This is a genomic window from Vitiosangium sp. GDMCC 1.1324 (genome assembly GCF_003044305.1).
In the GTDB taxonomy this organism is placed as follows: domain Bacteria; phylum Myxococcota; class Myxococcia; order Myxococcales; family Myxococcaceae; genus Archangium.
In genome coordinates this window covers 115343-173013 of sequence record NZ_PZOX01000015.1, presented here as the reverse complement: position 1 = coordinate 173013, position 57671 = coordinate 115343, and the positions used below count along the sequence as shown (strand labels likewise).

At 68.0% G+C, this 57671-nt stretch carries 48 protein-coding genes (2 of these 48 running past the window's edge); 19 read left to right on the top strand and 29 right to left on the bottom strand.

The genetic code is table 11. The features are described from left to right. The 8 genes from DAT35_RS35980 to DAT35_RS35945 all read left to right on the top strand — a co-directional run. Nucleotides 1–281, top strand: partial view of a beta-ketoacyl synthase gene (locus DAT35_RS35980; RefSeq protein WP_199243092.1) — the end only. Its footprint begins 1015 nt before the window's first position; 281 of the gene's 1296 nt are visible here — the last part of the coding sequence; the start codon falls outside the window, past its left edge; the stop codon is at nt 279–281. After that, nucleotides 278–1525, top strand: coding sequence for a beta-ketoacyl synthase (locus DAT35_RS35975; RefSeq protein WP_108073782.1), 1248 nt, complete (start codon nt 278–280; stop codon nt 1523–1525). Before DAT35_RS35980 ends, DAT35_RS35975 begins: the two co-directional genes overlap by 4 nt. A gap of 37 nt (nt 1526–1562) precedes the next feature. Then, nucleotides 1563–1799, top strand: coding sequence for an acyl carrier protein (locus DAT35_RS35970; protein ID WP_108073781.1), 237 nt, complete (start codon nt 1563–1565; stop codon nt 1797–1799). 89 nt (nt 1800–1888) lie between these two features. Beyond that, nucleotides 1889–2353, top strand: a complete 465-nt coding sequence (locus DAT35_RS35965) for a holo-ACP synthase (RefSeq protein WP_108073780.1) — start codon at nt 1889–1891, stop codon at nt 2351–2353. 47 nt (nt 2354–2400) lie between these two features. Continuing rightward, nucleotides 2401–4341, top strand: coding sequence for an asparagine synthase (glutamine-hydrolyzing) (asnB, locus tag DAT35_RS35960; RefSeq protein ID WP_108073779.1), 1941 nt, complete (start codon nt 2401–2403; stop codon nt 4339–4341). 8 nt (nt 4342–4349) lie between these two features. Continuing rightward, nucleotides 4350–5684, top strand: a complete 1335-nt coding sequence (locus DAT35_RS35955) for a hypothetical protein (RefSeq protein ID WP_158502049.1) — start codon at nt 4350–4352, stop codon at nt 5682–5684. Between the two features lie 32 nt (nt 5685–5716). After that, a complete protein-coding gene (locus DAT35_RS35950) occupies nt 5717–7303 on the top strand; it encodes an NAD(P)/FAD-dependent oxidoreductase (RefSeq protein WP_108073777.1) in 1587 nt (528 codons plus the stop codon). A gap of 36 nt (nt 7304–7339) precedes the next feature. Next, nucleotides 7340–8143 (top strand): SDR family NAD(P)-dependent oxidoreductase, encoded by an 804-nt coding sequence (locus DAT35_RS35945; RefSeq protein WP_108073776.1) that lies wholly within the window; start codon nt 7340–7342, stop codon nt 8141–8143. Between the two features lie 13 nt (nt 8144–8156). On the opposite strand, the gene DAT35_RS35940 is transcribed toward DAT35_RS35945, so the two are convergent. From DAT35_RS35940 to DAT35_RS35930, 4 genes are read right to left on the bottom strand one after another with little or no spacing between them, the layout of a single operon-like run. Continuing rightward, nucleotides 8157–9512, bottom strand: coding sequence for a Caspase domain-containing protein (locus DAT35_RS35940; protein WP_233261926.1), 1356 nt, complete (start codon nt 9510–9512; stop codon nt 8157–8159). Between the two features lie 51 nt (nt 9513–9563). Then, nucleotides 9564–10019: a hypothetical protein gene (locus DAT35_RS61205; RefSeq protein WP_233261925.1), complete on the bottom strand. Its 456-nt coding sequence runs from the start codon at nt 10017–10019 to the stop codon at nt 9564–9566. A 27-nt stretch (nt 10020–10046) separates the two neighbouring features. Further along, complete coding sequence (locus DAT35_RS58410; protein WP_146210038.1) at nt 10047–10838, bottom strand: hypothetical protein; 792 nt, start codon at nt 10836–10838, stop codon at nt 10047–10049. Further along, the gene (locus DAT35_RS35930) at nt 10838–11770 is read right to left on the bottom strand and encodes a serine/threonine-protein kinase (RefSeq protein ID WP_108073775.1); all 933 of its coding nucleotides are present in this window, start codon (nt 11768–11770) and stop codon (nt 10838–10840) included. Before DAT35_RS35930 ends, DAT35_RS58410 begins: the two co-directional genes overlap by 1 nt. 30 nt (nt 11771–11800) lie before the next feature. On the opposite strand from DAT35_RS35930, the gene DAT35_RS35925 reads away from it, so the two are divergent. After that, nucleotides 11801–13135 carry a sigma 54-interacting transcriptional regulator gene (locus tag DAT35_RS35925; RefSeq protein ID WP_108073774.1) on the top strand — a complete coding sequence of 445 codons (1335 nt, stop codon included), beginning with the start codon at nt 11801–11803 and terminating at the stop codon, nt 13133–13135. On the opposite strand, the gene DAT35_RS35920 is transcribed toward DAT35_RS35925, so the two are convergent. Next, complete coding sequence (locus tag DAT35_RS35920) at nt 13136–15043, bottom strand: hypothetical protein (protein ID WP_108073773.1); 1908 nt, start codon at nt 15041–15043, stop codon at nt 13136–13138. A 177-nt stretch (nt 15044–15220) separates the two neighbouring features. Next, nucleotides 15221–15961, bottom strand: a complete 741-nt coding sequence (locus tag DAT35_RS35915) for a PP2C family serine/threonine-protein phosphatase (RefSeq protein WP_108073772.1) — start codon at nt 15959–15961, stop codon at nt 15221–15223. Nucleotides 15962–16150: 189 nt separating this feature from the next. Between DAT35_RS35915 and DAT35_RS35910 the strand changes: the two genes are divergently transcribed. Beyond that, nucleotides 16151–19489, top strand: a complete 3339-nt coding sequence (locus DAT35_RS35910) for a hypothetical protein (RefSeq protein WP_108073771.1) — start codon at nt 16151–16153, stop codon at nt 19487–19489. Here DAT35_RS35910 and DAT35_RS35905 read toward each other — a convergent pair. From DAT35_RS35905 to DAT35_RS35890, 4 genes are all read right to left on the bottom strand, one after another. Further along, nucleotides 19473–20516, bottom strand: coding sequence for a serine/threonine-protein kinase (locus DAT35_RS35905; RefSeq protein ID WP_233261924.1), 1044 nt, complete (start codon nt 20514–20516; stop codon nt 19473–19475). The genes DAT35_RS35910 and DAT35_RS35905 overlap by 17 nt on opposite strands. A 27-nt stretch (nt 20517–20543) precedes the next feature. Further along, nucleotides 20544–21731 carry a hypothetical protein gene (locus tag DAT35_RS35900; protein WP_108073770.1) on the bottom strand — a complete coding sequence of 396 codons (1188 nt, stop codon included), beginning with the start codon at nt 21729–21731 and terminating at the stop codon, nt 20544–20546. Between the two features lie 224 nt (nt 21732–21955). Beyond that, on the bottom strand, nt 21956–23221 hold the full coding sequence (locus tag DAT35_RS35895) for a choice-of-anchor X domain-containing protein (RefSeq protein ID WP_108073769.1): 1266 nt from the start codon (nt 23219–23221) through the stop codon (nt 21956–21958). Between the two features lie 30 nt (nt 23222–23251). Beyond that, entirely contained in the window at nt 23252–24130 is an 879-nt protein-coding gene (locus DAT35_RS35890; RefSeq protein ID WP_108073768.1) for a hypothetical protein, read from the bottom strand. Nucleotides 24131–24409: 279 nt separating this feature from the next. Between DAT35_RS35890 and DAT35_RS35885 the strand changes: the two genes are divergently transcribed. Next, on the top strand, nt 24410–24892 hold the full coding sequence (locus DAT35_RS35885) for a TlpA disulfide reductase family protein (protein WP_108073767.1): 483 nt from the start codon (nt 24410–24412) through the stop codon (nt 24890–24892). 22 nt (nt 24893–24914) lie between these two features. Continuing rightward, complete coding sequence (locus DAT35_RS35880; RefSeq protein WP_108073766.1) at nt 24915–25952, top strand: SDR family oxidoreductase; 1038 nt, start codon at nt 24915–24917, stop codon at nt 25950–25952. Between the two features lie 66 nt (nt 25953–26018). Here the strand turns inward: DAT35_RS35880 and DAT35_RS35875 are convergent, their stop codons facing one another. From DAT35_RS35875 to DAT35_RS35865, 3 genes are all read right to left on the bottom strand, one after another. Next, complete coding sequence (locus DAT35_RS35875) at nt 26019–29138, bottom strand: hypothetical protein (RefSeq protein ID WP_108073765.1); 3120 nt, start codon at nt 29136–29138, stop codon at nt 26019–26021. Nucleotides 29139–29153: 15 nt separating this feature from the next. Continuing rightward, the gene (locus tag DAT35_RS35870; protein ID WP_108073764.1) at nt 29154–29501 is read right to left on the bottom strand and encodes a hypothetical protein; all 348 of its coding nucleotides are present in this window, start codon (nt 29499–29501) and stop codon (nt 29154–29156) included. A 73-nt stretch (nt 29502–29574) separates the two neighbouring features. Further along, nucleotides 29575–30681 carry an MJ1255/VC2487 family glycosyltransferase gene (locus DAT35_RS35865; protein ID WP_108073931.1) on the bottom strand — a complete coding sequence of 369 codons (1107 nt, stop codon included), beginning with the start codon at nt 30679–30681 and terminating at the stop codon, nt 29575–29577. Nucleotides 30682–30741: 60 nt separating this feature from the next. On the opposite strand from DAT35_RS35865, the gene DAT35_RS35860 reads away from it, so the two are divergent. Both DAT35_RS35860 and DAT35_RS35855 read left to right on the top strand, forming a co-directional pair. After that, the gene (locus tag DAT35_RS35860) at nt 30742–31038 is read left to right on the top strand and encodes a hypothetical protein (RefSeq protein WP_233261923.1); all 297 of its coding nucleotides are present in this window, start codon (nt 30742–30744) and stop codon (nt 31036–31038) included. 175 nt (nt 31039–31213) lie between these two features. Continuing rightward, entirely contained in the window at nt 31214–32113 is a 900-nt protein-coding gene (locus DAT35_RS35855) for a LysR family transcriptional regulator (RefSeq protein WP_108073763.1), read from the top strand. Between the two features lie 74 nt (nt 32114–32187). Here DAT35_RS35855 and DAT35_RS35850 read toward each other — a convergent pair whose 3' ends face one another. Next, complete coding sequence (locus DAT35_RS35850; RefSeq protein ID WP_108073762.1) at nt 32188–32946, bottom strand: alpha/beta fold hydrolase; 759 nt, start codon at nt 32944–32946, stop codon at nt 32188–32190. 105 nt (nt 32947–33051) lie between these two features. Then, a complete protein-coding gene (locus tag DAT35_RS35845) occupies nt 33052–33636 on the bottom strand; it encodes a DUF2378 family protein (protein WP_108073761.1) in 585 nt (194 codons plus the stop codon). 148 nt (nt 33637–33784) lie between these two features. Between DAT35_RS35845 and DAT35_RS35840 the strand changes: the two genes are divergently transcribed. Beyond that, entirely contained in the window at nt 33785–35365 is a 1581-nt protein-coding gene (locus tag DAT35_RS35840) for a hypothetical protein (protein WP_146210037.1), read from the top strand. A gap of 9 nt (nt 35366–35374) precedes the next feature. Here DAT35_RS35840 and DAT35_RS35835 read toward each other — a convergent pair whose 3' ends face one another. From DAT35_RS35835 to DAT35_RS35815, 5 genes are read right to left on the bottom strand one after another with little or no spacing between them, the layout of a single operon-like run. After that, entirely contained in the window at nt 35375–36664 is a 1290-nt protein-coding gene (locus DAT35_RS35835; RefSeq protein ID WP_108073759.1) for an MgtC/SapB family protein, read from the bottom strand. 9 nt (nt 36665–36673) lie between these two features. Beyond that, the gene (rsmB, locus tag DAT35_RS35830; RefSeq protein ID WP_108073758.1) at nt 36674–37993 is read right to left on the bottom strand and encodes a 16S rRNA (cytosine(967)-C(5))-methyltransferase RsmB; all 1320 of its coding nucleotides are present in this window, start codon (nt 37991–37993) and stop codon (nt 36674–36676) included. A gap of 10 nt (nt 37994–38003) precedes the next feature. Continuing rightward, complete coding sequence (locus DAT35_RS35825; protein ID WP_108073757.1) at nt 38004–39104, bottom strand: type II 3-dehydroquinate dehydratase; 1101 nt, start codon at nt 39102–39104, stop codon at nt 38004–38006. Between the two features lie 15 nt (nt 39105–39119). Beyond that, nucleotides 39120–40055 (bottom strand): methionyl-tRNA formyltransferase, encoded by a 936-nt coding sequence (fmt, locus tag DAT35_RS35820; RefSeq protein ID WP_108073756.1) that lies wholly within the window; start codon nt 40053–40055, stop codon nt 39120–39122. A gap of 31 nt (nt 40056–40086) precedes the next feature. After that, nucleotides 40087–40686, bottom strand: coding sequence for a signal protein (locus tag DAT35_RS35815; protein ID WP_108073755.1), 600 nt, complete (start codon nt 40684–40686; stop codon nt 40087–40089). A 104-nt stretch (nt 40687–40790) separates the two neighbouring features. On the opposite strand from DAT35_RS35815, the gene DAT35_RS35810 reads away from it, so the two are divergent. Beyond that, nucleotides 40791–42386, top strand: coding sequence for a HEAT repeat domain-containing protein (locus DAT35_RS35810; RefSeq protein ID WP_108073754.1), 1596 nt, complete (start codon nt 40791–40793; stop codon nt 42384–42386). A 23-nt stretch (nt 42387–42409) separates the two neighbouring features. Here DAT35_RS35810 and DAT35_RS35805 read toward each other — a convergent pair whose 3' ends face one another. The 6 genes from DAT35_RS35805 to DAT35_RS35780 all read right to left on the bottom strand — a co-directional run bounded on the left by DAT35_RS35805 (nt 42410) and on the right by DAT35_RS35780 (nt 52988). Further along, the gene (locus DAT35_RS35805) at nt 42410–42763 is read right to left on the bottom strand and encodes a hypothetical protein (protein ID WP_108073753.1); all 354 of its coding nucleotides are present in this window, start codon (nt 42761–42763) and stop codon (nt 42410–42412) included. Between the two features lie 54 nt (nt 42764–42817). Continuing rightward, nucleotides 42818–43612, bottom strand: coding sequence for an ABC transporter ATP-binding protein (locus DAT35_RS35800; protein ID WP_108073752.1), 795 nt, complete (start codon nt 43610–43612; stop codon nt 42818–42820). A 245-nt stretch (nt 43613–43857) separates the two neighbouring features. Continuing rightward, on the bottom strand, nt 43858–47433 hold the full coding sequence (locus tag DAT35_RS35795) for an endopeptidase (RefSeq protein WP_108073751.1): 3576 nt from the start codon (nt 47431–47433) through the stop codon (nt 43858–43860). 189 nt (nt 47434–47622) lie between these two features. After that, complete coding sequence (locus tag DAT35_RS35790; protein WP_108073750.1) at nt 47623–49125, bottom strand: glycosyltransferase family 39 protein; 1503 nt, start codon at nt 49123–49125, stop codon at nt 47623–47625. Nucleotides 49126–49187: 62 nt separating this feature from the next. Continuing rightward, the gene (locus DAT35_RS35785) at nt 49188–49838 is read right to left on the bottom strand and encodes a hypothetical protein (RefSeq protein WP_108073749.1); all 651 of its coding nucleotides are present in this window, start codon (nt 49836–49838) and stop codon (nt 49188–49190) included. 30 nt (nt 49839–49868) lie between these two features. After that, nucleotides 49869–52988 (bottom strand): TonB-dependent receptor, encoded by a 3120-nt coding sequence (locus tag DAT35_RS35780; RefSeq protein WP_108073748.1) that lies wholly within the window; start codon nt 52986–52988, stop codon nt 49869–49871. A gap of 151 nt (nt 52989–53139) precedes the next feature. Between DAT35_RS35780 and DAT35_RS35775 the strand changes: the two genes are divergently transcribed. Then, entirely contained in the window at nt 53140–53334 is a 195-nt protein-coding gene (locus DAT35_RS35775) for a hypothetical protein (RefSeq protein WP_108073747.1), read from the top strand. A gap of 106 nt (nt 53335–53440) precedes the next feature. Continuing rightward, nucleotides 53441–54874 carry a glycosyl hydrolase family 18 protein gene (locus tag DAT35_RS35770; protein WP_233261922.1) on the top strand — a complete coding sequence of 478 codons (1434 nt, stop codon included), beginning with the start codon at nt 53441–53443 and terminating at the stop codon, nt 54872–54874. Between the two features lie 69 nt (nt 54875–54943). Here DAT35_RS35770 and DAT35_RS35765 read toward each other — a convergent pair whose 3' ends face one another. Next, complete coding sequence (locus DAT35_RS35765; protein WP_108073745.1) at nt 54944–55876, bottom strand: glycoside hydrolase family 19 protein; 933 nt, start codon at nt 55874–55876, stop codon at nt 54944–54946. Nucleotides 55877–56150: 274 nt separating this feature from the next. Between DAT35_RS35765 and DAT35_RS35760 the strand changes: the two genes are divergently transcribed. Further along, on the top strand, nt 56151–57344 hold the full coding sequence (locus DAT35_RS35760; protein ID WP_108073744.1) for a lactonase family protein: 1194 nt from the start codon (nt 56151–56153) through the stop codon (nt 57342–57344). Nucleotides 57345–57352: 8 nt separating this feature from the next. Here the strand turns inward: DAT35_RS35760 and DAT35_RS35755 are convergent, their stop codons facing one another. Together DAT35_RS35755 and DAT35_RS35750 are read right to left on the bottom strand one after the other, a co-directional pair. After that, entirely contained in the window at nt 57353–57610 is a 258-nt protein-coding gene (locus tag DAT35_RS35755; RefSeq protein ID WP_108073743.1) for a hypothetical protein, read from the bottom strand. A gap of 8 nt (nt 57611–57618) precedes the next feature. Continuing rightward, nucleotides 57619–57671, bottom strand: partial view of a xanthine dehydrogenase family protein subunit M gene (locus DAT35_RS35750; protein ID WP_108073742.1) — the end only. It continues 937 nt past the right edge of the window; the window shows 53 of its 990 coding nt (coding positions 938–990); its start codon lies beyond the right edge, outside the window; the stop codon is at nt 57619–57621.

The window sequence follows — 57671 nt, the reverse complement described above, 5'->3', positions numbered from 1 at the left end:
CGTATGACATCCACGTGAGCTCGCTGAAGTCCATGGTGGGCCACCCCCTGGCCGCGGCCAACGTCCTCGAGAGCATCTCGGCCCTGCTCGCCCTGCACACCGGGAAGCTCCCGCCGACGATCAACTACGACACGCCCGACCCGGCCTGCGATCTCCACTACGTCCCCAACCGAAGCATCCAGCGGAAACTCGACGTCATTCTCAAGGAGGCCAGCGGTTTCTCTGGCATCCACAGCGCATTGGTTTTCTCGAAGCCAGACTACGTGGGAGGTCTGCGATGAGCCGCCGTGTCGTCATCACTGGCCTTGGAATGATCACCCCTGGCGGGATTGGCAAACAAAACGCCTGGGGCAGTGTCCTCTCCGCCAAGCAGAGCATCCGCCCCATCACCGGCAACCCGCTGGCCGAGCGCTCCGGCTGGCAGGGAGGCACGCTGGAAGGCTTCAGCCCCGGCGACTTCATGCCCATGCGGTTGGCCCGCAAGCTCGACCCCTACACCCAGTACTCGGTGGCGGCGTCACGGCTCGCGCTGGAGGATGGCTCGGTCAACCTACAGACGGTCAACCGGCAGCGCTTCGGCGTTTTCGTGGGCAACTGCCTCGGGGGTTGGGATTTCACCGACCGGGAACTGCGCAAGCTGCATACCCAGGGCTACAAGGAGCTCAGCCCCTTCCAGGCGACCGCCTGGTTCCCGGCCGCTCCCCAGGGGCAGATCTCCATCCTGTTCGAGCTCCGGGGGCACAGCAAAACGCTGGTGTGCGATCGCGCCAGCGGACTGGTGAGCATCGGCTATGCGGCGCGCACGATCGCCGAGGGCTCCGCGGACATCATCCTGGCGGGTGGAGCGGAGGCCCCTCTCACTCCCTTCGCCTACCTGGCCTGCGTGACGGAGGGCGTGGTCGCCGAGGGTTACGACTCCAGCGCGACCCGGGCCTACCGCCCGTTCGACGTGTCGCGCCAGGGTCTGCTGCCAGGTGAAGGCTCCGTCTTCCTGCTGTTGGAGGAGCGGGAGCATGCCTTGCAGCGCGGCGCCCATGTCTACGCGGAGATCGATGGCTTCAGCCTGTCGAGCGACGCGTGCCACCCGGCCACGCTCCCCCCGGAGGAGGGAGGCTTGTCGCGTGCCATGATCGGCGCCTTGAGGGACGCCGAGCTCGGACCGAAGGACATCCACCTCTTGCTCGCGGACGGTCTCGCCACCCGGGAAGGAGACCAGCAGGAGGCCACCGCCATCCAGAAGGTGTTCGGCAACCTCCGCCAGCGCCTGCCGGTGACGGCTCCCAAGTCCATGACCGGACACCTGTACGGGGCCGCCGGGGCGCTCGACACGGCCTGGGGGGCCCTGGCCCTCGAGCACCGCCAGCTCCCGCCGACGACCGGTCTGAAGCAGCAGGATCCCACCCTGGGGCTGTCCGTGGTGACCCAGGCCACGCCCGTCAGCCAGCTGGACGCCGTCATGATCAACGCGCGTGGCTCTGGCGGCATGAACGCCTCCCTCATCATCCGCCGCGACCTGGGCAAGTAGCGAAAGACAAACACATCCACACATCGAGGACACTCCCATGCCGCAAGAAGTCGAATCGAAGGTCAACAAGATCCTGTCCAACCTGCTCGAGCGGAAGCTCGAGGAGCTCAACGCCAGGATCTCCCTCAAGGAAGATCTGGATGTGGACTCGACCGAGATGGTCGAGATCTGCAGCGCCCTGGAGAAGGCTTTCGGCGTGGAGATCGACGACTCGGTCGAGAAGAAGCTGAAGACCGTCGGAGACATCTACACGCTCCTGGAGAAGACGCCGTAGCGCGGTTCGAGCGGTTCGGTTCATGCACACCCGGGGGAGGCCCTCCCCCGGGTTCCCATCTCGAGAGACGACATCGGAGCGGATTCATCATGGTCATCGGCATCGGAGTCGATCTGTGTGACATCAGGCGCCTCACCAAGGCATTGCGAAGGAATGACGGGCGATTCGAGGAGCGCGTCTTCACCGAAGGGGAGCGGACGTACTGCCGCAGCCGTAAACAGCCGGGGCAGCACTTCGCGGCGCGCTTCGCGGCGAAGGAGGCGGTGATCAAGGCGCTCGGAGCTCCCGACGGACTACGCTGGCACGAGATGGAGGTGCTCAGCTCCTCGGATGGAAAGCCCGAGCTCCATCTGTCTGGAACCACGCGGCAGATCTCTCAACAGCTCGGAATCCAGCGTTTCAAACTGAGCTTGAGCCACAGCGGAGGGTTCGCCGTGGCCATGGTCGTCGCCGAGGGCCCCAGCCCCATGGAGCACTCGATGTCGAAGCTCCACTCGAGCTCCGATGCGTTGCTGACCGAGGAGAGCGCGCTGGTGGAGTCGCTCTCCTTCTGAGTCTTTCATCACTGTTCCCATCCCCTACGCGAACCTGGAGCGGATGTATGTGTGGATTCCTGGCCTTGTTGTCGAAGGAAGAACCCATTTCCCCCGACGTGCTGGCTGGAGCCACCCGGATCCTCCGCCATCGCGGTCCCGACGCACAGCGGTACTGGCTCCGAAGTGACGGCCGCGTCGGGCTGGGGCATGCGCGGCTCGGCATCATCGACCTGCACTCCGGGGACCAGCCCCTCACCAACGAGGACGAGTCCCTGCGTGTGGTCGTCAACGGCGAGTTCTACGACTTCCAGCGCATCCGGCGCGAGCTGGAGGAGCGCGGGCACCGGTTCCGCACCGGCTCCGATAGCGAGATCGTCCTCCACCTGTACGAGGAATACGGCCCGCAGTGCCTCCACCACCTGCGGGGCGAGTTCGCGCTGGCCCTCTGGGACGAGCGCAACCGCCTGCTCTTCGTCGCGCGGGACCGCTTCGGTATCAAGCCGCTCTTCTACGCGCGGCATGGCGGGAACCTGTACTTCGCCTCGGAGGCCAAGGCGCTGTTCGCCGCCGGCGTACCGGCCCGGTGGGATCTCGAGTCTGTCTTCCAGTTCCACCACCTGCTCAACCCGCTCCAAGACAGGACTCTCTTCGAGGGCGTCCACCAGATTCCGCCAGGGCACTACGCACTGGTGACCGAGGGCCAGTTCCAGCTCTTGAAGTACTGGGACTTCGACTATCCGCCCGAGAAGGGGCATCTCATCCCCCAGGAGGCGAAGTCCTACGCCGAGCGGTTCCAGGTGGCGCTCGAAGAGGCCATCCGGCTCCGGCTCCACGCGGACGTGCCGGTGGGCATCTACCTGAGCGGCGGGTTGGACTCGTGCGCCGTCCTGGGCCTGGCCCAGCGGATGCGCAGCACGCCCCTTCACGCCTTCACTCTCGGATTCGATCGCCCCGAGTATGACGAGTCCGCCATCGCCGAGGAGATGGCAAAGCGGGCCGGGGCGCACTTCACACCCATCCCCGTGCGCCAGGAGGATCTCGCCGACCACTTCGCGGATGCCGTCTGGCACGGAGAGTCCTTCTTCATCAATGCCAACAGCGTCGCCAAGTTCCTGCTCAGCCGCGCCGTTCGGAACGCGGGCTACAAGGTCGTCCTCACGGGCGAGGGCTCCGACGAGGTGCTCGCCGGTTACCCGCACTTCCGCCGGGACATGCTGCTCTACGACAAGCGGGGGCAGGAGCCCGAGGCCATCCAGCGCATCCTGGAGGATCTCCAGGCCTCGAACCAGGTCTCGCGAGGCACCCTGCTCCCCGACGCGAACACCCCCGCGAACACCAGCATCTCCCAGGTGCTCGGCTTCGTCCCTTCGTTCCTCGCGAGCTTCTCCAACATCGCGGTCCATGGCCACGCACTCTTCTCCGAGGAGTTCGCGGCGCGCTTCGCCGGCCGGGACGCCTACCGCCTGTTCCTCGGAGGGCTCGATGTGCGCGGACAGCTCGCCGGACGCGCACCCGTCAACCAGTCGCTCTACCTCTGGGCCAAGTGCGGCCTGCCCAACTACGTCTTGAGCCAACTGGGAGACCGGATGGAGATGGCCCACTCCATCGAGGGGCGGTTGCCATTCCTCGACCATCCCCTGGTGGAGTTGGTGCGGACGTGCCCCATCGCGCAGAAGATCCGCGGCATGACGGAGAAGTACGTGCTGCGAGAGGCGGCACGACCGGTGCTGACGGACACGGTCTACCGCCGGCAGAAGCACCCATTCATGGCCCCCCCGTCGACCCTCGTACCGCGAAGCCGGTTGTATGAGCTGGTGCAGGACACGCTGCGTGGCCCCACCTTTCGAACCCTGCCCTTCTACGAGCCCCAGAAGGTGCTCGCCCTGCTGGACCGGCTGCCCGGAATGGAGCTGCCTCTCCGTAACGCGATGGACCCACTCCTCATGGCCGCTCTCAGCGCGTGCGTCCTCCAGGAGCGGTTTGGCCTCCACTCCCCAAAGGCATGACCATGACCATGAAGCAGAGCATTCCCTCGTCGCTCCTCGTCTGGGATGTGGCGCAATCGGCGCCGGAGTTGTGGAACCACCTGCTCGAAAGGGAGCCATGGGTGGCCAGCGAGCTGGAGGGCTTGCGGCGGGAGATTCCCATCCCCCCCACCAACAACGCCTTCGAAACAAAGAAGCTCTTCCGCCCTTCGGGACACTTCCGGGCCTTCTACCTGCACGGTCCTGGAGACAGTGTGCTGGCCATCAAGGGAGGGGATCTGCGGTGCGAGGATCAGCAGAGCTTCCTCCATGTCATGCATGAGAGGCCCTTCGAGCGCCACCAGCGGTACTCGGTGTTGAATGCGCTGGAGTATTTCCTCATCCAGGAGCGCAAGATTCCGGGCGCGCTGACGTTCTCGGAGGCGCTCACCGAGGCCCAGCGGGCCGCGGAGGTCCAGAGCGGCTTCCTGAGGAGGTTCGGCGAGCTGGGCGGACTGCCCGTGCCGCTGCTGGTGGTTCGCTGGCCCCCTGAGGTGGTCGCGGATTTCCGTGCGCGCCTCCTGCCGCTCCTGTCTGGCTTCTCCCTGGAGATCGCCGAGAGCGAGCTGGAGGGAGGGCTGGCGTGCTACATCTACTGGTTCCCCAAGGCCCCCTTCCCCCGCGTGAGCCACTTCGCCGGGGCGCTGGCCATGAAGAGCAGCCAGAGCAGCAACGCGGGCTACCAGCAGAATACCCGGCTCGTCTACGACACCCTCCAACACGAGGTGGATCCCGAGCAGGTCATGAATTCGTGGTTGACGCTGGTCGCGAAGCTGCTGCTGCTCGGGTACTTCCCGAGTGACGCCCAGCACTTCAAGAACGGTCAATGCATCGAGCCGCAGAACGTGCTCGTCAATGGTTCCTTCGCGGACGTGGACTCCGTCATCCCCATGCGGAGTCTGAACGGTGACCGGGAGTTCTACATCAACTTCCTGGTCATGCTGAACCTGCTGGTCAACACCGTGCGCGTCTTCCTCCTCGCCGAGAACAACGGAGCGACGTCCCTCCCCAGCCCCTTCCCGCCCCAGTACCAGCGGCCAGACTTCATGGAGATGTTGCTCGTCATCCATGTCTGGGAACGGCTGAAGTCCCACCTCCTTGAGCTCCGACAGGCATTCCCCGTCACCCTGGACCCACGGCTCGAGGAGATGGTGTCCAGCCACCTCTCCTTCCAGGTGCTCTTCAACAAGATCCTCTTCGCCATCTACTACGCGGGACCGCAGCTCCCCGAGAGCGTCCGGCCCATGTTGGGCATCACCGCCGCATATGATCACCTGGGGCCCGCGAACGGCGCGTCCGCGCGCAAAGCGGAGCTGGCGGGTTGAGCACGCCGTCGACCCGGCCGGGAAAAAACTCCATGAAAAACCATTCCTACGATGTGATTGTCATTGGCGCGGGCCACAACGGCATGACCACCGCCGCCTATATGGCGAAGGCGGGGCTCGACGTCTGTGTTCTCGAGAAGAGCGGCGGGCTCGGCGGCGGCTGCGTGACTCGCGAGTTGTGCGGCCCCGGGTTCAAGTCGGACCCGGCCTCCACCTGCCACATCACCATCCAGGCCAATCCGCTCCTCCTCCACGACGAGCTCGGACTGATCTCCAGGTACGGGCTCAAATACCACCATCCGGAGATCCTCTACTCGGTCATCTTCCCCGACGACAGCTCCTTCATCTGCTACCGCGACATCGATCGCACCTGTGCCTCGATCGCCGAGCGGTTCTCGGCGCGCGACGCCGATGCCTACAAGCGCTTCTGCGGATGGGCCGCCGCGGGACTGGAGATGATGTTGCCCACGATGTTCTCCGCCTGTCCCCCCACCGGGCAGCTCTTCTCGATGCTCGACCAGAGTGACGCCGGACGGGAGACGATGCACGCGTTGCTGCTGAGCGGGATGCAACTGCTCGACGAGTGGTTCGAGGATGATCGGCTGAAGATCGCCATGGCGCGCCAGGCCAGCGAGGTCATCTTCGATCCGCACGAGGTGGGCTCGGGGATGCACCTCTACATGCTCACCCCGTTCATCCACCGCTTCGGCATTGGCGTGCCCGAGGGAGGCAGCGGGGCGCTCGTCGACAAGCTGGAGGCATGTCTGCGCGCTCACGGGGCCACGTTGCGCACGCGCAGCGGTGTACGGCGGATCCTCGTGCAGGACGGGCGGACCACCGGTGTCGAGCTCGAGTCGGGCGAGACGATCACGGCGCGGCGGGCCGTGGTGTCCGCGGTCAACGTCAAGCAACTCTTCCTCCAGATGCTCGAGCCCGGGCACCTGCCCGCCGAGCTGCCCCACCGGGTGCGCCGCCTGAAGAGCAATCCCTTCCAGTCCTTCTGCCAGATCATGGCCCTCGACGAGGCGCCCCGCTACAAGGCCGGCGAGGAGGTCAACCGCTCCGGCATGGTCGAGTTCGCCCCCGCGACCCGCCGGGAGTTCCGCCGCTACTTCGATGATCTCCAGCGCGGACAGATACGGCCGGACGTGCCGGCCATGGTCACGCAGACGCTGTTCGATCCCACCCGTGCACCCCCCGGCAAGCACACCGGCTACCTGCACTGCTACGCGCCCTACCACATCGAGCAGGGAGCGGAGCGGTGGGACGACATCGAGAAGGAGGTGGCCAACGAGGTGCTCGGGCACCTGGAGCGGCACACCACCAACATGAATGCCTCGACCATCCTCCATCGGAAGATCATCAACCCGCGAGAGATCGAGCGCCGCAACGCCGCCTTCATCGAGGGAGAGGCGACCCACCTCGGCAACTATCTCTTCCAGTCGATGGCCATGCGGCCCCTCCCGGAATGGAGCCACTACCGCACGCCCGTCGGCGGGCTCTACATGACCGGCTCGAGCACCCACCCGGGCGGCAGCATCAGCGCGGGCAGCGGCCGAGCCGCGGCACAAATCCTCTGCCAGGACCTGGGCATCGACTTCGATCGCCTGGTGGCCTGAACGAACCCTCCCCCCAGCAAGGAAGCGAAGCGCTCCATGGATCTGGAACTCAAGGGCAAGCGAGCCCTCATCACCGGTAGCAGCATGGGCATTGGCGAGGAGATCGCCCGGACCCTGGCGGCCGAAGGGGTCATCGTGACCATCCACGGCCGCAACGCCGAACGCGTGAAGAGAATCACGCAATCCATCCACGACGCCGGGGGGAAGGCCGTCCCCCTCATCGCCGACCTCGAGCCATCAGGAGCGGGCTGGCGTGTCGCGCAGGAGGCCCGGGACAAGCTGGGCGGGGTGGACATCCTCGTCAACAACGCCCCCGGCTTCGCCATGCCCGGCTGGTTCACCCCTCCCCCCGAGGAATGGCAGCGGGCCTACCGGATCAACGTCGTGGCCGCGGTCGAGCTCATCCACGCGCTCGTTCCCGCGATGAGGGAGGCCCGCTTCGGGAGGATCATCCAGATCTCCAGCAACGTGTCGACCCGTCCGCTCGCGGACCTGGCCGCCTATGGAGCGTCCAAAGCGGCCATGAACCACCTGACCGCGAGCCTCGCGCTCGAGCTGGCGGATACGGGCGTCACCGTGAACACGGTCAGCCCGGGCCTCATCCAGACCGAGTCGATGCAATCCAACCTCTTCGCGATGGGAGTGCATCGCGGCTGGGGGACGACCTGGGAGCAGGTCAAGACCCACCTCGTGAAGGAGTACTTCCCGACGCCCCAGGGACGCATCGGCGAGCCGCGGGATGTGGCACGCGCCGTGGCGTTCCTGGCGAGCCCGCTGGCCAGCTACATCCACGGGGCAATGCTTCGCGTGGACGGAGGCAGCGCGCTGGCCGTGCCCTGAGGCTCGCCTCCGCTCACCGCGCCGTGGATTCAACCGCGGGGACGGTTTCTGGAGCCGGGAGCACGCCCGGGCGTGTGTTCCAGGAACCGCCCTCGCACTGGAGCAGGCGCTCGAGGACGGCGAGCGCTTGCGAGCCCCCCGACGCACGGACCTTCTGCTCCATGCCGATGTTGAGCAGCTCCATGCGCAGGCGCCAGACATCGGCCTCTTGCGTCTCCGTCTTCGGGGGCGAGGCCTCGACGTTCTCGAGCCAGGAGCGCCCGGCAACGTAGTGCAGCCTCCGCACGAGCGACTCCACGACGTAGCGCTGCTCCGGGCGCCCGGTCCGCGACACCTCGAGGATGGGAGTGGAGAGCAGGCGGCGCAGCTCCTTCATCCTCACGCGCCGCTGCAACCAGGCCTCCGACGTGGAGATGGGCAGGTCCGTCGTCTCACCATCCACCTTGGCGAACGCATGGGCCTCGGCGTAGCTCACCCGCCCGTCACCGTCATAGTCGGCCGAGGCCACGGCCATTCCCGTCCTGCTGACGCCCGCGAGCCCCGCGAAGAAGCTGGAGCTGTAGTCCCGGTAGTCCGCCTCATCCACCTCGGGGGTGCACCCGACGGACGGGCGGTACTCCACGGTGGCGAAGAAGCCACAGCGGGGCTGAGCCACCACGGGCCGCCGGGGATTGGCGTCCTGGTAGATGAAGTTGGCGAACGAGCCGGCGTAACACTGCGACATCATCGTGACGACGGGGGTGGTGCTCGGGAGCCGGCCCAGGAAGAGGCCGAAGGCGCGCACCGTCAGCGAGTCCGAGTCCCAGAGCGCCAGGTGGTTGTTGTTCAGGTTGCGGCCATTCATGCCGCCATGACCCGTGAAGTAGATGAAGACCGGCTGCTGGGGCGAGCCCCGGGCACTCTGCTCCACCCAGTCCAGGAAGTGCTCCAGGGTGGCAGCCCCCTTGAGGTGGGGGACCTCCGGGGCCTTGAACAGCACGCGCGAGCCCTCGCCGAGGTAGCGGACCGTGGCCTCGCCATCATTGCCATTGGCGAAGTAGACGGTGGCGGAAGAGGGGGCAAGCCCGAGTGTCTGAAGCGTTCGCTGGAAGAAGAGGACGTTCTTCTCCAGGGCGATCTCATTGCTGGAGCGCTCGCTGCCTCCGCCCAGCACCAGGAAGTTGGAGGCGCGCGGAGGGGCGGGAAGGGCTTGGATGGGAACGCTCGACTCGGCCTCCGCGACCTCCTCCTCTTCCTCCTCCTCGGGCCCGGAAGACGTCCATTCGTCGACATCTCCGCCGCCCTCGGAGACGGGAGCCCGCACACAGCCCAGCGCTCCCAGGCACAGCAGTACGGCCACGCCGCTCTTGCCCCTGAATCTCCGCGTCATACCCAGGGATTCTACCGCAAGACTTCCCCTGCTTCCGCTGGGGGCGTTCCCCTACGGCATGTAAGGGTAGCGAGCGAGGACTCGGCCCTGTGGCGATACGGCGTACAACTCGAACCAGTCGAACTCGAGATTGAAACCAGGGGCCCAACCGCACCTATCCGCACGCCGGTCGATGCGGACGAAATACAACCCGCCCTCTTGCCCGATGACCACATCCATGGACTCGGCCGAGTACTCGCAGGTACCTGCATATTCCTTGGGGACGCGTGACAGCACCCGCTGCAGCGCCGCATTCGCGGCCAGAACAGCAGGTCCGTCCAACGTGGCCAGTGGACGCAGATTCTCGGGCCAACGAATGGAATCCGCAGTGTTGGGTGGAGGCGCGATGATGCCCGCATCCGCAGTCCCTGCGTCTACGCCTGAAGCACTGGAGTCAGGCTGGAGAGCAACCGTCCCACCGTCGATCGAAAGCAAAACGAGTGGAATGAAGTGATAAGGCTTCAACATGGAGCCACTCCAAGGAGAGACCATCTTCTAATTCAATTCAGGAGAGCACTTCGGCGGGGGCAGGATGGAACTGAGTGCACCAGGCTTCTGAGGAGTGCAGATCGCCTGAAATTCCCAATCCCGCTGGCCTTCATTCCATTTGAAGACTTCCCCCACGGAATTCCATTTGTAAAAACGAGGCTCGCCAACACGACCCGTAGCGAGCCACCCCCACGCCGGAATCAACTGTCCTCGGGAATCAAGGGCAGGCTTTCCATTTGGAGCCACGGCGTACTCCACCATCATCCACCTCCCCTCACCCGCCTTCATCACAGGAAAGACTCTCAAGTCCGGGCTGCTCATGCTGGTTCCACAGGGATGATTGTGGGCAAAGCCGAATATCGGCAACCCACTCCCGAAGTCCTTGTCCTCGACCCCTCCGAGAGGCGGATTGCAGGAACCAAGCTGTCCGGTCATGTTTCGAATGGGCCACGACACGCGCCAGTCCTCCGGTGTCCTATAGAACGCGACACAATACTCGGTCGCATCAGGGCGTGGACGCCCCGTATTCGGGTCGCAGGCATCCGCCGCACCTGGCAGGGCCATCAAGGAACTGAGGGCTGGTATCACCAGGTCGTTTGGAACGCTGGCCGCATCCGAATAAACCGAGGGAACGTCTCTTGCCTCCCAAGGCCCGGGCGCCACCACCAGCTTTGGCATGCCCTCCAATCGGGGCAGCTCGCTGTCCAAAAAGTAGAGCCGGTGGCTCATGCACCCTGAAAACAGAATGAGCACGGGCAGCACGCACTTCCGCAAGTAGCTGGCGAGGGCATCCCTCATCACGTGTCCTCCAGTACTGTCTCCGCGATGGAGCCGCGAGCCTGCACAGCCTGAAGCCCAGCATACACCCACCGGGCCAGCTCCGGAGGTCCGGCCTCGGGACGCGAACGGCGCGGCAGCGAGAGCATCCGGCGCAGCTCTCCAGCCGAGCCCGGCCTGTCCTCCGGCCTCCGCGCCAGACACGCCCGGAGCACCGGGCGGAGGTCCTCGTCCACGTCCGAGAGCGGCCCTACTTCCGCCTCGCGGATGCGCTCCATCGTCTCGAACGGCGTCTCCCCGTCGAAAGGCCGGCGCCCGGTGAGCAGTTCATGCAACGTGGTGCCCAGGGAGAAGAGATCACTCGCGGGGCCCAGCGCGCCTCCGCGCACCTGCTCGGGGGACATGTACGCGTACGTTCCCTTGCGCACTCCGGAACGCGTCTGCTCTCGCAGCAGTGTGGCCTTGGCGATGCCGAAGTCCGCCAGCTTCACCTCTCCCAGCCGGGACACCAGCACGTTGGACGGTGTGACGTCCCGGTGCACCAGCCCAAGCGGCCGGCCCGCCTCGTCCTCCAGCCCATGCACCGCCGCGAGCGCCAGTGCGAGCTCATCCGCCACGAAGAGCGCCAGCGGCGCCCCGGGCAGGCCTCGCGCCAGGAGGCTCGCCAGGTCCGCGCCCTCCACGTAGTCCAGCCTCACGTAGTACGCGCCGTCCGCGAATCCCAGGTCGTGCACCCCCACGAGGTTGCGGTGGCTCAGCCTCGCCCCCAGCCGGCCCTCCTCGAGGAACATGCGCTCGTACGTGGGATTGCCCTGGTGCTCGGGCCGGAGCACCTTGAGCACCACGCGCTTCTCGAAGCCACTGGCGCCAAAGGCCAGCGCGAGAAACACCTCGGCCATTCCCCCCGCGCCAAGCCGGCGCACGAGGCGGTAGGGACCCAGCTGTCGCGGCAACTCCCTCACCCGCCCTAGACTAGCGCACCCGTGTCCGAGACCGTCCTCACCACCCAGCTCGAATCCTCCGGCAACACCTCCCCCCGGCGCTGCCAGCTCGTCGTCGTCGACGGGCCCGATGCCGGGCGCGCGGTGGCGCTCGGGGTGAAACCCGTGCGGGTGGGCACCCGCGAGGGGTGCGCCCTGCGGCTGAGCGACCCGCGGGTCTCGGGCGAGCACTTGGAGGTGCAGGCCGAGGGCACGGGCTTCCTCGTCCGGGACCTGGGCAGCCGCAATGGCACGCTCTACGAGGGCTCGCGGATTGGCGAGGTGCGGGTGCTCGTGGGAGCCACCCTCAAGGTAGGGCGGAGCTTCCTGCGCATCCAGGCCGAGGGGCAGCCGTGGGAGGTGGCCCCGAGCCAAGCGAGGCGCTTCGGAGAGCTGGTGGGCGAGAGCCTGGCCATGCGCGAACTGTTCGCGGTGCTGGAGCACGTGGCGCCCACGGACACGACGGTGCTCATCCAGGGGGAGACTGGGACGGGCAAGGAGGTGGTGGCACGCTCCCTCCACGAGGCGAGTGCGCGGCGCAAGGGGCCCTTCGTCGCGGTGGACTGTGGCGCGCTGCCGGAGGGGCTGGTGGAGAGCGAGCTCTTCGGCCACGTGCGCGGAGCCTTCACGGGGGCACTGGCGGCCCGCTCGGGCGCTTTCGTGAGGGCGAATGGGGGCACGCTCTTCCTGGACGAGCTGGCGGGCATTCCGCCCTCGGTGCAGGCGCGGCTGTTGCGCGTGCTGGAGGAGCGCCGGGTGCGCCCGGTGGGAGGCGACGCAGAGCAGGCCGTGGACGTGCGGGTGGTGGCGGCCTCGCGGGTCGACCTCTCGCTGGCGGTGGCCGAGGGCTCGTTCCGGCCGGACCTCTACTACCGGCTGGCGGTGGTGACGCTTCCCCTCCCCCCGCTGCGGCAGCGCCGCGAGGATCTGCCGTTGCTGGTGGCGGAGCTGCTGCGCCGCAGGGGCCTGGAGCCCGGCTCCATCCGGGGCCCGGGCCTGGAGCTGCTGTCGGGTCACGACTGGCCGGGCAACGTGCGGGAGCTGCGCAACGTGCTGGAGCGGGCGTTGGTGCTCTCGCCCCGGGCACACGGTTTCGAGGAGCTGCGCCTGTCACTCCAGCCCCAAGGCTCGGGGCCGGAGGTACCGTTGCGCACGGACCTGCCCTTCGCCGAGGCAAAGCAGGCCCTGGTGGATGCCTTCGAGCGGCACTACCTGCGCGACGTGCTGGCGCGCGCGGGCGGAAACCTCTCCGAGGCCGCGCGCCAGGCCGGCGTGGATCGCAAACACCTGCGCACCCTGGCCCGGCGCCACGGCCTGCTCCCCGAGGAGCCCGAGTAATCAGTCGATGAAGGCGCCGCCGATGTTGATGTTCGGCTGGCCCTCGCGACCATCGGCCCGCGCGACGCCCGCGTTGATCAGACCGAACATGGCCGTGAGCTCCTGCGGATCAGCGCCCTTCAGGCTCTCGTCGGAGAAGAACGGATCCCACGCCCCCTCGATGACGGCGCCGGACAGCTTCTTGACGTCGCCCTTCTCCTTGTCGCCGTTGCCGATGAACTGGTCAGCCAACCAGTTGAACACCGTGTCCACGCTGGCGCGGTCGCCGCTGCCGCTCTTGATCAGATCGTAGGCGCTGGACGCCGGGCTCTTGTCGATGGCCGTCTCCACGAGGCTGCCCAGGACGTCCACCACCGCCCGCTTCTGCGCGTACTCGTCGCCGATGCTGTCCATCGCGCTCTGCGAGCCCTGGTAGAGCGCCCCGAGCACGAAGCCCATGTTGCGGGCCAGCTCGTTGCCACCGTTCTGCATGAAGGCCGTGTCGCCCTTGTGCGCGGCCAGCTGGTCCACGATGCCCTGCTCGTTGCCCACGCCCAGGTACTTCTGCAGCGCTCCCGTCACGATGCCGCGCGTGCTTTCGTCCTGGAAGGCCACGTGGTCGAAGAACTTCGACATCGCCTGGGCCTCCCGGTCGTAGCGCGGGCTTCCCGTGTTGGCCGACTCGCCCACGATGTACTCGGTGTCCGCCGCGAACATGTTCGCCAGCGCGGCGTGGGTACCCGGGCTGTCGGAGAAGAACTCCCCATCCACCGCCTTGGAGACGGCCTGGAAGGTCTCCACGCGGAAGTTCTTCGCGTTCTCCGAGTTCTGGAAGTTGGCCGGGTTGAGGCGGGCCACATCCATCAAGAACTCGTTCACGCCCGCCTGCACGTCCTGCTGGAACTTGTACCCCGCGTCGAGGTCCGGCGTCTCCAGGTACTCGGACGTCGTCAGCTTGGACAGGAACTCGGTGCGCTGCGCGTCATCCAGGTTGACGATGGGCTCGATCCCGCCCGTCGCGGCGTTGTTCACCGAGCCCAGCACCCACGCCACCGCACGCGCCTCCTCGGGCGAGAGCGAGCTCGGATCCTTCTTGAACTCGTCAATGTACTTGTTGGCGAAGTCCGTCTTCATCTGGTCGTTGCCAGAGCGGGCGACGAGCCACGCCGCCGTGGAGACGCCAGGGGCCTCCGTCTCCTGCTGGCCTCCCTGGATGCGGTCCATGGCCTGTGTCACCGCGGCCTTGCCCGGCGAGCCCGCGGGCAGCGAATAGAGGGTGCCCATCAGCTTGGCCATGCTCTCCGCGCTCGCGCGAGTCTCGTCGCTGGCCCTGGGATCGCTGGCCGCACGGACGGCGTTCGACAGGGACTTGCCCAGCGTCTCGGGCCCCACGGCCTCGGCCACCTTGCCCAGATCCGCTGGAGGGAAGGCCTCCGCCGCGGCGGGCAGGATGCTCTGGGCGAGACTGGCGCCATCCCCGCGCTCGCGCACGTTCTTCATCATCTCGGCCACGCGATCCGGGCCGAGCGCCTGCATCAATTCCTGGCGGAACTTGATGTCTTCCGGGCTGTTGGAGCCGTGATCGGCCAGCGCGAGGGAGAGCCCGTACGCCTGGGTCTCCGGAGTGAACTTGTTGATCTCATCGATGGCCGCCTTCACCTCGGGAGACTGCGTGCCCTTCGTTGCGCCCTGGGGGACGATGCCCCGGGTCTGCTGGAACGCCTGAACGGTGTTGCCACTCAGCTTGGAGTTCCCCGCCTTCGTCACGGACGTGTCAAATCCGTCCTGGCGGAGCTGCTTCTGGAGCGTGGTCGGCCCGGTCTTCTTCTCGAACTTGGAGACCTCGACCTTCTGCTCCGTCTTTCTTTCGACCTGCTTGTTCTCGAGAGACTTCACGGACTTCGACGGGCCATCAATCCGGCTAGCCATGGCGGAAGTTCCTTCATTCAGGAGGCAGCGAGGCCTCTCAGTGGATGGGCGAATCCCCCCGACGGCTACGGCGCCCAAATCCATCAGGAGATTTCCCGTGGATTATCGGAGCCTCATCCATTGGGGTTTCGCCCATCCACCTTGGCCGGGTGCGTCATTCCCCACGGCATCCGCGACTCATGAGACGCCCACCACGATCGCGGTGATGTTGTCGGTGCCGCCCGCCGCATAGGCATCCTGCACCAACCCCTCGGCCACCCCGAGCACGCTCCCCCGCCCCAACCGCGCGGCGAGCCGCTCCAGCCCGAGCGGCTCGTACAGCCCATCCGAGCACAGCAGGTACACATCCCCCGCTCGCACCTCGAGCCGCCGCACGGTGGGCTCCGCGTTCTCCGTCCCCAGCGCGCGGGTGATGATGTGTCCGTAGGGGCTCTCGCGGCGCGAGGGCACCTCGCCGCCGGCCTCGCGCATCTCCTCGAGCACCGAGTGGTCGCGGGTCAGCGCCTCCAACCGACCCTCCCGCAGCCGGTAGAGCCGGCTATCACCCACGTGCGCCACGGCCCCGCTCCGGGCACCCAGGGCCAGCGCCACCACGGTCGAGCCCATCTCACGCAGCTGCCCCACGCGGCGCGTGAGCACGGCCCGCTGGGCGAGCAGCGTGCAGTTGACGAGCAGCTCCTCCTCACGGCTGTAGCCCGGCCGGAGGTTGTGGGGCCAGGTGGCTTCGGGATCTCGGGTCACCCGCTCGCAGAAGCCCGAGAAGGTGTCCACCACGCAACGGCTGGCCACCTCACCGCCCTCGTATCCGCCGAGTCCGTCGGCCACGACGAACAGGCCCAGGTCCGCTCGGGCCGTCCAGGAGTCCTCGTTGTGGGAGCGGCGTCCCACGTGCGTCCATCCCGCGCTGTCGATTCGCATCGGTTGTTCCTCCTGGCCTGGGACAGGAGCAAGGGAAGGGCCGCCGCCAACCCCGCGAAAGGACATGGACGCCTGGGGTCTCCCGTCCCCAGATTCCCAGCCGGGGAGTCCACACACTGGAGACTCCAGACCCCACCGGCCGTCAGGGCGTGCTCTGGTCTAACGTCACCGGCGCCCAGAGGAGCACCCATGCAGGTACCGTCGCGTGAAGCGCTGCTGTCGAAGTTGGACTCGATGGGCTACGGAGCCCGCATCGCGTGGGCCGCCACGCTGGGACGCGACAGCCGGGGCAACCCCGCGCTGACACAGCTCATGGCCGAGCTCCTGTCCGGAGATGCCTACGAGGCGTGCCTGGCGCTCGAGCTCGCCCAAGGCGCGCGCGACGAGGCCCCGCTGCTGCGAGGCCTCACCCACCCGTCCAGTCTCGTGCGCGGCCGGGCCGCCGCCTTCGCCGGAAGCTTCATCCAGGACGACGCGGCGCTCGAGCGGGCCCTGCCCGAGCTGGCGCCCTTCGTCCGCCGCCGCCTCCTCAAGGGCGTGGCGCTCGCCCGGAGGAGCGCGCTCGCGGCCCGGCTGCTTCCCCTCGTCCTCTCCCGCCACGGTGACGCCGAAGCCGCCCTGCTCCTCCCCGCCCTCGAGGTGGAGACGGTGCGCCGGCTGCTCCCCGAGCTCGAGCACGCGCTGCGCTCCTGGGACACGCTGGTGCACCGCTACCCGGACGAGGTGCTGGCCTATATCCGCTCGTGCCTCGCCGACGCGCCTGAGCGCGAGCGCGCCACCCGATTCTCCTTCTACCGCGCTCCGCTCACCGAGCTGACGCTCCGCCAGGGTGAGGCCGTGCTGGTGCTCGTGCGCGACTTCTGCCCGCCGGACACGCTGCCGCTCTTCGTGACAGAGACCCTTCCCCGGCTCACGCGGCGCCACCCCGAGCAGGTCTTCGCGCTCCTCACCCGCCCAGCCTTCCGAGCCAGACTCCTCTCCCAGGGGCTCTCCAACGGGCTGCTACGCCAGGCCAAGGCCTTCTCCCAGAGCCAGCGGCTCGCCCTCGCGAGGACCCTGGCGGAGGCCCCGCAACACCTCGCCCTCTTCCTGGAGGCCCTGCCCCCCTCCGAGCGCCCCGCTCTCTTCGCCCACGCCTTCGAGGGCACCACGCCGCGAGTCCTCCCCGAGGCCCTGCTCGCCGTGCTCCCCTACGAGCTGCGTGACACCGTTGCCGCACGGCAGCTCGGCCTGCGCGAGGTGCAGGAAAACAGGGACCTGCAGCTCGCGATGCACGCGCTGCGCACCATCGAGCACGCACGCGAGCCCCTCCAGAAGGCCGCCTTCGCCAGCAAGGCCGAGGACCGGGCCCGGGCGCTCGCGCTGCTCGTGTCCAGCACCGGCCTGTCCCGCCGCGGCCTCACGGAGACGCTCGCGTACCTCTCCCGGCTGAAGAACGAGCAGGACCCGGTGCGCCTCGCGGCCCTGACCGAGCTCGCGCAGGTGCCCCCGTCCATCGTCGCGCCCGAGCACATCCCCGCCCTCGAGACCCTGGTGACGTACGTCGTCGAGGCGCGGGACACCTCGCGCGGCACACAGATGGCGCTGCAGGAGCTGGCCTTCCGGCTCATCCGCGCCCACGCCACCGCGCCCGAGGGCCCCCTCTTCCGCTTCGCCCTCGACACGCTCAAGCGGCTGGCCGGCCAGTCCGGCACGCTCGTCCTGCCCTCGCTGGAGCGGGACCTGCCGCGCGGCGCCGAGCACCACCTCTTCGCGGCCCTGCTCCCGATGATCCGCTCGGCCAGCCAGCGCGAGAGCTACGGGCTCATCCTCACGCTCACCCAGGCACTCGGACGGCGCGCGTGGAACGTGGACATGCTCCAGGCCATGCTCGAGCCCATCACCGAGGCCACGCCCGACTGGCTCGCGCAGACGGCCATCCAGCTGTGGCTCGCCCCGCCGCGCACTCGGGACGTCCGGGTGCGCAAGCTGCTCGACCGGGACGAGAGCATCGGCACCTTCCCCTTCGTCTTCGAGCACCTCCACCGGCGCCGGCAGGAGTGGTTGGATCCCTATCTCCAAGGGCGGCGCCTGAAAGGGCGCTTCACCTCGGGAAAGACGGGTTGGGTGCCCCAGGTCCGGAGCGGCTTCCACCGGTGGCTGCCGCGCCAGCAGCGGCGGTTCCTCGACCTGCTCCTGCGCATCGCCCGGGACACCGAGCGCAGCGCCTGGGAGCGGATGAGCGTGGTGTCCATCCTCCCCCGCATGCAGGTGGTGGCGGTGGACACCCTCACGCCCTTCCTCGGCTCGAAGGATGTGCCCATCGTGGAGGCCGCGCTCGGCGCCTTCGCGTGGCTGGATCAGCCCGAGCCCGCCCTGCCCCTGCTGCTGGAGCACCTCGACGGGGACCGCGCCCGGGTAGCCATGTACGCGGTGCCCCGGGTGGCGAAGCTCGTCTCCCCCGACACGCTCTCCACGGCGCTCGGTGCACTGCTCTCGCGCGAGAAGCTGAAGGTGACGGTGCACAAGGAAGCGTTGCGGCTGCTCGGCACCTTCCGCTCGGCGCGCAGCGTAGCCCTGCTCCGCCAGCAGTGGGACAAACCGCAGCTCCACCGGGACGTGCGCATCGCCGTGGGCCATGCCGCGCGCCAGTTGCTCGACGACCCGGCCGCCTGGGAGCTGCTGGAGGCCATGGCCCAGAGCCCGGACGCCTATGTGGCCGCGAGCCTCCTCGACCAACACCCGGGAATGCTCCCTCCCGAGGCACGCCCCCGCTACGCGGCGCTCGTCCTCCAGGTGTCCCGCCACCCGGAGCTCACCGTGCGCCGGCAGGCCTTCACGGCTCTGCCCGGTTGGTCCGCGGGTGTGGAGGAGCTGGTGGCGCGAGAAGCGGCAGGGCGTGTGCTGGACTTCTCCGGCGGCGCCGAGTGGCGCGAGGCCTCGAAGGCGCTGGTGGAAGCGACGCGGGAGGGCAAGTCCTTCGGGCAGGTGGTGGTCTGCCTGGAGACGCTCGTGTCCTCCCCCGTCCCCGAGTCCCAGGACGCCCGGCCCGAGCGGGACAACCCGGCGCGCCAGCGGCTGAAGACGCTCTGCCAGGAGTTGCTGTCCCTGCCGAGACCGGTGCGCATCGCCCTGCGGACGCACCTGGACGAAGCGGCGCGGGTGCTCGCGCGGGACGTCTCGCTGTGGCCCGAGAGCGCCGCGCTCCGGCTCTCGTGTCTCGAGTGGCGCGATGCGGGGAGCGCCATGGCGGGTGTGCTCGAGCTGGCGGCGGAGGTGCGCGAGGAGCCTCTCTTCGCCCCGGCCCTCGCGACGGCCGTGGCCGACTCGGTGGGAGACCCGCTCGCAGAGTGGACCCCCGAGGCCCTGCTGGAGACCGCGGATGGGGTGGCCTCCGAGGCCCCGCTCGCATCGGTGGCACTCGTCTCCGCAGCAGGGCAACGGCTCCACTGGCGCGCGGACGCGGCCCGCTGGCTGCGAGTCCTGCGCCAGCACCCGAGCGCCGCCGTCCGCGCGGCCGCCTTCGCCACCGTCACCGCGAACGAGTAGTCCCCGCCCCGGACGTTGCCCTCGGAGGCAGGACGAGGGGCCACAACCTGGCCAGGTCAGCGCGCAGCGCGGCGGCACCCGGGTAACGCTGCTCGGGATGCTTGCGCATCAACTTCAGCACCATGCGCTCGAAGGGCTCGGGCAGGTTCGGGTTGAGTGTGCGCGGCGGCGTGGGCGGCTGCTGCACGTGCAGGAACATGAGCGGCACCGGCTGCGGATGGTTGAAGGGAAGCTGCCCGGTGAGAAGCTCATACGCCACCACGCCCAACGAGTAGAGATCGGACGCGGGCGACATGGGGTGCGCGCCGGAGATCTGCTCGGGAGCCATGTACTCGGGAGTGCCGAGCACCGCGCCATGCGCCGTCACGCCGGCCACGTGCGAGCTCTTGGCGAGCCCGAAGTCCATCAGCTTGAGGATGCCGGGCTTCGTGAGGAAGAGGTTGCCTGGCTTGACGTCGCGGTGCAGCACGCCGCGCTCGTGGGCGAACTCCAGCGCGGCCGCCGCGTGCGTGAGCCACCGGAGAGCCTCCGCGAGCGTCGGCCGGGGGCCCAGCAGGCGGCGCTTGAGATCCATGCCCACCAGCAGCTCCGTGGTGAGGAAGTGCCGATCCCCATCCACCCCCACGTCGTGGACACGCAGGATGTTGGGATGCTCCAACCCCCGTGCGTGCTCCACCTCCAGGCGGAAGCGGGCAATCTGCGCGGCGTCCGCGCCCGGGATGGCGAGCACCTTGAGCGCCAGATGCGTGCCAGTGGTGAGATCCGTCACCTCGTGCACCATGGCGCTGCCACCGGAGCCCAGCCAGCGCTCCACCCGGTAGCGCCCGGCCACCACCTGCCCTGGGACGAGCCCACGGACGTCCGGGTGGCCCTGCTCGCCCCCCGGATGATCGCTGCTTCCCAGCAACAACGTGCGCGCCGGCCCGCTCCCCCGCGAGCGGTCCGAGGCAGCCGGTGCCGGAGGCGCCGCCGCGTGCTCCTCGGGGTTCAGGTACGAGACATCACTGTCGGGCTCCTCGTGCGTCACGGCCGCCTCCCGTCCTCGCCCACGGCGCTAGCCGCCGAGCAGCGACACGTTCGCGGCCAGGCCATTGCCCTCGATGTCGAGGTGCGGCGTGGGCAGGTTGTACTCGGCGGCGGCCGTCGTGGCCTCCATCATGATGGGGCCCGCGATCTCCGGTGGCTCGCCGAGGCACAGCAGCGACACCACGTGCTCCACCGTCCAGCGCCCCAGCCGTTGGATGGACACCCGGCCGTTCTGGACGCGGGCGGTCTCCGCCAGCTCCGTGCTGCCCATCAGCTTCTCGTCCACCGAGCCGCCCAGGTAGCCGCGCGCCAGCGTCAGCACCCGCTCCAGCACCGCGTTCCACGCCTGGAGGTACGAGCGGTCCTGGGCCTCGTCCATGATGTCCAGGCCCACCGGCAGCTTCTCCATCCGCTCCAGGAAGGTCTGGACGAGCGGCCCGCGGATGAGGCGTCCGTGCTGGGGCGCGAGGATCTCCACCGCGGGCTCCAACTGGCGGATGGCGGCCACCACGCGCTGAAGCGCCAGGTTCACCGGCATGTAGATTTGATGGAAGGCGCGGATGCCATTCCAGTCGGACTCATCCGCCCACAGGCCCTGCGCGTTGACGTCCGTGATGCCCCCGAACAGGTCTCCGGTGAAGAGCACCCGCGTCTCGGGGTCGTAGAGCATCACCGCGCCACGGAAGTGGCAGAAGGGCGAGGGCACCGGCAGCAGCCGGTGGCCGGTGGGCACGTTGATTCCATGGCTGAACTTCTCCGTGGCGATGAAGCGGCCGCGCGGCAGGTTCTGGTGGACGATGAGCCGCCAGGTGTCCTCGGAGCAGAGGATGCCGGCCTTGGGCGCGTAGCGCGCGGAGATGATGCTCGCCGACGAGCCCACGTCCGGATCCTGGTGGTTGATGAAGAGGGAGCTCAGCCGATCCAACCCACCGATGAGCGACGTCACCTTGGTGGACACCGCGGCGAAGTCACTGCTCGAGCCCGGGTCGATGAGCAGGTTGAACTCGTTGGGCCGGCCCGACTTCACATCGCTCCCCCGGAAGCGGCGCAGGTACGGGTTGGAGAAGAAGATGGAGCCCGGCTCGCGCTTACCCACCCAGAAGGTGTCCGGAGCGATCTCCACGGGGATGAGCCTCAAGTCGGTCGTCTGGCTGTCGGACGGACGAGGGCTGCTCGGAGGCGTGTTTCGATTTGGGAACGACTGGACGCTGCTCATTTCGAGTGCTCGAGGCTGGGGGGACCCTTGGGGAAGGGAACGGGAACATCCCCCCGCGTAGCAATGCGTGGGCCGAGCGCTCCTGCACTCCAGGCCCCCGCCATCACCCGGGAAGCAGGGTGCGCGGCGCCCCACCGGACGCAACCTCTGCGCGGCCTTGACGCACGGCGCCGCAAATCATGCGCTGTCACGAGCCAGCGGCATCCGGCTCATGAACCCGGTGCTCACGGAGCCTTCTGACGCGGCCGTCCCGCCAGCTCGTCCCGCTGCTTCTGGGCCTCGTCCACGTCCTTGGTGAACTCGTCCAGGTAGCGCTGGCGCTCCTCACTCGTCCACTCATCCGGTGAGAACCTGTCCAGGCCGTACTGCTGGGTGGTGTGCACGTAGCCGGCGAGCGACTTCACCAGCTCGCGGTCCGGGTCCGCATTCTCGCGGAGGAGAAAGCCCTCCACGTCCCTGAGCTTGAGCGGGAAGTCGGGGTGCTCGTCGTGGAGGAGCAGCCCAAAGACGGTGAACTTCACCTCGCGCGCTCCAGCCGTCAGCTCCTCGTTGAAGGACACATAGGCGAAGGGAACTCCGGCCTCGTCATCCACGCGGCCCGCCATCACATAGCGGCCGGGCTTGCGCACCTGGAGACCGACATAGAGCTGCAAGGAGCCATGCTCCACCACCTCGCGCACCTTGCCGGTGAAGGTGGCCGGAGCGGCCGGGGTGAACATGATGTCGAAGAAGGCACCGCCCTCGGTGCTGCCGTTGGCGCGCACGCGGAACTCGACGCGCAGCGTGCCCTCGAACATGGCGAAGCCCTGACGGGACGGCTGGAAGCTCCCGGTCCACGTGCCATCGCCGGCCACCTCGTCGCCGTTGCGCCCCGAGTCGTTGAAGTCCAGCGGCACGGAGCTGAGCTGCCCGGCCTGCGCCATGTGCGGCGCCTCGTGGGCGAGGGCCGAGTGCACCTCGCACGGCAGCGGCTCGTGGCTGTTCGCGTTCTCACAGCCCACGAAGAAGCGCACCACCTCGTCGCCCACGACGAAGACCTTCTCCTGCTTGAGGACCAGGGAGACGTCCCGCGAGTCCCTGCTGAGCGGCTGCTTGCGCTCGGACGAGCCTGGATAGACCAGATCCGGGTGCTCCTTGATGGAGCGCGACTCGGGCGGGTAGCGCGTGGACTTCCGGTAGGAGTCGAGCGTGAACCGGGCCCGCTCCAGCCGCTTCTCCCAGAGCTGCCGCTGCTCCTCGCGCTCCGCCTCCTCGGGCGAGAGCGAGGCCGCGGTGGACGGCGCGGGAGCGGACGGCCGAGCCGGCATGCGCGGCGGTGGCACGTCCCGCGGAGCGTCAGCGGGCGAAGACTCCGGGCCAGGCGCGGACGAATCCGCCTCACCCGACCCGGGACGAATGAGCCCCACGGAGAGCAGCAACCCTCCTGCTCCCAGCACGAGCGGAACGAGCAGGAGGAACCAACGACCACGAGCAGGAGGGCGCTGAGTCATGGGGGCACTTCCAATGCTGCCAGATGCGGCCTACTTGGCGTAGGTGACCATGTCGCTGCGCACGGGCCCGACGATGCCGGCCCAGTTGCCGCTGGCGTAGTGGTTGTAGGACTCGCCGTCATCGCGCAGCGACACCGAGTGATAGGACCACTTGGCCTTGCCGTCGCTGGTGGCCGAGGTGCCGGTGTTCAGGGTGCCGTCGCAGAACAGGTCGCCCGGGTTGCAGAAGCTGCCCGTGACGGAGACACCACCCGTGGAGTGATAGGACACGGCCTCGTCGTCCTGGCCCGGCAACACGCCCGAGTAGAGCGTCCCCTTGGCGCCGGCGAACATGTAGAACCAGAGCGAGCGCGTGGTGTTGTGGTTGTACATGGCGCGCGCCGTGGAGGTGACGAGATCGCTGGTGAGCGGCTCGCTCGAGGCCCAGTCGCCCACGTTGGCCAGCTCGCTGCCGCCGCCCGCGCCCGAGGCGACGTCCACCCACTTGATGTTCCAGCCCGTCTGGGTGGTGCCATCCGTGTTGCCACACACACCGCTGGAGTTGGGCGTGGCGTTCTTCTTGTAGCGCGCGGAGCCGCCGTACATGGACAGCGCGTAGCCGATCTGCAGGTTGCCCGCGCTGTGCGAGGCGATGTAGCACCAGTTGGCGCCCGTGCAGAAACAGTCGAGCGCGTCACGGATGCGGTAGTTCTCCACGGAGATGCGCTGCGTGCCGTTCCAGTTCACGGCCTTCTTGTTCACGCCCGCCGCGGTGCTGCTCGGGCCCCAGTAACTGAAGTCCGCGTAGTTGCCGGCCTGGGTGGAGTTGCCGTTACGTCCGTGGATCCACAGCGAGTAGTTGGTGGCCGACGCTTCCGCGCCCACCAGGGCGGTGGCCGCGATGATGGCCGTGCTCAAGAGCTTCTTCATGGGAACGCCTCCTGCTCGACTTCTTGGGGGGAACCCGGCCGGCTGCCTGCCCGCCAGGTGGAGGCAAATGTACTGCTATCCTCTCAAATTCCGAAAACCTTCCATTCTCATGAAAAGTGACTTTCCTGACACAACGTGTCAAAGCTGGAACTCATGACGCGATGCATCAGGTGCTCCCAAGGGGAGGGGCCAGTCGGAGGGGCGCCTGGCTCGGGGACGCGGAGAGGGGATGCATAGCTTGAATCGCGTCCTCTCCAACCTCGTGAGGAGGCTCTACCCATGTCCTCGCTCGACGTTCCCTTGACGCTGCTGGATCCCGAAGGCGGTTGGATCTACGCCCCCCTCCACGTGCACGACCTGCACGGCAAACCGGTGCTGCTGCACTTCTGGAACGAGCTGGACGAGACCAGCCAGGAGCAACTGCCGCGGCTCAAGACGCTGCTGGATGAGTTCCTGCCCAAGGGCCTGATGGCCATTGGCGTCCACGTGCCGGTGCCGAAGGAGGACCTGGGCCACGCCCTGGACACCAACGACATCGAAGCCACGGTGAAGCGGCTGGGCTTCAGCCATCCGGTGGCCGTGGACGATGGCTCGATGGCGGCGGCCTATGGCGTGGAAGGGCTGCCGGCGTACCTGGTGTACGACGCCTTCGGCATCCTGCGTCTGCGCGTGTCGGGCGCGGACGCGATGAGCGTCGAGCTGAGGCGGATCCTGGCGCGGCTCACCGGGCCCGAGGCGACCACCGGCGCGTTCGCGCCCTGAACCCGACACCCGGAGACGCGACATGGCAGGCCGGAACAAGAAGGAGGCCTCGCGGCTATCGCTGGGGGCCCTGACCGCCGCGGGAGTGGGAGCGGTGCTGGGACTCCGTGCGATGCGCCGGGAGAAGGTGAGCTTCGAGGGCCGCACGGTGTTGTTGACGGGCGGCTCCAGGGGCCTCGGACTGGTGATGGCGCGCCAGTTCCTGAGCGAGGGAGCGCGGGTCATCCTCAGTGCTCGGGAGGAGGTGGAGCTGTCGAGGGCGCGCGACGAGTTGGAGGGCGCCGGAGGCGAGGTGCTGGCCATCCCCTGCGACGTGAGCGACCGGGTGCAGGTGGAGGCCCTGGTGGCGCAGGTGCACGAGCGCTTCGGCGCGGTGGACGTGCTGGTGAACAACGCCGGCACCATCCAGGTGGGCCCGCTGGAGTCCATGAGTGAGGAGGACTTCGACGAGGCGATGGACGTGCACTTCTGGGGTCCGCTCTACACGACGCTGGCGGTGCTGCCGGAGATGAAGCGGCGCGGCTGGGGGCGCATCGTGAACATCGCGTCCATTGGCGGGAAGGTGAGCATCCCGCACCTGCTGCCCTATAGCGCGAGCAAGTTCGCGCTGGTGGGCCTGTCGGACGGGCTGAGGACGGAGCTGGCGCAGGACGGCATCCTGGTGACGACGGTGTGCCCGGGGCTGATGCGGACGGGCAGTCCGCCCAACGCGTTCTTCAAGGGCGACCACGAGGCGGAGTACGCGTGGTTCGTGCTGGGAGACTCGCTGCCGGGGATGTCGATGAGCGCGGAGCGGGCGGCGCGGAAGATCATCGCGGCGTGCCGCCGGGGTGACGCGGAGGCGCTGGTGGGACTGCCGGCGAAGGTGGCGTCATGGGCCCGAGCACTGGCGCCGAACCTGACGGCGGCGATGCTGGCGCACGTGAACCGGCTGATGCCGCAGGACAGCAACACCGACCGGCACCGGGGCAGCGACAGCGAGACACCGCTCACCCGCTCCTGGGTGACGAAGCTGACGCGGCAAGCGGCCCAGAAGAACAACGAGGAACTGCTACACTGAGCACCCCGCCCTCTCCCTCCGGAGAGGGCCCGTGCCACCCGCGGCTCCCACTCCGCTCCTTCGGGCTCAATCCGAGGGGAGATCGTGGAAGTGCGGCGTCATGAACGCCTCCAGTGATTTGGGCGACCAGTCCAGCAACTCCACCTTCACCTCCTCGCTCGGGTGGGTGATGTCCCTCTTCGTCGCCCATACCCGGATGATCTGCTCCTTGGAGAAGAGCACGGGCTCGGCATGAGGGAACTGCTCGGCCGCCTCGACGAACGCGGCTTGCAACCCCGACGAGGTCAGCTCCATCCGGGACCAGGCCGAGTAGAACACCCGGCTGAATGGCACCGCATGGCCGCTCAAATATCGCGCCCGGAACGCAATCACATGCTCCGTGCCCCGGTCGAGGAAGGCCTTCGCCAGGTTCGGGTTCCACCCGACCAGACAGCAGCTCAACAGGGCGAGCCTCCGCGGTGCCGCGGGGAGACTGGAGACGATGTCCCTGCCGAACATGACATCCCCCGAGCTGCTCTCCTTGTAGCCCGTGGAGGCCCACTGGATGACGCCGCTGAGCTGCTCCATGGGGCGGAGCAGGCTTCCGCTGACGTCCCGGTACCATTCGGGCCCCAGGGAACGGTCCGAGGAATAGAGATCATACTCCATCCCGCTCACATTGCTGGGGTCCCCCACCCCGAGCGGGTACTTGGGCGTGAAGAGCTCCAGCGTGTAGACGCGGACCTTCAGCCCCTCGTGGTAGATGTTGCCGTGACTGACATGGTGGTAGACGTCGCAGTCCGAGAGATCTTTCTTCCACTGCTGGGTCTTCTTCGAGATGTCCCTGTCCACGCTCTGGATGAGGACCCGCTCGCCAAAGCTCCAGGGCTTGAGATGTTGCTCGACGATCCCCGCCTCCACGTTGCCCTGGAGCTCCTGCTCCGCGGCGTCGTAGTACACCACCACCTTGAGCGAGTCCTTGTCCGCCTGCTCCACGGCCTCGGCGAAGCGCTGGGAATGGATGTTCCAGCCACGCAGCTTGAAGAGACACTTCCCGCAGAAGTGTGGCAGGAAGGAATCCGGGCGCTGGTGGGCATACTTCCCGCCGTCCTTCGGGTAGCTCATGATGCACCCGTGATCCAGCGGATCATGATCCTTCGGGTTCTTGTCCCCCGCGTTCTCGTGGTGGCACAGCCAGAAGCAGTGCCCGATTTCATGGGCGAAGATGTGATACGGGCTGCCCTTGACCACCTGGTCCGTCAAGGCGAACAAGGCATTGAGTCCGACCGACAGGGTCGCATCTCCAAAACCAATCGTGTCGCGGATATCGAACACCTCCTGGGGTAGCAGGTAGTCGAGCAACACGATGCCGACCCGGAAGTCCGCCTCCGTCCGATGCAGCCGCTCGAGGATCAGATCCGCCAGGAATCGGATGGACGGAGACTTGCCCTTGCTGACGACGGCCTCGTGCAGGATGGTCGTCATCACCATGACGAAGTAGCTCTTCCCTTCCAGGTTCAGCCCTGGCGCGGGGCGGAACACCGCGTCGGGAGAGAACTTGGAATGGAGTACGGCGCGCCGGGAATCCTCCGCCGGCATGTCGTGGATGCTGAAGTAGTGCTGCAGCCACTTCGAGTACTCCTCCTGACGGAAGAAATCCTCGATCGCCAGGTAGCCGGTTCGAGACAGATCGAGCTCGATGAAGGCGTGGCGGTACTCGTCGGCGACGCGCGAGAGGATCTCCTGGTAGCCCCCACGCTGAGGCCAGCCAACCACCGCCGAGAGTTTCACGGAGCGCCAGATCTGGATGACCTCCGTCTGAAAGCTGAGCGTCCCGTGGTCCCTCGCCGCCGGGGCGCCCTCGAAGTCGAGCTCCGCCGTGAGACGGTACTGGTCACCCGCGATGTTGGAAGGTTGGAAGAAAATACCCGCCTGGCCGCGCACCAGCGGGCGGCTCAGGTCGAAGCTCGCGATGGTGTACACCGCCCCGTCCGCCTTCGGATCGGGACGGGCGTTGAAGCCAGGGAAGGCGGTCCCGAGGACGAACACATCCAGGGCGGGCTTCTCGGTGCGGACGCCCCCACACTCCTCCGGGCAGTTCATGCTGCCCTGGTGCTTCTTGAGGCCCTCGAGCAGGCCGGAGACGAAGACCTTGGGCCTGCTGTGCTGGCCCGGCTCCAAGGCGAGCGTGGTGTTGTCCAGGTCGGGTTCCTCGACGCTCCAGCGCACCTTCGCGGGCCCCACGGCCTCCGGCACGTCCACCGGCCCGCCGTCCTTCCCCTTGAGGGTGATTCGCGCCAGCAGCGGCAGGAGGGGCCTGTTGAGCTTCTCGGCCTCGAAGTCCCACTTGTTGCGCAACGGGCCCGACAACCCCAACTGGGCCGCGAACTCGTCCGTGTCGTTCCTGTAGTCGGCGTCGAACCCGATGGCCTCGCTGCGTAGCCGGAGCGGACCGCCCCCCGAGCCCATCGTGGGAAGGGGTCTACCCGGCTTGAGCGGCTCGCCCGAGGCCTTGCTGATGGGGGTAAACAGCGCGGGAGCCTCCATGATGGTCCGGGAGCGATCCGGGTCCCGAGACGAGTCCACCGGCGCGGTGCTCAGGGCCGGCACGCCGCGGTTGTTGAACTTGAAGCGTCGGAGGGCCCGCTGGAACTCCTGTCGGCCTCCGGCCTGGAGGGGCGGCCCGGCGTAGTACCCGCGCTCGTTCAGCAGGAGGCTGCTCAGCTCGTCCTGGTCCAGCGTCGATGAGCACAGGTACTCGAGAGTCCACGGGCAGAGGACGACCTGGAGACCGTGGTAGAGCACCTTCAGCGTGGCCGACGTCGCCTGGGGCACCGCGCGGGGCTGCTCCCGCTCCTTGCAGGAGACGACGACGCCCGTGCGTTTCGTGTTCCTGCGGAACGAGGAGCCCGGCGGGGCGCCGTCCTCCGTCTGATGGATGAGCACCTGGACCGTGAAGGGCGAGGCGAGGGGATTGACCCAGCGCGTCCTCGGCTCGGTGCCTTCCGGGCGGATGGAGCCATCCCACCGGAACCTCGTTCGATCCGGTCGAGCCCGGTCGGTGAACACGAGGTTGTTGCGGTTGTCCCGTATCTGGAGCTCCACCCAGGTGGCTTCCACGTCCTCCGGAATGCGGTAGGTGATGTCGACGAGCTCCGCCTTGGGGGCGAAGTGGGGCGTGTCACAAGAGACAAAGGCGAAGGGCATGGGAATGTTCTCGCTTCATCCGACCTGAGGCAGCAGCGTTTCCAGTCGATCCATCCGGGTGGTTCCATCCAGAGAGGAGTCGGCCAATACCGCACCAGCCTGGGAGAACTCCTCGCGTGCGTGGAAGCGGGGGCCCCAGCGCAGCGCGTACCGAACGAACCGGTAGAGGTCCCACTCGAACTCGATTCCCAGACGCTCGGCCTCGCGCACCGATGCGCACACGAGCTCCCGGAGCACCTGCTCCTCATACACCTCGGGCGGGACCAGACCCTCCGAGCGCAGCGCCACCACGACACGCTCGGCGAACCGCAGCTCCATCAGCTCCTCGAAGGCATGCATCTGGGCTGCGCGTATGGTCAGCATCACCGAGCGGGCTCCTTCCGGGGGGCCCGCATTCTAGCAGGGCCTCGCGCCCCAGGCCCCCCCGCGAGACGGCTCAGCCCTGGCTGTTCTCGCCCTGCCCCTCCCACCAGCGGCCCTTGTACTCGGCGGCGCGGGCGAGCTGCTCGCGCAGCGCGTCGATCATCTTCACGTTCCCGTCCTGCGCATACCCCTTGAGCGCCTCCTGGCACTTCGGCACCCGCCCGAGGAAGTCCTCGAGGCGCTCGAGCGTGAGCTCGGGCGCGTACATCCCGTACCCCAGCTTCTCCAGGTAGAGCGCGTTGAGCACCTGCTCGAACTGGCCTTTCACCGGCAGGGAGAGCATGGGCTTGTGCAGGTAGACGGCCTCGCTCATGAGCGTGTAGCCACCACCGGCGACCACGGCCCGGGCGGTGCGCAGGTCGTCGATGAAGCCCTTCTCGCTGAAGGGGCGGTAGAGGAGGTTGCCATCGCGCAGGTCCTCGGTGATGTCGCGGCGCAGGCCGTAGATGTGGCAGGGCAGGCCGCTCTTCTTGAGGATCTCCGGCAGGGCGGTGTTGGTGGTGGACGTCTGGTAGACGAGCAGGTGCTCGCCGGGCTCGGACTTCGCCGAGAGGATCTCCGGCCGGAGGATGGACGGCAGGAGCGTGGTGCGCTCCTTGCGGATCGGCGGGTAGAAGAAGGTGGTGACCAGGTAGTGGAAGCTCCCGGGCACCTTGGACTTCACGATGGCGCGGGTGCCCTCGAAGTCATCCTCCCAGCCGGCGAGCAGCGCGGGGTCGTGCTTGCACCGGTTGATGATCTGCATGTTGTCCACGCTGATGACGGGCAGCCGGTGGTTGCGGGCGAACAGGTAGCTGAAGCTCTCGAAGTCGCTCACCACGACGTCCGGCTGGAACTCCTCCACGAGCTCGAAGTACTCGCGGACGTTCTGCGGCCAGCCCTTGATGGCCCCGGTGAGGTTCTGCAGCACCGTCTGCCACTTCTTCACCGAGTTGCCTTCGTAGGCGATGGTGAGGCCCCAGATGCCGTGCACATTCTCGAAGCGCTTGGCCAGGTAGTCCTTGGCCCGGCCCGACACGACGATGTGGACCTCGTGCTCCTTCGTGAGCTCCTCGAGCAGCACGCGCGAGCGGGTGGCGTGCCCCATGCCTTCGCCAACGACACCGTAGAGGATTCGCATGGGGGCCGAGCATACGCGGGATATGGCGCGCGAGCCCACGCGGCGGTAGCGTCTCGTCCCATGCAACCCGAAGGAACGGACGCCAAGCGACAGGGCGGCTCGGGGGGAGTGACCCGGGCGGCTCTGCTGGGACTGTGCGGTGGCATGCTGCTCGGAGGCCTCTTCCTGCTGGGAGCGGGCATCAAGACGCGCCTGTCCCCGCCCGACTGCTCGGAGCTCTCCGAGATGGAGTGCACCTTCACCAGGGACGCCGCCACGGACATGGCTCGCGTCCAGCTCGTGTCGGGAGCCGCTCTGATGTCGCTCTCGGCGGCCGTGGTGGTGCTGATGCGCTCGAAGGCGCGCCCGGCCTCCTGAAAGCGCATTTCAAGAGCACAGCGCCTCGCTGAGGGCTCGCCCCTACTCCTACCTTCCCCTTCTCCGTCAAGTGACTGACCGAGCGAGCCCGGTAAGTGGTTTTGCCGGTGGGACGTAGACCGGCTAATTAGCTCTAGCCTCGACATAAGGCTTCGGTTAGGAGAGGCGCCCTCTTATGCAGCTTGAATCCTTGAAGATGTTTTGTGACGTGGTGGAGACGGGCTCCTTCTCGAGGGCCGCGCAGCTCAACCATGTGACGCAGTCGGCGGTGAGCCAGCAGATTCGCGCGCTGGAGAACCGCTATGAGCAGAAGCTCCTGTCGCGCAGCGCACGCCAGGTGACTCCGACTCCGGCGGGCGAGCGCCTGTTCCGCGGGTGCAAGGAGATCCTCGCGCGCTTCGCGGAGGTGGAGAACGAGATCCGCGAGCAGTCCACGGAGGTGGCGGGCACCACGACGGTGTCCACCATCTACTCGGTGGGCCTGCACGAGCTGCGCAGCGTGCAGAAGCAGCTGCTCAAGACGCACCCCAAGGTGAACATGCGCCTGAACTACCGGCGCAATGATCAGGTGTACGACGACGTCATCCTGGGGGCGGCGGAGATTGGAATCGTGGCGTACCCGCAGCCGCGCGCCGGTGTGGACATCCACCCGTTCCGCGACGACAAGCTCGCGGTGGTCTGCTCGCCCACCCATCCGTTCGCCACCAAGGCGAAGGTGAGCCTGACGGCGCTCTCGGGAGTGCCCTTCATCGCCTTCGACCGCGAGGCGCCCACGCGCAAGGCGCTGGACCGGCTCTTCCGCGAGAAGAACCTGGACCTCAACCCGGTGATGGAGATCGACAACGTCGAGACCATCAAGCGCGCGGTGGAGATGGGCATCGGCGTGGCCATCCTTCCCTCGTCCACGGTGTATTCCGAGGTGACGCAGGGCACGCTGGTGTCCAAGCCCTTCGCCGAGGGTCCGGTGTCGCGTCCCATCGGTCTGCTCATCCGCAAGGGCAAGTACCTGGACCGCGCCTCCGCCGCGGTACTCGAGGCCTTCAAGCTCGCCGAAGCCACGGCTGACGAGGCGTAAGGCCCTCCGCGGTAGCGTTCACGTCCCGGCCCCGTACCGCCCCTTCCGGGTGGCACGGGGCCGTGGTGCTTTCATCAGGCGGCGGTCTCGACGCCGCTGGCCGGCGCCAACGCCGCCAACCAGGGCAGCAACAACCGCGCGCACTCGTCCGGGTGGGTGAAATACGGGACGTGGCCCACGCCGCGCAGCAGGTGCTGGGGCGTCCCCGGAGGCAGCGAGGCCGCGAGCCGCGCCATGGACGAGGCTGGCACCAGCACGTCCCGGTCACCCTGGAGGCACACGCACGAGACGGGCAGCGCGCGCAGGTCCGGCGGAGGTGGCTCGCGGCGGATGGCGAAGGCGCGATGGAGCGTGGTCATCCGCTCCAGCGTCGTGGTGGGCACCACCTCGGGGACCCGCGCGAGGGGGATGGGCTTCCACGAGGCCAGGGCCGCCGTGAACGGGCCGGGACGCCCGAGGACGGCGATGGGCCCCATCATCGCGATGAGGTGGCCGCGCAGCCCCAGGTGCTCGGGCCGGGTGAAGGAGCCGAGGAAGGCCACGCCCCGCACGACCCCCGCCGCGGCCAGGTGCGCGGCCACCATGCCTCCGAAGGAGCTGGCCACCACCGCGTCCGTGGGACCCGCCGCCCGGAACACCTCGCGGGCGAGCGCCCCCGCGCCACAAGCCGCGTGAGTGCCCTCCGGATATTCGACGAGGATGGGACGGGCCACCCCAGACAGCCGCTCGGCGAGCGCCCGGAAGCCCGAACCCCGGGCTCCCAACCCGGGGAGCAGGAGCACCCGGGGACCCATGTCACGACCCATCTCCGTCAGCTCGACCACTCGGCGCATGTGCCTCCTCGCGAACGCGCTCCGAACACCGCCCGCGCGCCCCTTCTGCCCGGCCCCGCACGCCCCCCTGGTGGACCCTCGAGCGGCCAGCAGAGCACACCCCGCCTACCAGGAGACGTCGATCTCCGCGTCGCGCAGGCTCAACTGTCTCCCGGTGGTCTTCACGTCCGCCACCCGCGTGTTCTCGAAGATGCCTCGCACCGCGCCCTCGAAGAACTCGGCGGGCAGGGTGCTGCCCTGGATGGACACGATGCCGTTGTGCGAACCGCTCCAACGCACCGAGCACTCGCCATGCCGCACCGAAGTCCGGTAGGCCGAGGGAAAGCCGTTGAGCATCAGCTTCGGCACCCCTCCGGCCAACAACACCAGCACGCGCCCCGCACGGGACTCCAGGTAGGTCGGCGCGACCTTCTGTCCCAGGTACCGCATCGCCACGTCGAAGCCTTCGAGCCGCTCGCTCAGCGCCCAGGCCGCCGTGTAGAGCAGCCGGTTCAGCGAGCCGACGGGGTAGCTGAAGAAGGTCATGAACCGGTCACCACCGGCCGCTTCGATGCAGCGGTTCAGTACCGCCGGGTCCTCCAGGTCTCGCACCGCCTCCAGCACGCCGTTGAAGAAGTAGCCGCGCACGGTGTCCTCGGGCCCGCACAGGGCCAACCGCTGCTCCAACTCCTCCCGAGAGCCCTTCTCCATCTCGGCGGGGAGTATTGAGCCCCGTACCGTGGAGCCTCAAGTCGCACCTGAGGTGGGGTGGTGTTGGGTGGGGTGGTGTTGGAGGATGGACTTCACCCGGGGGGCCCCCCTGCCGGCCCCGGGGGTCATCCGGTCTACACTCGAGACCATGAGCGCATTGACCCCAGGTGACATCTTCGGAGGCAGGTGGCGCATCGTCCGTCCGGCCTTCGGCGACGCACCCGGCTCGGAGTTCCAGGTGGTGCCCGTGGAAGAGGCTGGCGCCCGGCGGATCACCCTGTGGCGCACACTGCGAGCGCCGATTCCCACCGAGCTGGAGCGCTTCGAGCAGCTCCTGCGCGCGGGCGAGCGGACGAAATACCCCGCCTTCCAGCCCGTGGTGGACGTGGGGTACGACCCGGCCTGCGAGGCGCTCTGGTGCGTGCGCCCCTGGTGGAATGGAGAGTCCCTGCCGTCGATGCTGGGAGGACTCCATGAGGTAGGGCTTGAAATTCCCTACCTTCACTCCCTCGCGGAGCAGCTGGCGCGGGCACTCACCCTGGCCCAGGAGGCCGGTGTCGCCCACGGCCGGCTGCGGCCCTCGCGGCTGCTCGTCGCACCCGGACCGAAAGGGGTACGGCTGTCCATCCTCGACCTGGGGCTGGAGGTCTTCCGGCGCGACCACGCCCACGCCTGGCTGAAGCCGCCCCCGGTGGGTGAGGCATACGTGGCGCCCGAGCTGGGTGACTCGGGTCCCGTGCTCCCCTCCGCCGATGTCTTCTCCTTCGGGCTCATCGTGAGGGACATGCTGGCCACGCGGCGCGATGGAGCGTGGACGGGGCGCTGGGAGTCGTGGGTGGAGCAGGCCACCGCCGCGGCTCCAGAGGAGCGGTTCCGCAGCCTCACCGAGGCCATGCGCGCCCTGGTGCCGGTGCTGAAGTCCCTGCCGGACCCGAGGCCCCCACCGCCGGAGAACTATCAACGCGAGCAGCCCGCTTCCATCGAGGCCACGCCGCCCGAGCCCGCCCCTCCGGAGCCGCCGCCCGCCGCGAAACCCAGGGCGGACTTCGAGGACCTCGTCGAACTGTTCGCCGGAGCCCTGCCTTCCTCCACGAAGCACGAGGTGGAGAACGGCGTGGTATTCCGCTCGGAGCTGGGCGACGCGGTGTTCAACCGGGTCGAGGGTCAGCTGGAGCTCACGGGCATCCGCTGGATGCTCCCGCTGCATCGCACCTGGAGCGCGGCGGAAGAGTTCGTCGAGCAGGTCCTGGAAGTGGCGAAGCTGTGCACGAACACGCCCCTGGCCCCTTCCACCCTCAAATGGAAGGCCGAGCTCCTGAGCCATGTGGACATCAGGCCACGACAAAAGGAAGGGGCGGAGCACGACAGGCTGGATCCGCTGTGGCGCTGGCGGGGGCTGACGCCCTATGAGCCCGGCATCTATTCGTCAGGGCTGGACGCGGATGAACAGCTCATCACGGCGGTGTACGCCCATCAGGCCTGGGTGACCTCGCATGACCTGGACTGGTGCAGGAGCGTCTACGCGTGGATTCCCTGGACGAGCCTCCCGGCCGGCCTGGAGCGGGCCGTGAGCCTCCTGAATCACGTGGAGCGGGTGTCGTACCTGATGAACGCCTATCCCTCGTACGTCTGCCGCTTCTGCCGGGGGACCTTCGAGTCCCTGCACTTCCACACGCACCACGAGGCGTGTCACCGGTGCTCGGAGACACACCTGGGCATCATCCATTGACCCCCAGGGTCAAGGCCTCCAGTGGATGAGCTCGAGAAGCTGGGACTGCACGAAAGCGCCCACGAGCCCCAGGACGACCACCAGACCCAGCGCGCGTCCCAGCCGCAGCGAGAGCGACCGCTGCTCGGACACGCGCGCCACGAGGACGATGTTGACGACCGCGCTGGCCAGCGTGGCGATGATGGCCCCCGTCCCGGCGACGGCGGGGGAGATCTTCCCGTGCGCGCACAACGACGCGGCGGAGGCCACCGCCGAGGCGCTCGACACGAGCCCGCCCACGGCGCTGACGGCGTAGAAGCCCATTCGCCCGAGCAGGTTCTGCCCCACGGTGCCCACCACCTGAAGCACCAGGAAGATGAAGCCGAACTTCAGCGCGGAGGGCAGCGAGAAGGGCGACTTGAGGGGAAGGGCGGGCGCCTCGCCCTCGGCGGGGGCGTCGACCTTGAAGCGCACCAGGGCAAGCCCCGTGCTGGACAGCAGGATGAGGGCGAGCGGCAGCGCCGAGTCCACCAGGGCCCCGAGCGACAGCAGGCCCAGCAGCACCGCGTTGCGCAGCGCCATGGCCGCGGTGGCGAGCATGACGCCCCGGTACACCACGTCCAGGAGCTGCCCGGTCATCTCCCGCACCCGGTTGGCCAGCTCCGTCACCGTGACGGTGCTGTTGACGAGCCCTCCCAGGAAGCCCGTCACCTCCACGCCGTGCGCGCCGAACACCTTCCACAGCAGGTAGTTCACGAAGCCGATGGCCGCGATGAGGATGACCGTCACCCAGGCCGCACGCGGCTCGATGAGGCCCCAGGGGTCCACGGGCTGGGCGGGCAGCACCGGGTAGATGGCGAAGGCGAGAATGGCCAGGAGGATGGCCGAGCGCAGCTCCTCGGCGGTGATCTTGTGGCTGAAGCCCGCCAGCCGCTCCTTCCAGGCGAGCAGCCCCGCGCTGGTGACCGCGACGGCCGCGGGAGTGACGGTGTGTCCCAGTCCGCAGAGCACACCGGTGAACCCGGTGACGAGCAGCGCCGCCGAGGTGGTCAGCTCCGCGCCCTTCTGCGCCTGGAGGGACTGCCAGTTGAGGAAGGCGATGAGCACGCCGAGCAGCGCGATCCCCAGGATGGCGTAGGGCGTCCCCAGCAGCCCGCCCAGCCCCCCGAGCAGGGAGGCGAAGCCGAACGTCCGCAGACCGGCCTCCTTGCCGCGCCACTCGCGCTCCAGGCCCACGAAGAGCCCCACCGCCAACGCGAGGGTGAGGCGCATCAGCGTCTGGAGGGGCGGCCAGGGCACCGCGGCGGGAAGGCTTTCCATGAAGAGTCCTCAGTACAGCTTGCGCAGGCGAGCGGCGAAGAAGCCGTCCCAGCCCTCGGGACCCGGCAGCGTGCGCAGGTACGCCTGGGTGAGCGGGAGCTTCACCGCATCGTGCAGCACCGGTGGCTCCGCCGTCCACTCGGGGTGGCTGCGCAGGAACATCTCCACCTGATCCTGCCCCTCCTGCGGCTCCGGCGTGCACACCGCGTAGACGAGCAGGCCGCCAGGCGGCACCGACTCCTGGCAGTTCTCCAGGATGCGCCGCTGCAACACCGCCAGCCGCCCGATGTCCTCCGGCTTGCGCCGGTAGCGCAGCTCCGGGTGCCGCCGCAGCGTCCCCAATCCCGAGCACGGCGCATCCACCAGGAACGCGTGGAACTCGCCCCACTCCTCCGGGTACGGCTGCGAGGCATCATGCGCCTCGGCCTTCAACCGCGCGGAGAGGCCCAGCCGCTTCGCCTCGGACTCGATCTTCCGCAGCTTGTTCGCGTGGAGGTCCGTGGCCACCACCTCGTGCTTCTCGGCTTGGTGGCACGCCTTGCCGCCCGGCGCCGCGCACGCATCCAGCACGCGCGCCGTCTCCGGGATGTCGCCGTACACGCCCACCAGCTGCGCCGCCTCGTCCTGCACCTGCCACAGGCCCTCGGCGTAGCCGTACACGTCCTCCACCCGCCCCACCGGCGGCAACACGATGCCCACCGGAGACACCGCCGTGGGCCGCGCCTCCAGCCCCGTCTCGCGGAGCTGCTCCAGCAGCGCGTCGCGCGTCACCTTCGCGCTGTTGGCGCGGATGACCACCGCCGGCGTCTGGTTGTTGGCGACGAGCATCGCCTCGGCACGCTCGCGGCCGAACTGGCGCATCCAGCGCTCCACCAACCACCGCGGGTGGCTCTCGCGCACCGACAGGAATTCAATGGGGTCGCTCTCCGGGGGCAGCGGCTGCGAGGGCAGCGAGGACAGCTTGCGGAGGATGGCGTTGACGAAGCCCGCCGCACGCGCCAGCCCCACGTCCTTGAGCGCCTGCACCGTCTCGGCCACGGCGGCGCGTGCGGGAACCCGCGTGTAGAAGATCTGGTAGGCTCCTACGCGCAACGCGGCCAGGACCTTGTCCTCGAGCGCGTCCAGCTTGCGATCGGCGAAACGGGAGATGGCGTAGTCCAGCGCGAGCTGGCGGCGGGTGGCACCGTAGGCCAGCTCGGTGATGAGCCCGGCGTCCCGAGGGTCGGCCGGTGGCGACTCCGAGAGCACCGTATCGAGTACGACGTTGAGGTACGCATCCGTGGCCCGGACACGTCCCAGGACCTGGATGGCGATGGCGCGTGCGTTCATCTGTCCCCTCTCACCCTTCCAACCGGGTCATCATGTCCACGAGCTCCGAGTCCGACAGCTTGCTCGCGGGCATGGTGGAGAGGGTGAGACGCTGCAGGGAGTCCTCCAGCATGTCCCGATAACCACTCTCCGCCGGAGCCCCGCGCTGCACGTCCGTCCACTTCGAGCGCGCCCAGGTGGCGAGCTCCGCGGGCGTCAGCCTGCCCGCCAGCCGATCGGCGATCTTCTGCCGCACCAGCGCCCGGGTGAGGAAGTCCGCCGCGGGGGTGCCCTTCGCCTTGCGGCCCAGTGTCTTCGAGGGCGAGGCGGAAGCAGCGGGCGCCTCCACCTTGCGGCCCAGCGTCTTGGTGGCTCCGCCCGGCGAGCGAACCAGCGCCTTCGGCGGCGCATCGGAGGCACGAGCCAGGGCCCTCGACGGGCTCAAGGCCAGGGACTTCTCCCGGCTCACGGCCTGCTTCCGACGGCCCAGCGTCTTCTCCGGCCCCGCCGGCTCCCCGCCCACTTCGTCCTTCTCGCCCGCCCAGGTGGCATCCACCACATCATCGTCCTCGCCTGCCGCCGCCACCTCCCCGCCCTCCTCCTCCTCGCCCTCCTCCTCCTCGCCCTCCTCCTCCTCGCCCTCCTCCGCCTCGTCCTCCTCGAGTTCCGCCTCCTCTTCGCCCTCCTCCGACTCCTCGTCCTCGCCCGTCAGTTCCCCGGTGAGGTCTCCGCTCGCGAAGCGCTCGAGCGCCTCGAGGTACGAGTCGAAGCCCTGGCCCTCAATGGTGGCGGCGCAGGCCTCGGCCACCACGGACTCGCGGTCACCGAGCGCCTCCAGGTACACCTCGATGGCGGGCACGCCCACGGCCTCCAGCGCCTCCATCAACGAGTAGGAACCGAACAACCCCGCGGGGCTCACCACCACGCCGTCCAACCGGGAGCGCTCGGCATGGAGCGTGTCGATGAGGACGCCCTCGTGGTTGGACTGCACCACCTTCAGCTCCAGCCCCAGCTCCGTGGCCCGGGCCATCAGGGCGGCATCGAGGTCCGCGAGCCGTCCTCCCTGCCTGCCCTCCCGCTCGCCGAGCAGGTTCAGGTTCGGCCCATGCAGTACCAACAGCCTCTTGCCCATGTCGCGTGTCCTCTCCTACGTCTCGAATGGCCGGCTGCCCGGCGCCAGCTTGTGGCCCGCGAGGAACTCGCCCACCGCCATCACCCGCTTGCCCTCGGGCTGCACCTCCAGCAACACCAGGGAGCCCTCGCCGCACGCCACCTCCAGCCCCTGCGGACTCGCGGAGAGCACCGTCCCCGGCTCGCCGCGCCCCTGCCCCACCTTCGTCCGGTGCACCTTCAGCAGCTTGCCTTCCAGCGTGGTGAAAGCCCCCGGCCACGGAGTGAAGGCGCGCAGGCGCCGCTCCAGCTCCACCGCTGGCCGCTTGAAGTCGAGCTTCCCCTCTTCCTTCTCGATGATGGGGGCGAGCACCATGCCCTCCGAGGGCTGCGGCACCGCCTTCAGCTCGCCGCGCAGGTACGCGGGGAGGCACTCGCGCAGCAGTGCTCCGCCCAGCGTGGAGAGCTTGTCGTGCAGCGTGGCACTCGTCTCGTCCGGGGCGATGGGCAGGCGCTTCTCGGCGAGCATCGGGCCGGTGTCCAGGCCCTCGTCCATCACCATCAACGTCACGCCCGTCTCCGTGTCGCCATGGGCGATGGCCCACTGGATGGGGGCGGCGCCGCGGAAGCGCGGCAGCAGCGAGGCATGCACGTTGAGGCACCCCTTCACGGGCGTCTCCAGCACATCCTTGGGGAGAATCTTCCCGTAGGCCGTCACCACGGCGACATCCGGGTTCAACTTGCGCAGCTCCTCGGAGAAGGGAGGCGTGCGCAGCTTCTGGGGCTGGAGCACGGGCACGCCGCGCTCGAGCGCGTAGGCCTTCACGGGAGAGATGGCGAGCGCCTGGCCCCGGCCCTTGGGCTTGTCGGGCTGGGTGACGACGGCCACCACGTCTCCGATGTCGAAGAGGGCGGCCAGGGAGGGCACGGCGAATTCGGGCGTGCCCATGAAGACGATGCGGGGGCGAGTCATAGAGGGGTGTCTTCTCCTGTACCTGGACGCCTCAGGCAACCGACTTCAGCGCGCCCGAGGTGGGTCCTTCGATGGCTTGACGTTTACGGGCGCGGAGGGAGCCGAGGATGCTGAGCGCGGCCTGGGTCTCCTGGGTGGTCGCCAGGGGCTGAAGGGTCTCGATGACCTCGGAGAGCAACCGGACCTCCTCGGTCTCGCGCTCGCGGATGCGATCCACCGCCTCGCTGAAGCGGTCGAAGAAGCCGCGCAGCTCATCCTTCTTGCGCAGGGGGCGCATGCGCGGATAGCGGCCGGCGGCGAGCGTCGCGATGTAGAGGCTCATCACATGCACGGGGCCCGCCACGCGGTGGGTGAGCACGAGCCCGAAGAGGGCCATCAGCCCCGCGAAGAGCAGCGCCCCCAGCCCGGTGAGCCAGAGCATTGTCTCGCCACCAACAGCCAGGGCCTCGGGAGAGGCACCGCCTTCCACGGCGGCCCGGTGCGCCCGGTACGCCAGCACGCCCACGAGCATCACCCCGCCGCCACCGAGCGCTGCGAGCCGGAGCATGTACCGGAGCTGAAACCCGGTATCGAGCAGATATTTCCGGCGCACGACATGAGAGGGCGTGGAAGGTTGAGTATCGGCGGACATGGCGTTGAGCAGCGTACTCCAATCTCCCGGGTCGGTTTGCTCCTTCCGACAGGACGGGTTTACGACGAAACGCGCGTTCAACCCGCAGTTTCACGGGGGGCCACATGTCTCGCCTTCTTGCCACAATGAGCCTGGTGCTCGTGTTTCTTCTCTCCGGGTGCAAGGTGGACCCGGCATCCCCGGACTACTGGAAAAAAGTCCTGGGCAAGGCCCGGCGCTCCCAGGATCAGGTGCGGGTGATTGAAACGCTGCGCAGCTCGGGGAAGCTCAACGAGAGCTTCCTGCCCTTCCTGCACGAGCAGCTCGAGTCGGACGAGAAACCCGACGTGAAGGCGGCGGTGGCACGGGCCCTCGGGGACGTGAAGAACCCGGCCTCGGTGGAGCCGCTGGGGAAGGCGGTGGATTTGGGAGCGGCGGACTCGGCCACCAACCTGCTCAACAAGGAACTGGCGTCCGCATTGGGAGAGATTGGAGACCCGAAGGCAGCGCCCATGCTGCTGAAGCTGCTGAAGGCCCGGGACACCTACACACGCATCGAGGCGGTGGATGCCCTGGGGCGGATGCACGTGCGGGAAGCGGTGGAGCCGCTCATGCAGATGGCCACGGATGAGGGGACGGAGCCCTTCCTGAACAAGAAGGCCATCGAGGCGCTGGGGCGCATCGGGGACGCGCGGGCGGTGCCCGTGCTGATGCGGATGCTGACGAAGGAGCGCCGGGGCATCTCCTTCTATGTGGAGAGCTCGTTCTCCCTCTTCCAGATGGGCCAGCCGGCGGCGGACGCGCTGCTCGCGGTGCTGCAAGGCAAGGACCCCGAGCTGTCGCGCTGGGTGCAACACAATGGCATCAACCCCGCGAGCTATTCCTTCAAGGCGGCGGAGATCCTGGGAGACCTGAGGGAGCACCGGGCGGAGGCGGCGCTGGTGCAACAGCTCACGTTCAGGCACGAGGACCCCAGCATCCAGGCGGGAGTGAGGGCGCGGGCGGCGGACGCACTGGCGCGGATGCGTTCGGCGGCGGCGGTGAAGCCACTGGTGGCGCTGGTGTCCGAACCGGATTCGGGGTTGCGGCGGGAATACGCGCACGCGCTGGCGCGGCTGGGTGGGCGCGAGGCACTCCCGGCGCTGGAGAGGGCCGCGGGCCAGGGGGACTGGAATGCACGAGAGGCGGCCATCGACGCGCTGACCATGCTGGGAGACGCGAGGGAGTTGCCGTTGCTGGAGAAGCTGGCGGCGGCGGAGCCGGCGAAGACGGCGGCCGAGTGCACGGAGTCGGGAGGCGAGGGATGCGATGACCCGGCGGCGCTGGGGAAGAAGCACGCGGAGGAGCTCGCCCGGCACGGCAAGCGGCTCGAGGCGGCGAAGGCGTGCGAAGCGGACACGGGCTGTTGGGCGAAGAAGCTGGAGGACGCGGACAAGGGCGTGGTGGAGCGAGCGGCGCTGGAGGTGGGGCGCGGCAGATCCTCGGCGCACCTGGGGGCGCTGCTGGCGCGGATGACGGCGAAGGATCCGGACACGAGGATGGCGCTCATCCTCGCCGCGGAGTGGCTGGTGGAGGACACGAAGGACGCGGCGGCCCAGGTCCGGAGCGCACTGCCCACGCTGGAGAAGCAGCTCACCGAGGAGAAGAGCCGCACGGAGTACGTGAGGGCGAACGAGGATCTACGGCGGCTGGTGGCGAGGCTCCAGCGGCAGAAGATCTGAGAGGAATGGGCTCCGAGCGCGATTCAGCGCCCGAGGGTGAGCCCGACCCGGTCTCCGGGGTGCACCTGGATCTTCTCGCTGACTGACAGCCCATCGGCGCCGATGGGATCGGCCTGGAAGCCGAGCCAGTTGGTCGAGAGGAGCAGGTGTGGGGGAAGAACGAAGGTGCGGGTGCCCGGACCGGGCACCAGGCCCAGACGAATGCGATGAATCCCATTCGTCACGTAGAGCGTCATGTCGACGGGGTTCTGGTTCCACACCTGCACCGTCGTCACCGGAGACTCGGGCTGCGAGGGATCGAGCGGTACCGTCGAAGCGCACGACGCAGCGGCGGCGAACAGCGCGAGCAACGAGAGAACCTGGACGGCATGGCGCATAGACCCCCCAGAGCGATGACTGCCATTCTACCGCATCCGAGGCTTGGCGTTTCGTCACCCCTGGGGCGGGCGGTTCTGCGAGCGGCGCGCCAACCAGTTGCGGAGGAAGGCCTTCACCGCGGGGTGCTGAGACTCGCGGAACGCGGCCGGCGGGCCTGACTCGACGATACGGCCCTCGTGCATGAGGGCGAGGTTGTCCGCCATGCCGAAGGCGGACGCCACATCCGGAGTGATCACGATCGACGTGGCCCCGAGCTGCTGCTTGCCGGTGACGATGATCTCGTTGACGGCGGCGGTGGTGAGCGGGTCTAGACCCGCCGTGGGATCGTCGTAGAGGAGGATCTTCGGCTGGAGGATGGTGGCACGCGCGAAGCCCACGCGCTTCTGCATGCCGCCGGACAGCTCACCCGGGAAGCGCTCGGTCGCGTGCGACAGCCCCACCTTGGCCAGCGTCTTGTTCACGGTCTCCCGGATCTCCACCTCGGACATCTGGGTGCGCTCGCGCAGGGGGAAGGCCACGTTGTCGAAGACATTGAGGGAGTCGAAGAGCGCATTGGCCTGGAAGAGGATGCCCTGCTTGCGGCGCATCTGGTCCAGCTCGGACTCGTCCATCCGCGCCACCTCCTGACCCTCCACGAGCACCGTGCCTCGGTCCGGCCGTATCAGGCCCATGATGTGCTTCATCAGCACCGACTTGCCCGAGCCGGACACTCCCATCAGCACGCAGGTGGTGCCCTCGGGCACCACGAGGTCCACGCCCCGCAGGGCCGGCTGGCCATCAAAGGACTTGTGGAGGTCCCGCACCTCGATGGCCAGCGTGGGTGCCGGCTTGCCGCTCGTGTCGCTCATCGCCCCGCCACCCTAGTGCGCACGCCCCTCCCTCGTCCCCCAGAATGGTGCGTTCCGCTCGGCGGCTGCCTGGTCTCAAGCCCCCCTGGCGAGCACCGGTGCTCAGAGGGCCACGGCCACTCCGGCGGCATCTGAAAGGAAAAGGGCCCCCAGGTATCCCCAGGAGCCCTCATGAAGCTGCTTCAGCGTGGCTCTCCGCCCTGACCAGCGACATCAGGGCGGAGAGTGGATGAAGCCCGGAGGCCCTACCGGCGGGCCTGCACCGGGAACACCTTGATCGGCCCCCCGCCCGTCGACATCGCCGTCGACACCGTGAACACCAGGTCGTCCCGGTCATCGTAGCCGCCGGTGGTGCAGGTGCCCGCCGTGGTGCTGAACCGGAAGTTCCCGCGAATCGCCTGCTGGCCGGTGGCCGTGGCGTTCAGCGTGAAGACCTGGCTGAAGGTGTAGAAGCCCCTCGTGCTCGGGCAGGCCAGCCCTGTGGCCAGCGTGGTCCAGGTCGGCGTGGCCGCCGTGGGGTTCGTCGAGTAGTACAGGTCCAGCTTGTCCGACGAGCTGTAGCAGTGCACCTTCACATCGACCTTCACCTGCTTGCCCGCGGTGAGGGTGCCCTCATCCGCGCTCTTCAGGCTGATCTGCTCGATGCTCTCGTCCGTCTGGTAGGTGCCGGAGTTGCCGTCGGCGCACGTGCCACCCAGGGTGTTGGGACGGTTGGTCTCGTTGCCGCTGGTCATCGTGCCACGGCCCTTGATGGCGGTGGTGCCGGTGTCACAACCGCACGCGGCGGTGCAGCTCGGCACCTTGAGCGTGGTGTTGTAGGTGGCCAGCTGCAGCGAGCAGACGTTCGCCGTGGTGAAGCTGGACGCGCTGGTGTAGGCGCTCACGCCGCAGGAGTCCTTCGCACGCACCCGCCAGTAGTAGCTGCTGTTGATGCCCAGGGGCGGGGAGACGGTCCACGCGCTGGAGGCCACCGCCGTATTCGAGGCCACCACGTTGGTGAAGGCCGAATCCGTGGCCACCTGCACCTCGTAGCCGGTCGCGCTCGTCACGTCGCTCCAGTCCAGGGGCGCCGCGGACGCGACGCCGGTGGCGCCGTTGGCCGGGCTGGACAGGGTGGGCGCCGCGAGCGTCACGCAGCCGCGCGTGGTGTAGGAGTTGGCCGCGGACCAGGCGCTGGTGCCGCCGCAGCTGTTGGCCGAGCGCACCCGCCAGTAGTACGTGGTGCTGACGGACAGGGGCGGGGAGACGGTCCACGTGCTGGACGTCAGACCCGAGGCCGACGCCACCACGTTGGTGAAGGCCGAATCCGTGGCCACCTGCACCTCGTAGAGGGTGCCCGCCACATCGTTCCAGTCGAGCACCGCGCCGGGCTCCACACCCGTGGCGCCACCCGCGGGGCTGACGAGCGTCGGCGTGGTGGGCGAGGCGCAGACCGGCGTGGTGCAGACGCAGCTGCTGGCCTGGCTGTAGCAGGCCGCGTTCGAGCCAGCGCCGACGATCGAGTAGCAGTACTGCCGGCCGTTGGCCACCTCGCCGTCCGTGTAGCTGGTACCGGTGACGGTGGCGATCTTCGCCTTGCCGAAGTCACAGCCGGCGAAGCCCTCCGTCTTCATCACCCAGTACTGGCTGGCGCCGCTGGTGGTGGTCCAGTTCAGGGACACCTGGCCGTCACCCGCCGTGGCGGTGGCCGAGGGGGCCGTGGTCGGACCGCCCGCGCAGCCGCTGTCGACCGGCGCCGGCGTGGAGCAGGCGATGTTGTGGCGGTTGAAGGCCGCGTAGATGGCCTGCATGTGCGGCGTGCCGTCGTTCAGGTTGCCGTTATCGTCATCCGCCGCCAGCCAGGACATGTAGCCGTTGGTGGCGCCGCAGCCGTTGGAGGTGCCCGCGGTGCAGTCACAGGCGTGCCACGTGCCGATGTTGCCGCTGCCCTGGTAGAAGATCTTGTTGGCGACGATGAAGGCGGTGTTGGAGTCGAGGTTGTACGGAGCGCCGCGCAGATCCCTCGCGACGAGATCCCACGCGGCCTGGCGCGCGGGAGCGGCGGCACAGTGCACCTGACGGCCGCAGGGGCCGGTGCTGGCGGAGCACCGCGGGCAGACGTGGTTCTGCGGGGTGTCCGGCGTGTTGTCCGAGTGCTTCGCCCAGTCCGAGTCACGCACGCCCGAGCAGTTGGTGGCGCAGTGGGCCGCGCCCGTCTGGGCCTCGTTGACGTTGTAGCCGGTGCCGTCCGCCGTCGCGCCGCAGCCCTTGTCGCCCGTCCAGAAGAAGCCGTGGCCGACGCACGAGGTCTGCAGGCGGTAGATGGCCGCGATGTCCGCGTAGCCCTCGCTGGAGTTGCTCAGCGTGCCGTTGGCGTCGAAGTTGTCGAGGCCGTGGCCCCACTCGTGATCGAACACCGCACCGATCTCGCCCGTGTTCCGGCAGCCACCGCCGCTCCGGTAGAAGTTGACGGTAGATCCGTTCCAGAAGGCGTTGCAGGTGCTGGAGATGTTGACGTTGGCGGTGAGCTGGCCCTGGAGCCAGGTGTTGGAAGGCAGCCAGCCGCGGGCCTGCTCCTTCAGCTTGTTGAGCTCATAGAAGGAGGAGCGCGCCGCGGACGTGTTGCCGGCGCCGCCGCCGCCCGTGGTGCAGTCGTGGTTGCCGTTGACGCCGCCCAGGTTCGCGCTGCCGGTGGCCGAGCTGAAGCTGACGGCACCGCACGAGTCGCTGATCTTCACGTACTTGCCGTTCAGCGCGGTGGTGACCGTACCGGAGTTGTAGTTGTAGATGCCGGCGCCGTCCGTGTAGTTGTTCGGCGAGGCGAAGCCCGTGTCCGCCCACGGCATCGGCGAGTTCGGCTGCAGGCTGCCGCACGTCTCGTTGTTGGGGCAGATCTCCGTGTTGGTGGACGGGTAGATGCCACCGGTGACGGAGGCGTCCAGGTAGTGGTTGTCGTCCTCGATGGCGAGCACCTCACCCGACTGCGCGTCCACCGTCACCTTCCAGTGCTCGTTCTGGCCGGGCTCCTGGAAGCCGTAGGTCCACACGAGCTTGTGCTCATAGCCAGCGCCGAACGTGCCGATGAAGGTCTGGCCCTTCTGCGTGTCGGCCACGGCCAGGGGAGCGATCTCCAGCGTCGGCTGCATCCACAGCTCGCCCGGCGACGTCGCCAGTCCCAGGTAGTCGCCCGCCAGCGCCAGAGCATCCTGCGGCGCCACGGTGGGCTTGATGGAGACCTCGGGACGGGACCAGAGCTCGGTGCCCAGGAGGATGAGGTTGCCGTGGTTGATGACGGCCGCCAGGTGCGCGTGGCGCACGGGAACGCCCTCGATCTCCTGCGGGATGTTGACCATCCACAGGGCGTCCGCCACATGCGTCACGCGGGGCTGCCCCAGGTGCATCGGATCCACGCCGATGGCCGCCGCGTTCTCCGCGATGAACTTGACGATCAGGTCGCCCACGACCGCCTCGTCCACCTCGCTGACCGCGCGCCCGAGCTGCAGCCGCAGGCCGCTGAGCGACACATTGTTGCCCACGCCATCGCCCGGGATCATCGGGATGACGCCCTGGATGGAGGTGGCGGCGCCGGTGCGCGGATCCAGGTAGACGTTGAAGTCCCTGCCGTTGCGCTTGAAGAACTCATCCCACGCGCTGGTGCTCAGCGCGGACATCTGCGGCTGGGCCTCCTGCAGAGGAACGTTGGTGACGGGGATGTAGAGCTCCGGCTTGAAGAACGCCTTGCTTGCAAGGGTGCTGGGTCGGGACTCCGGGGGAACGACCGCCCAGCTCGCTGCTGACGACAGCAGTGCGAGACAGGCGGTCAACTTCGCGACATGGCGCATACGGCTCTCCTGACGGGGGGACCGCGGGATAAGGGATCGGAATCCGATCCCCGGGGGTTGGCGGCGCTGGGTGCGGGGCTGAAAAGCGAAAAGCCGCCGAAAGCTTGATTGGTAGGCAGAATGTGTAAGCTAGAATCATTGGTTGAACAAGGACCCGGCGTGTGAGCCGGAAAACCCTACAACCAGGATTCAACTTTCAGGCCAGATCCGGATCCAGTCGTCCTGGATAAGCTTGCCGCCCATACGATCCGTGGTGCCGCTGGCGCCGAAGGACCTCGGCTCGCGCAGGGCCAGCACGCCGGCCTCGACCCAGAAGAGGAGCAGGGCCGCCGTGGCGAGCGCCAGGAGCCTGCGGGCCAGGAGGGGGCGGCGGGCGGTGAGGACCTTGGCGGGCAGGAGCAGCAGCGGCAGGAGCACGGGGAAGAGGGCCAGCATTCCTCGCGCGTAGCCGAAGAAGGCCAGGGTGATGAGGAGGCGGTGCAGCAGCACCAGGGTGAAGAGGCTGAAGGTGCGGTAGGGCGCGCGGAGCGAGAGCGCCGCTCCGCACAGCAGCAACAGCGCGAGCGGCCACTTGAGCCAGGTGCTCTCGGGGATGAAGACGTCCACGGGCGGGCGGGCGCCGCGCAGCCCCGAGGGAAAGTCGGAGGCGCCGAGCCCCAGACTCAAGCCGTCCAGCCACCGGTCCAGCTTGGAGAGCAGCAGGCGGGCCGCGTCGCCGGGGTGCTCGCCCATCCACTGGAGGCCCTCCGAATAGCCGTGGAGCAGCAGGTGACGCTGGGCGGGGTTGGCGACATCCAGGTTGCCGTTCGCGCCGAGCTGATTGACGAGGTCCGGAGTGAAGCCCCCCGTCGCCCGGGCGTTGTTGGCCATGGCGAAGTTGATGGGGCCATAGACGGTGACGAGGGAGAGCTCCGGCAGCGGCTCAAGCGTGGGGTTGCGCGCGTTGAGCTCCTGGAGCACGCGAGCGTTGCGCACGCTCCACGGGGCCAGCACCGCCAGGGAGACGGCCACCGCGACGGCCCAGCGGACGAGCTGCGGCCCCGGCGGCACCTGCCTGTCCCTGTCGAAGGCGACATAGGCCAGGAGGAAGGGCCAGAGGTAGAGGTGCTCGGCCCGCGTCAGCGAGCCCAGCCCCATGAGGACGCCGAGGAGCACCGCGCTCCCCCACGCCAGCCCCGCGCGGGACTGGAGCACCTGCCAGCAGGTGGCGGAGAGGAGGAGCGCGTAGAGCACCTCGTTGTTGTACGTGGTGGAGAGGAGCAGCCAGCCGAAGCTGGCCGCGAAGAGCCCGGCCGCGAGCAGACTCCACCCCGTGCCGAGCACCCGGCGCCACCACACCCACGTGAACGCCACCGTGGCCGAGTTCACCACCGCGAGGCACAGCTTGTACGGGAAGGCGCTGCCGCGGGGCTCGCCCAGGAGCTGGTACAGCAGCCCGAGGAACCAGGGGAACAGCGGCGGGTGGTACGGGAGGGCGGCCCGCGCCGGCCTGTCCTTCACCCACTCGAGGGCGTACGCGTGGAAGAAGCGGGTGTCCCCATAGAAGAAGATGGAGAACGGCCAGGTCCGGTCCGGAGCGCCCAGGAGGTACAGCAGGCGGATCAGGAGGCTGAGCAGGAACGTGCCGGTGACACCCACCGCGAGCGGGTGTCGTGAGCAGAAGTCTCTCGCGCTGAGGAAGAACCGACGCATGGGGACGGCACGGCGGGAAAAGGCGGGGGCGCGCAGGGGAGCGCCCCCGCCCGGGGGAACAGCTACTTCAGGGACGGCGGCCGCTGGGCGGGAACGCAGCGCAGCAGGGTGGGCTCGCAGGTGACGGCGAAGTCCGGGTTGATGGTACCGGCGCTCGCACACAGGCTGTCATCCGCCTTGCCCGATTCACCCTCGCACGAGATGTCACCGGGCCACATGCCCCAGACCTCGTAGTGCGCGGTGCAACCATCCTGCGTGTACTCCAGGTCCGCGACCATCTGCGTGCCCGGGGCGCGTGCGGTGGCCAGGATGCGCACGTTGCTCCAGCGGTAGAGGACGTTCGTGCCGGGCCCGGTGGCGTCGTCGGGGACGCGCTTCTCGGCGGGCGCCAGGTCGCTGACGGAGCAGAACCCATCGGCGTCGGACTGCTTGGCCAGGGTGCCCCGGGAGTAAGCGACGTGGGTGGTGTCACGAGCGCTCAGGTCCACGAGCGTCTGGGGAGAGATGGTGAGCGTCTCATCCCCCGAGGGGGTGGAGAACTTCTGGATGCCGAGGGGCTCACCAGCCTTGACGGGGCAGGAGGTGGGCTCCTTGAGCTTGTAGACGGCGGCCCATTCCAGGCTCTGCACGGGACAACCGATGGGCGGCTGGGTGGAGTCACAGGAGGCCGTGAAGACGGTGGCCAGCGCCAGTCCGAGGATTCGTCGAGTCATGGATGTAGAAACCTTTCCGGGACGGGGCGGTTAGAAGGACAACCGGGCGCCGAAGCGCAGCGAGCGCGGCGACTGGTAGGCGATGGGCTTGCCGAAGTTCTTGTTGATGGCCGACGCGTCGATGGGCTGGCCGTCCGGACTCACCAACTTGCCGGGCAGATCCGCCGCGGTGCCGTCCTTGATGGGGAGCACGGCCGAGTAGGTGTAGTTCTGGTCGTAGGCGACGGGGGCCTGGAAGTTGAAGAGGTTGAAGACATCCACGCTGAAGGACGCGGTGAGCTGCTGGGTCATGCGGTAGTTGAGCGCCAGGCGGCTGTCGATGCGGTGCGTCCAGGGCAGCCGGCCCGCCTCGCCGCGCGGCAGGATGAAGGCCTGTCCCGCGCCGTAGTCCTCATGCGCGCCGAGGTAGCTGTACGGCGTGCCCGAGCTGGCCCGGTAGGACAGGCCGAGGTTGATGCTCAAGTCGGGCCGCAGCATGAACTCGCGTGCGCCGAACGCCTTGATCTGATGGGTGCGGTCGGCGGGCAGCGGCCCGTAGCGGTTGGGCAGCAGGGACACCAGGTCGAAGTCGGAGTTGATGTTGGGATCCAACTGGCCGGTGTCGCTGCGGAACAGACCCTCGTAATTGCCGCGCAGGTAGGAGGCGGTGTAGCTGACCTGGGCGAGCCACTGGTCGGCGAAGTTCCTCTGGAAGAAGACGGTCACCGCGTCATAGGTGCGCTCGGGCTTGACGAAGTCCTTGGCGAAGCCCTGCCCCGGGTTGCCAATGAAATACGTGGCGCCGTCATCGCGGCTCATGTCCTCGATGACCGTGTTGACGGCGCGGTGGGTATAGGACAGGCCCGCGCGGGTGTTGGTCAGCAGCTCGTACTCGCCGCCCACGACGAACTCGTCGGTGGACTGGGGCTTGATGGAGGGATCCACAATGGTGGCGCCCGCGCCCACGGTCTCCCACAGGCGATTGGCATCCAGCGGGGACTGAGAGGGCAGCCGCGCGACGTCGCTGTTGCAGATTCCCTGCTGCTGGGCCGGATCTCTCGGGTCGCACAGCTCGGAGCTCTTGTTCGAGCGCACACCGGGCTCACCCGGGAAGGAGCGGTCCACCAGGTCCAACGGGACGCTCTCGTAGTAGCGGGCGTAGTTGGCGTAGAACTTGGCCTTGCCCGAGCGCGTGGGGTCCACGATGAGCCCCAGGCGAGGCGACCACTGGTTGGCCAGGGACATGGCCAGCTTTCCACCGCCAATGAGCTGCTGGGTGTCGTAGCGCACGCCCACGTTGAGGGTGGCCATGTCGAACAAGCTCCAGCTGTCCTGCACGAAGCCGCCAATGGAGTTGGACAGGGACACCGGGTGCTGGAACGCCTGGATCTGCACCTCATCCGGGCCCACGAGGTAGCCGTACTGGCGGTAGTCGTAGAAGTAGCTGCCGTCATCCGACTCGATGAGGACGGACTTGCCGGTCACGGCGCGGATGTGGTCATAGCGCAACTGCTCCAGGTCCAGGCCCGCCTTGATGACGTGCTGGCCGGCGCCCTGGAGCAACAGGGTGCCCACGAACTTGCCCTGGTAGCGATCCAGCTTGCTCTCATCCAGGCGGCCCGGGCCACCCGTCGCGTACCCGAGCACCGGACAGCGCGTGCCCTGCGCGGACTCGGGGGCGAAACATACGGAGGGGTCGGGCAGGGACTCGAACTCGGTGATGGAGTGCTGCGACGAGTCGGTGCGCTGCCAGGTGGTGTTGGAGATGCCCGAGAGCCCCTGGAGCGTACCTGCCTGGGTGCCATCCGAGGCACGCACGGCCATGTCCTGGTGATGCCAACCCAGGGTGGCGTTGAAGAGCAGGCGCTTGTCCAGGAAGGAGGAGGACCATTTGAGGCTGGCGTCCAGGCCGCTCGAGATGCGCTGGGTGGCCAGGGCGCCCGGCTGTCCGTTGATGACAGCCACCTCGGGGAGCCCCGTGCGCTCGCTCAAGGAGAAGTGGCCGGGACCGCCCGAGGAAGAGGGCGTGCCCGTCACCGACACACTGACGTTGTGGTCCTGGTTGAGCAGATAGGTGAGCTTGGCGATGTACTGCAGACTGCGCTGGTCGGCGAAGTAGTGGTCCTGCGTGCCGTCGATGCGCTGGGTCTTGATGAAGCCCCGCTCGTCCTCGACGGGGTTGCCGCTCGCATCCAGCACCTGGGCGTTGAGGTTGCGCTCCAACTGGTAGCGGGTGAAGGAGGGGGCCACGCCCGCGTAGAACCACAGCCTGTCGCGGAGGATGGGGCCACCCAGCTCGAAGCCAATGTCTCCCAGGTTCCACAACGCCGCCCGGCCCGACACCGTGCCCGCCTGCTGGATGATCTCCGAGCCCGGGGCGGCGAAAGCGCCCGGGGTGATGTTGCCGAACACCGAGCCGTGGAACTCATTGGAGCCCGACTTCGTCACCGCGTTGACGACGCCACCCGTCGAGCGGCCGTACTCGGGCAGGTAGCCGCCGCTGATGACATTCACCTCGCCAATGAACTCCACGCTCAGCGGGGTGCCATTGATGCCGAAGCCCGGGTCGTTCACCGACACACCATCGACGATGTACTGATTCTCGGGCGAGGTGGCTCCGTTGACGGAGACGCCGTAGGTGTCGGCGCTGGCACCGGGGGCCAGCTCCGCCAGGGCCTCGAAGGAGCGCGACGCCGCGCCCTTGCCGCTGGGCGACACGACGGCGATGTTGCGCATGAATTCCGTGCTGACGTTCACCCCCGTGGAAGCCGAGCCGATGTCCACGGTGGGGGTCTGGGCCACCACGTTCATCTCCTCGACGAGCGTCTCGGGGAGCAGCTCCACGTTGACGCGCACCGAGTAGTCCAGGCGCAGGTTGATGTTGGCGCGAGACAGGGGCTTGTAGGACTCGCGATCGAAGCGCAGCGTGTAGAGGCCTGGGGGGAGCTGGGGGATGCGGTACTGGCCCGAGGCATCGGTCACGACCGTCTGCTCACCCTGGAGGTTGGGCGAGGTGGCCGTCACCACCACGTCCGCCACGGGTTGGTGGGTGGCTGCATCGGTCACGGTACCGAGGATGACGGAGGCGCCTTGAGCCAGGGCCACATGGCCTGCCAGGCACACGGCCAGCACGAGCGGGCCGGAATGCCGGAGGATGCTTCTGTTTGTCATGGGACGTGTCGTGCCCAGGGGAAAAGGGGGGAGATCTCCCTGGGCGCTCCTCGGGGTGGGCAGCAAAGCGTCAGCGCCTCGGGGGATCAAGTCCTGAATCGAGATCAACCCGCAGAGGCGGCCCCCTTCCCTTCCAGCACCACCTCGGGGGATGATGCGGACGGTCTGGCTGGGCTTCGTCTTCGAGGCCGCCGTCCTGGGCTTTCTCTTGCTGATGAGCTTCGGTTTCAACCTGACCACGGCCTTCCTGCTCTTCGTCCTGCCCTACACGCTGAACCGCATCTTCACGCTCAAGCGGTTGCTGAAACTCCAGGCTGAGAACAAGGCGCCCACCGCCGCTGGGTGATGAAGACTCACGGGCGCGGATGCGCACGGAATTCGTGCGAGCCCTTTGACCCGAAATGAACGGGCACTCCCTCTTTACGTGCCACTCAACTCAGGAGGGAGCTTTCTTGCGCACCACATCCGCACTCAGACGCCTGGCGTTCGGGGCCGTATTCCTCACCACCCTGGCGGCCTGTTCCAGCGCCTCCGACGCTCCGGCGGCCTTCGAGGACCTCACGGACACCACGGAAGGGCGCGCGAGCGCCACGAAGGTCGTCGGCTACTTCCCCACATGGCAGGGCGACGTCAACGCCATCCAGTACGACAAGCTCACCCACATCAATTACGCCTTCGTCCTGCCCACCGCCCAGGGAGGGCTGACGGGGCTGAGCAGTGGAGACACGCGGCTGCGCTCGCTCGTCCAGACCGCGCACGGCCGGGGCGTCAAGGTGCTCATCGCGGTGGGCGGCTGGATGGATGGCAACGACGCCCCCTTCGAGCAGATGGCCGCCAACGCGAGCACTCGCACCACCTTCATCAACAACGTGGTGGCGTTCGTGGATCAGGCCGGGCTGGACGGTGTGGACATCGATTGGGAGTGGCCGGAGCCCGGGACCTCGGCCCAGAACTTCGGAGCGCTGATGCGCGAGCTCGGGACGGCGCTCCATGCCCGCGGCAAGCTGCTCACCGCGGCCGTCGTGGCCCTGAACACGGATGGCATTCCCAGCTCGGCCTTCAGCGACGTGGATTACCTCAACATCATGGCCTACGACTGGGGCTACCCCCACTCGACGTATGACCTGGCCGTCCAATCGCTGAACTACTGGATTGGCCGCGGGCTGCCCAAGGACAAGGCGGTGCTGGGCGTCCCCTTCTACGGCCGCTCGCAGTCGGGGGCCTACACCTATGCGCAGCTCGTCGCGATGGACGCGCAGGCCCCCTACAAGGACCAGGTCAGCGACATCTATTACAACGGCATCGCCACCATCCAGGCGAAGACCCGGCTGGCGGTGCAGCAGGGCGGCGGCATCATGATCTGGGAGATCTCCCAGGACACCGCGAACACGACCTCGCTGCTGCTCGCCATCTCCCAGGCAATCGGTGGAAGCGGCGGCAACCAGGCGCCGTCCGCGAGCCTCACCTCGCCCACGAACGGGGCCTCCTTCAGCGCCGGGAGCACCATCACCCTCACCGCGAACGCCTCGGATACGGATGGCAGCATTGCCCGGGTGGAGTTCTTCGCCGGCACCACGAAGCTGGGCGAGGACACCTCCGCCCCGTACAGCCTCGCCTGGAGCAACGTGGCGGCGGGCACCTACGCGCTGACCGTCCGGGCCACGGACAACAGCGGCGCGAGCACCACCTCGGCGGCCATCTCCATCTCCGTCACGGGCAGCGGCGGCTCCTGCGCCGGAGTGCCCGCATGGAGCTCCACGCAGATCTACGTGAACGGCGACAAGGCCACCTACAACGGCAAGCTGTGGCGCGCGAAGTGGTGGACCCAGAATGAGATTCCAGGCGCCGCCGAGTGGGGGCCCTGGGAGCTGCTCGGCAACTGCTAAAGCAATGGCCCCTGGCGCCACACACACGCCAGGGGCCACCTTGGGCCACGGGGTGCTGAACCGGGAGGCTCAGCAGCCGGTGTTACCGCCAGGGCTCACGCCGAGCTTGCTCGTGAAGTTCAGGTAGTTGTTCACGCGGCTCTGCACCTGGGCGGGGTTGCGGCCGCCGCACTCGAGGCTGCCGTTGATGGTCTGGATGGTCTGGCCGAAGCCGGCGCCGTTGACCATGGCGTTGTGCGCCGTCATGGAGCCCGCGCCCGTCTGCGTCATCCAGAACCAGAAGCCGGTGCGCCAGGAGATGGTGGCGTCGGTGGCGACCAGGTCGGGGTTGTTCTTGAGGTCCACACCGAGTGCATTGCCAGCGGCGCAGTAGTTGCCGTTCCAGGACAACTGCATGGGACCACGACCGTAGTACCACTTACCCGACGCGCAGCTGCAGCCCGGGGGGCCCCACGAGGTGTCACAGTAGGGCGCCTTGTTGATCTCCTCGGTGTACACGAGGCCGCCGGTCTCGTGGGAGATGTTGGCGAGGAAGGCCGCCACCTCGCGCTTGCGCGTGTCGGTGTCACCCGTGGTGGCGAACCCGGGGAAGGTATCCGCCGCCGCCACCAGGGCCGCGTAGGTGTAGAAGCCGTTGCGGCCCGGGAACATCGAGTTGAACGTGGCCTCGCTGAGGATGGCGCGCAGCCCGGTGCCGCCGCCACCACCACCGCCGCCGCCACCACCACCGCCGCTACCGCAGTCCCCCCCCGTCTTCCACAGCGACGGAGCCGCGACAGGGTTCCAGCCGCAGCCGACGCAGGCCGTATGGGAAACGAGGGCCGTGTAGCTGCCACCGTTGTAGGTCACACCGTCACCCACGTTATAGGCCGATCCTTCGGTCCAAGCGCCTCGACACGCCGCTGCCGCTTCTTGCGACGCAAGTACCATCGCCACCGAAGAGAACAGCATGGCCGAGTACAAGAATCGCTTCGAAATGTCACACAGACCCTGTCGCCACATATCCTGATTCCCCTTTGAGACTGAGAGTGGGGGCGTCACCCGAGACAACCGGTGAACGTCATCCCCGCCTGCGTCGAGCATGAGCACGACAAGATCTTATTGAGAGACTCACTCATTTTTTCGGGTTTAACCTCGTTCTAGATTCCACTCCCCCGGTGACATCACATCCCTCCTTCACACGCTCGCTTGTCTTTCGTGCGAAGATTCAATCCAAAAACCCGAAAAAATCGGGACCTCCCTCTTGGAAATCCCTCGAGTGAGGAGACCCCTGGGCATGAACGAGAAGAAGCTGACGCGCCGCGATTTCATCCACCTCTCGGCGCTGGGGACGATGGGCCTGGCCCTGGCTTGCACCCAGGATGAGCCGCCGAAGAACACCCCACCCGCCCCCAAGGAGCTCTGGGTATACGTGGGCACCTACACCTCGGGCGGCAGCGAGGGCATCTATCTCTGCCGGTTGGACATGGCGACGGGCACCCTCGAGCGGGTGGGAGTCACCCGAGGCGTGGCCGAGCCGTCCTACCTGGCCCTGGACCCGAAGGGACGCTATCTCTACGCGGTCAATGAATTGACGGAGTTCGAGGGCAAGCCCAGTGGTGCCGTGAGTGCCTTCACCATCGATTCCCAGAGCCGCGAGTTGGCCTTCATCAACCAGCAACCCTCCCAGGGCGGTGCGCCCTGCTACCTGGAGGTGGATGACACGGGAACCTTCGTCCTGGTTGCCAATTACGTCGGCGGAAACGTCGCCGTCCTTCCGATTCGAGAGGGCGGAGGAGTGGGCGCAGCCGTCGCGTTGCAACAGCACGAGGGCTCGGGACCCAACACCGAGCGGCAGGAAGGCCCGCACGCCCATCAGATCCGCCTGGATGCCGCCAACCGGTATGCCTTCGCGTCCGACCTGGGGACGGACAAGGTCATGATCTACCGGTTCGATGCTCAGAAGGGAACGCTCACCCCTGGCTTGCATTCCTCGGTTTCCAGCAAACCGGGAGCGGGACCGCGCCATCTGGCCTTCCACCCCGATGGACGCCTTGTCTTCGTCATCAACGAGCTGAACTCCACCATCACGGCCTTCTCCTACGACGTGGAGCAAGGCGCTCTGACGGAGCTGCAGACAATATCCACCCTGCCCGAGGGCTATACCGGCCCCAATGCCTGTGCGGACATCCACGTCAGCCCCGACGGCCGTTTCCTGTATGGCTCCAACCGCGGCCACGACAGCATCGTCGTGTATGCCATTGATTCAGCGGGGACACTCTCGTACGTGGAGCACGTGACCACGCTCATCAACTGGCCACGCAACTTCGCCATCGATCCGACGGGCACGTTCCTGCTGGTGGCCAACCAGAAGGGCAACACCCTCGTCTCCTTCCAGAGGAACGCACAGACAGGGAAGCTGACGTCCGCCGGCCAACCCCTGGAGGTTCCTGCCCCGACGTGTCTGCTCGTGGTTCCTCCCTCGGCCTGAGCGCTGACTCACTCCAGGATCCGTGACCCCTCCGCCGGCTCATCGGAGGGGGCGCGGAAACAGACGCGGCCCTCGACACAGACGTGCGGGTGCACCAGGTCATCATCGGGCCCGACACTGTCACCCGTCGCGACGCACCAGAACGTCGCCGTCGAAACGAAGCCCACGTCCCAGTCCACGGCCGCGTCGTACCGGACGCCCGGCGTTCCCTTCGAACGCACCCGCCGGCAGACACACGGAGGTTTCTGCTCGGTGCTCGAGTCCATGCGCGTCCTCAAGCCGCTGCCGCGGCAAGCACAGTCCTTCGGACCACCGCTTCGAGGACCG

Coding starts and splice junctions, on each gene's coding strand:
- DAT35_RS35975 (WP_108073782.1), top strand. CDS start 278: ATGAGCCGCCGTGTCGTCATCACTGGCCTTGGAATGATCACCCCTGGC.
- DAT35_RS35970 (WP_108073781.1), top strand. CDS start 1,563: ATGCCGCAAGAAGTCGAATCGAAGGTCAACAAGATCCTGTCCAACCTG.
- DAT35_RS35965 (WP_108073780.1), top strand. CDS start 1,889: ATGGTCATCGGCATCGGAGTCGATCTGTGTGACATCAGGCGCCTCACC.
- asnB (WP_108073779.1), top strand. CDS start 2,401: ATGTGTGGATTCCTGGCCTTGTTGTCGAAGGAAGAACCCATTTCCCCC.
- DAT35_RS35955 (WP_158502049.1), top strand. CDS start 4,350: ATGAAGCAGAGCATTCCCTCGTCGCTCCTCGTCTGGGATGTGGCGCAA.
- DAT35_RS35950 (WP_108073777.1), top strand. CDS start 5,717: ATGAAAAACCATTCCTACGATGTGATTGTCATTGGCGCGGGCCACAAC.
- DAT35_RS35945 (WP_108073776.1), top strand. CDS start 7,340: ATGGATCTGGAACTCAAGGGCAAGCGAGCCCTCATCACCGGTAGCAGC.
- DAT35_RS35940 (WP_233261926.1), bottom strand. CDS start 9,512: ATGACGCGGAGATTCAGGGGCAAGAGCGGCGTGGCCGTACTGCTGTGC.
- DAT35_RS61205 (WP_233261925.1), bottom strand. CDS start 10,019: ATGTTGAAGCCTTATCACTTCATTCCACTCGTTTTGCTTTCGATCGAC.
- DAT35_RS58410 (WP_146210038.1), bottom strand. CDS start 10,838: ATGAGGGATGCCCTCGCCAGCTACTTGCGGAAGTGCGTGCTGCCCGTG.
- DAT35_RS35920 (WP_108073773.1), bottom strand. CDS start 15,043: ATGGCTAGCCGGATTGATGGCCCGTCGAAGTCCGTGAAGTCTCTCGAG.
- DAT35_RS35915 (WP_108073772.1), bottom strand. CDS start 15,961: ATGCGAATCGACAGCGCGGGATGGACGCACGTGGGACGCCGCTCCCAC.
- DAT35_RS35910 (WP_108073771.1), top strand. CDS start 16,151: ATGCAGGTACCGTCGCGTGAAGCGCTGCTGTCGAAGTTGGACTCGATG.
- DAT35_RS35900 (WP_108073770.1), bottom strand. CDS start 21,731: ATGAGCAGCGTCCAGTCGTTCCCAAATCGAAACACGCCTCCGAGCAGC.
- DAT35_RS35895 (WP_108073769.1), bottom strand. CDS start 23,221: ATGACTCAGCGCCCTCCTGCTCGTGGTCGTTGGTTCCTCCTGCTCGTT.
- DAT35_RS35890 (WP_108073768.1), bottom strand. CDS start 24,130: ATGAAGAAGCTCTTGAGCACGGCCATCATCGCGGCCACCGCCCTGGTG.
- DAT35_RS35885 (WP_108073767.1), top strand. CDS start 24,410: ATGTCCTCGCTCGACGTTCCCTTGACGCTGCTGGATCCCGAAGGCGGT.
- DAT35_RS35880 (WP_108073766.1), top strand. CDS start 24,915: ATGGCAGGCCGGAACAAGAAGGAGGCCTCGCGGCTATCGCTGGGGGCC.
- DAT35_RS35875 (WP_108073765.1), bottom strand. CDS start 29,138: ATGCCCTTCGCCTTTGTCTCTTGTGACACGCCCCACTTCGCCCCCAAG.
- DAT35_RS35870 (WP_108073764.1), bottom strand. CDS start 29,501: ATGCTGACCATACGCGCAGCCCAGATGCATGCCTTCGAGGAGCTGATG.
- DAT35_RS35865 (WP_108073931.1), bottom strand. CDS start 30,681: ATGCGAATCCTCTACGGTGTCGTTGGCGAAGGCATGGGGCACGCCACC.
- DAT35_RS35860 (WP_233261923.1), top strand. CDS start 30,742: ATGCAACCCGAAGGAACGGACGCCAAGCGACAGGGCGGCTCGGGGGGA.
- DAT35_RS35855 (WP_108073763.1), top strand. CDS start 31,214: ATGCAGCTTGAATCCTTGAAGATGTTTTGTGACGTGGTGGAGACGGGC.
- DAT35_RS35850 (WP_108073762.1), bottom strand. CDS start 32,946: ATGCGCCGAGTGGTCGAGCTGACGGAGATGGGTCGTGACATGGGTCCC.
- DAT35_RS35845 (WP_108073761.1), bottom strand. CDS start 33,636: ATGGAGAAGGGCTCTCGGGAGGAGTTGGAGCAGCGGTTGGCCCTGTGC.
- DAT35_RS35840 (WP_146210037.1), top strand. CDS start 33,785: ATGAGCGCATTGACCCCAGGTGACATCTTCGGAGGCAGGTGGCGCATC.
- DAT35_RS35835 (WP_108073759.1), bottom strand. CDS start 36,664: ATGGAAAGCCTTCCCGCCGCGGTGCCCTGGCCGCCCCTCCAGACGCTG.
- rsmB (WP_108073758.1), bottom strand. CDS start 37,993: ATGAACGCACGCGCCATCGCCATCCAGGTCCTGGGACGTGTCCGGGCC.
- DAT35_RS35825 (WP_108073757.1), bottom strand. CDS start 39,104: ATGGGCAAGAGGCTGTTGGTACTGCATGGGCCGAACCTGAACCTGCTC.
- fmt (WP_108073756.1), bottom strand. CDS start 40,055: ATGACTCGCCCCCGCATCGTCTTCATGGGCACGCCCGAATTCGCCGTG.
- DAT35_RS35815 (WP_108073755.1), bottom strand. CDS start 40,686: ATGTCCGCCGATACTCAACCTTCCACGCCCTCTCATGTCGTGCGCCGG.
- DAT35_RS35810 (WP_108073754.1), top strand. CDS start 40,791: ATGTCTCGCCTTCTTGCCACAATGAGCCTGGTGCTCGTGTTTCTTCTC.
- DAT35_RS35805 (WP_108073753.1), bottom strand. CDS start 42,763: ATGCGCCATGCCGTCCAGGTTCTCTCGTTGCTCGCGCTGTTCGCCGCC.
- DAT35_RS35800 (WP_108073752.1), bottom strand. CDS start 43,612: ATGAGCGACACGAGCGGCAAGCCGGCACCCACGCTGGCCATCGAGGTG.
- DAT35_RS35795 (WP_108073751.1), bottom strand. CDS start 47,433: ATGCGCCATGTCGCGAAGTTGACCGCCTGTCTCGCACTGCTGTCGTCA.
- DAT35_RS35790 (WP_108073750.1), bottom strand. CDS start 49,125: ATGCGTCGGTTCTTCCTCAGCGCGAGAGACTTCTGCTCACGACACCCG.
- DAT35_RS35785 (WP_108073749.1), bottom strand. CDS start 49,838: ATGACTCGACGAATCCTCGGACTGGCGCTGGCCACCGTCTTCACGGCC.
- DAT35_RS35780 (WP_108073748.1), bottom strand. CDS start 52,988: ATGACAAACAGAAGCATCCTCCGGCATTCCGGCCCGCTCGTGCTGGCC.
- DAT35_RS35775 (WP_108073747.1), top strand. CDS start 53,140: ATGATGCGGACGGTCTGGCTGGGCTTCGTCTTCGAGGCCGCCGTCCTG.
- DAT35_RS35765 (WP_108073745.1), bottom strand. CDS start 55,876: ATGTGGCGACAGGGTCTGTGTGACATTTCGAAGCGATTCTTGTACTCG.
- DAT35_RS35760 (WP_108073744.1), top strand. CDS start 56,151: ATGAACGAGAAGAAGCTGACGCGCCGCGATTTCATCCACCTCTCGGCG.
- DAT35_RS35755 (WP_108073743.1), bottom strand. CDS start 57,610: ATGGACTCGAGCACCGAGCAGAAACCTCCGTGTGTCTGCCGGCGGGTG.